This window comes from Butyrivibrio sp. ob235, assembly GCF_900109475.1.
GTDB lineage: Bacteria > Bacillota > Clostridia > Lachnospirales > Lachnospiraceae > Butyrivibrio.
Window position 1 is genome coordinate 1 of sequence record NZ_FOBE01000019.1, and the last position, 57,671, is coordinate 57,671.

The 57,671-nt window shown below is 43.0% G+C and carries 55 protein-coding genes and 1 pseudogene (1 of these 56 running past the window's edge); 8 read left to right on the top strand and 48 right to left on the bottom strand.

From position 1 onward, the window contains the following. A pseudogene (locus BMW61_RS23065) lies at nucleotides 1-179 on the top strand (transposase); the annotation flags it as partial. 441 nt (nucleotides 180-620) lie between these two features. Here BMW61_RS23065 and flgM read toward each other — a convergent pair. From flgM to BMW61_RS13160, 10 genes are all read right to left on the bottom strand, one after another. Beyond that, complete coding sequence (flgM, locus tag BMW61_RS13115) at nucleotides 621-902, bottom strand: flagellar biosynthesis anti-sigma factor FlgM (RefSeq protein WP_022763283.1); 282 nt, start codon at nucleotides 900-902, stop codon at nucleotides 621-623. 276 nt (nucleotides 903-1,178) lie between these two features. Next, nucleotides 1,179-3,458, bottom strand: coding sequence for a YfhO family protein (locus BMW61_RS13120; protein ID WP_175475201.1), 2,280 nt, complete (start codon nucleotides 3,456-3,458; stop codon nucleotides 1,179-1,181). 138 nt (nucleotides 3,459-3,596) lie between these two features. Continuing rightward, a complete protein-coding gene (locus BMW61_RS13125; protein ID WP_091822708.1) occupies nucleotides 3,597-5,798 on the bottom strand; it encodes a transglutaminase TgpA family protein in 2,202 nt (733 codons plus the stop codon). Then, nucleotides 5,795-6,961 carry a DUF58 domain-containing protein gene (locus tag BMW61_RS13130; protein ID WP_022763280.1) on the bottom strand — a complete coding sequence of 389 codons (1,167 nt, stop codon included), beginning with the start codon at nucleotides 6,959-6,961 and terminating at the stop codon, nucleotides 5,795-5,797. The genes BMW61_RS13125 and BMW61_RS13130 overlap by 4 nt, the downstream gene beginning before the upstream one ends. Continuing rightward, a complete protein-coding gene (locus tag BMW61_RS13135) occupies nucleotides 6,951-7,904 on the bottom strand; it encodes an AAA family ATPase (RefSeq protein WP_091822711.1) in 954 nt (317 codons plus the stop codon). Before BMW61_RS13135 ends, BMW61_RS13130 begins: the two co-directional genes overlap by 11 nt. A 373-nt stretch (nucleotides 7,905-8,277) precedes the next feature. Then, nucleotides 8,278-9,030, bottom strand: a complete 753-nt coding sequence (locus BMW61_RS13140; RefSeq protein WP_091822714.1) for a LytR/AlgR family response regulator transcription factor — start codon at nucleotides 9,028-9,030, stop codon at nucleotides 8,278-8,280. A gap of 57 nt (nucleotides 9,031-9,087) precedes the next feature. Continuing rightward, the gene (locus BMW61_RS13145; protein ID WP_022763277.1) at nucleotides 9,088-9,297 is read right to left on the bottom strand and encodes a hypothetical protein; all 210 of its coding nucleotides are present in this window, start codon (nucleotides 9,295-9,297) and stop codon (nucleotides 9,088-9,090) included. A gap of 90 nt (nucleotides 9,298-9,387) precedes the next feature. Next, entirely contained in the window at nucleotides 9,388-11,541 is a 2,154-nt protein-coding gene (locus BMW61_RS13150; RefSeq protein ID WP_091822716.1) for a DEAD/DEAH box helicase, read from the bottom strand. Further along, nucleotides 11,542-11,697 (bottom strand): SHOCT domain-containing protein, encoded by a 156-nt coding sequence (locus tag BMW61_RS13155; RefSeq protein WP_081667878.1) that lies wholly within the window; start codon nucleotides 11,695-11,697, stop codon nucleotides 11,542-11,544. A gap of 111 nt (nucleotides 11,698-11,808) precedes the next feature. Further along, nucleotides 11,809-12,582 (bottom strand): HD domain-containing protein, encoded by a 774-nt coding sequence (locus BMW61_RS13160; protein ID WP_091822720.1) that lies wholly within the window; start codon nucleotides 12,580-12,582, stop codon nucleotides 11,809-11,811. A gap of 259 nt (nucleotides 12,583-12,841) precedes the next feature. Here BMW61_RS13160 and BMW61_RS13165 point away from each other — a divergent pair, with 259 nt between their 5' ends. Next, complete coding sequence (locus BMW61_RS13165) at nucleotides 12,842-13,063, top strand: hypothetical protein (RefSeq protein ID WP_022763274.1); 222 nt, start codon at nucleotides 12,842-12,844, stop codon at nucleotides 13,061-13,063. A 75-nt stretch (nucleotides 13,064-13,138) separates the two neighbouring features. On the opposite strand, the gene BMW61_RS13170 is transcribed toward BMW61_RS13165, so the two are convergent. From BMW61_RS13170 to BMW61_RS13215, 10 genes are all read right to left on the bottom strand, one after another. Continuing rightward, complete coding sequence (locus tag BMW61_RS13170) at nucleotides 13,139-14,005, bottom strand: helix-turn-helix domain-containing protein (protein WP_022763273.1); 867 nt, start codon at nucleotides 14,003-14,005, stop codon at nucleotides 13,139-13,141. A 50-nt stretch (nucleotides 14,006-14,055) separates the two neighbouring features. After that, nucleotides 14,056-14,928, bottom strand: a complete 873-nt coding sequence (locus tag BMW61_RS13175) for a cation diffusion facilitator family transporter (RefSeq protein WP_091822723.1) — start codon at nucleotides 14,926-14,928, stop codon at nucleotides 14,056-14,058. 26 nt (nucleotides 14,929-14,954) lie between these two features. Continuing rightward, the gene (locus BMW61_RS13180) at nucleotides 14,955-17,084 is read right to left on the bottom strand and encodes a sensor domain-containing diguanylate cyclase (RefSeq protein WP_091822726.1); all 2,130 of its coding nucleotides are present in this window, start codon (nucleotides 17,082-17,084) and stop codon (nucleotides 14,955-14,957) included. Continuing rightward, nucleotides 17,084-20,233, bottom strand: a complete 3,150-nt coding sequence (locus BMW61_RS13185) for a DegV family protein (protein WP_091822729.1) — start codon at nucleotides 20,231-20,233, stop codon at nucleotides 17,084-17,086. The genes BMW61_RS13180 and BMW61_RS13185 overlap by 1 nt, the downstream gene beginning before the upstream one ends. Then, a complete protein-coding gene (locus BMW61_RS13190; RefSeq protein ID WP_175475202.1) occupies nucleotides 20,230-22,287 on the bottom strand; it encodes a response regulator in 2,058 nt (685 codons plus the stop codon). The genes BMW61_RS13185 and BMW61_RS13190 overlap by 4 nt, the downstream gene beginning before the upstream one ends. A gap of 203 nt (nucleotides 22,288-22,490) precedes the next feature. Continuing rightward, entirely contained in the window at nucleotides 22,491-22,880 is a 390-nt protein-coding gene (locus tag BMW61_RS13195) for a DUF4342 domain-containing protein (RefSeq protein WP_022763268.1), read from the bottom strand. A 54-nt stretch (nucleotides 22,881-22,934) separates the two neighbouring features. Continuing rightward, nucleotides 22,935-23,240, bottom strand: a complete 306-nt coding sequence (locus BMW61_RS23070) for a PspC domain-containing protein (RefSeq protein WP_081646804.1) — start codon at nucleotides 23,238-23,240, stop codon at nucleotides 22,935-22,937. 170 nt (nucleotides 23,241-23,410) lie between these two features. After that, the gene (locus BMW61_RS13205; RefSeq protein ID WP_026498589.1) at nucleotides 23,411-24,085 is read right to left on the bottom strand and encodes a vWA domain-containing protein; all 675 of its coding nucleotides are present in this window, start codon (nucleotides 24,083-24,085) and stop codon (nucleotides 23,411-23,413) included. Nucleotides 24,086-24,676: 591 nt separating this feature from the next. Continuing rightward, entirely contained in the window at nucleotides 24,677-25,882 is a 1,206-nt protein-coding gene (locus tag BMW61_RS13210; protein ID WP_091822734.1) for a macro domain-containing protein, read from the bottom strand. 17 nt (nucleotides 25,883-25,899) lie between these two features. After that, nucleotides 25,900-26,577 carry a hypothetical protein gene (locus BMW61_RS13215; RefSeq protein ID WP_091822737.1) on the bottom strand — a complete coding sequence of 226 codons (678 nt, stop codon included), beginning with the start codon at nucleotides 26,575-26,577 and terminating at the stop codon, nucleotides 25,900-25,902. 119 nt (nucleotides 26,578-26,696) lie between these two features. On the opposite strand from BMW61_RS13215, the gene BMW61_RS13220 reads away from it, so the two are divergent. Next, on the top strand, nucleotides 26,697-27,449 hold the full coding sequence (locus BMW61_RS13220) for a metallophosphoesterase (protein WP_091822740.1): 753 nt from the start codon (nucleotides 26,697-26,699) through the stop codon (nucleotides 27,447-27,449). Nucleotides 27,450-27,505: 56 nt separating this feature from the next. On the opposite strand, the gene BMW61_RS13225 is transcribed toward BMW61_RS13220, so the two are convergent. After that, a complete protein-coding gene (locus BMW61_RS13225) occupies nucleotides 27,506-28,594 on the bottom strand; it encodes an ankyrin repeat domain-containing protein (protein ID WP_091822742.1) in 1,089 nt (362 codons plus the stop codon). A gap of 294 nt (nucleotides 28,595-28,888) precedes the next feature. On the opposite strand from BMW61_RS13225, the gene BMW61_RS13230 reads away from it, so the two are divergent. Continuing rightward, a complete protein-coding gene (locus tag BMW61_RS13230; protein ID WP_175475203.1) occupies nucleotides 28,889-30,697 on the top strand; it encodes an Ig-like domain-containing protein in 1,809 nt (602 codons plus the stop codon). A gap of 752 nt (nucleotides 30,698-31,449) precedes the next feature. Here the strand turns inward: BMW61_RS13230 and BMW61_RS13235 are convergent. From BMW61_RS13235 to BMW61_RS21945, 11 genes are all read right to left on the bottom strand, one after another. Beyond that, the gene (locus BMW61_RS13235; RefSeq protein ID WP_175475204.1) at nucleotides 31,450-33,795 is read right to left on the bottom strand and encodes a glycoside hydrolase family 95 protein; all 2,346 of its coding nucleotides are present in this window, start codon (nucleotides 33,793-33,795) and stop codon (nucleotides 31,450-31,452) included. 127 nt (nucleotides 33,796-33,922) lie between these two features. Continuing rightward, nucleotides 33,923-34,615, bottom strand: coding sequence for an SGNH/GDSL hydrolase family protein (locus tag BMW61_RS13240; RefSeq protein ID WP_091822750.1), 693 nt, complete (start codon nucleotides 34,613-34,615; stop codon nucleotides 33,923-33,925). Between the two features lie 196 nt (nucleotides 34,616-34,811). Continuing rightward, nucleotides 34,812-35,045: a purine biosynthesis protein PurH gene (locus BMW61_RS13245; protein ID WP_091822752.1), complete on the bottom strand. Its 234-nt coding sequence runs from the start codon at nucleotides 35,043-35,045 to the stop codon at nucleotides 34,812-34,814. 13 nt (nucleotides 35,046-35,058) lie between these two features. Next, nucleotides 35,059-36,054 (bottom strand): DUF4003 family protein, encoded by a 996-nt coding sequence (locus BMW61_RS13250; protein ID WP_091822755.1) that lies wholly within the window; start codon nucleotides 36,052-36,054, stop codon nucleotides 35,059-35,061. A gap of 48 nt (nucleotides 36,055-36,102) precedes the next feature. After that, on the bottom strand, nucleotides 36,103-36,585 hold the full coding sequence (locus tag BMW61_RS13255) for a flavodoxin family protein (protein WP_091822757.1): 483 nt from the start codon (nucleotides 36,583-36,585) through the stop codon (nucleotides 36,103-36,105). 49 nt (nucleotides 36,586-36,634) lie between these two features. After that, nucleotides 36,635-37,522, bottom strand: coding sequence for a J domain-containing protein (locus BMW61_RS13260; RefSeq protein ID WP_091822760.1), 888 nt, complete (start codon nucleotides 37,520-37,522; stop codon nucleotides 36,635-36,637). A 30-nt stretch (nucleotides 37,523-37,552) separates the two neighbouring features. After that, nucleotides 37,553-38,920: a hypothetical protein gene (locus BMW61_RS13265; RefSeq protein WP_091822763.1), complete on the bottom strand. Its 1,368-nt coding sequence runs from the start codon at nucleotides 38,918-38,920 to the stop codon at nucleotides 37,553-37,555. 58 nt (nucleotides 38,921-38,978) lie between these two features. Beyond that, a complete protein-coding gene (locus BMW61_RS13270) occupies nucleotides 38,979-39,536 on the bottom strand; it encodes a chromate transporter (protein ID WP_091822766.1) in 558 nt (185 codons plus the stop codon). Then, nucleotides 39,533-40,102, bottom strand: coding sequence for a chromate transporter (locus BMW61_RS13275; protein WP_022762796.1), 570 nt, complete (start codon nucleotides 40,100-40,102; stop codon nucleotides 39,533-39,535). The genes BMW61_RS13270 and BMW61_RS13275 overlap by 4 nt, the downstream gene beginning before the upstream one ends. Beyond that, nucleotides 40,092-40,985 (bottom strand): DMT family transporter, encoded by an 894-nt coding sequence (locus tag BMW61_RS13280; RefSeq protein ID WP_022762797.1) that lies wholly within the window; start codon nucleotides 40,983-40,985, stop codon nucleotides 40,092-40,094. The genes BMW61_RS13275 and BMW61_RS13280 overlap by 11 nt, the downstream gene beginning before the upstream one ends. Before the next feature lie 95 nt (nucleotides 40,986-41,080). Further along, on the bottom strand, nucleotides 41,081-41,218 hold the full coding sequence (locus BMW61_RS21945; RefSeq protein WP_175475205.1) for a hypothetical protein: 138 nt from the start codon (nucleotides 41,216-41,218) through the stop codon (nucleotides 41,081-41,083). A gap of 155 nt (nucleotides 41,219-41,373) precedes the next feature. Here BMW61_RS21945 and BMW61_RS13285 point away from each other — a divergent pair, with 155 nt between their 5' ends. Beyond that, nucleotides 41,374-41,817 (top strand): GNAT family N-acetyltransferase, encoded by a 444-nt coding sequence (locus tag BMW61_RS13285; protein ID WP_242876745.1) that lies wholly within the window; start codon nucleotides 41,374-41,376, stop codon nucleotides 41,815-41,817. A gap of 1 nt (nucleotide 41,818) precedes the next feature. On the opposite strand, the gene BMW61_RS13290 is transcribed toward BMW61_RS13285, so the two are convergent. The 4 genes from BMW61_RS13290 to BMW61_RS13300 all read right to left on the bottom strand — a co-directional run bounded on the left by BMW61_RS13290 (nucleotide 41,819) and on the right by BMW61_RS13300 (nucleotide 43,918). Further along, complete coding sequence (locus BMW61_RS13290) at nucleotides 41,819-42,211, bottom strand: hypothetical protein (protein WP_091822777.1); 393 nt, start codon at nucleotides 42,209-42,211, stop codon at nucleotides 41,819-41,821. Beyond that, nucleotides 42,201-42,782 (bottom strand): GNAT family N-acetyltransferase, encoded by a 582-nt coding sequence (locus BMW61_RS13295; RefSeq protein ID WP_091822780.1) that lies wholly within the window; start codon nucleotides 42,780-42,782, stop codon nucleotides 42,201-42,203. Before BMW61_RS13295 ends, BMW61_RS13290 begins: the two co-directional genes overlap by 11 nt. After that, nucleotides 42,775-42,942, bottom strand: a complete 168-nt coding sequence (locus BMW61_RS21950) for a hypothetical protein (protein WP_175475206.1) — start codon at nucleotides 42,940-42,942, stop codon at nucleotides 42,775-42,777. Before BMW61_RS21950 ends, BMW61_RS13295 begins: the two co-directional genes overlap by 8 nt. 112 nt (nucleotides 42,943-43,054) lie before the next feature. Further along, the gene (locus BMW61_RS13300) at nucleotides 43,055-43,918 is read right to left on the bottom strand and encodes an RpnC/YadD family protein (protein ID WP_022762803.1); all 864 of its coding nucleotides are present in this window, start codon (nucleotides 43,916-43,918) and stop codon (nucleotides 43,055-43,057) included. A 261-nt stretch (nucleotides 43,919-44,179) separates the two neighbouring features. Here BMW61_RS13300 and BMW61_RS13305 point away from each other — a divergent pair, with 261 nt between their 5' ends. Next, nucleotides 44,180-44,482, top strand: coding sequence for a hypothetical protein (locus tag BMW61_RS13305; RefSeq protein ID WP_091822783.1), 303 nt, complete (start codon nucleotides 44,180-44,182; stop codon nucleotides 44,480-44,482). Between the two features lie 22 nt (nucleotides 44,483-44,504). Continuing rightward, nucleotides 44,505-46,214: an IS66 family transposase gene (locus BMW61_RS13310; protein ID WP_091822786.1), complete on the top strand. Its 1,710-nt coding sequence runs from the start codon at nucleotides 44,505-44,507 to the stop codon at nucleotides 46,212-46,214. A gap of 67 nt (nucleotides 46,215-46,281) precedes the next feature. Here BMW61_RS13310 and BMW61_RS13315 read toward each other — a convergent pair whose 3' ends face one another. From BMW61_RS13315 to BMW61_RS13350, 7 genes are all read right to left on the bottom strand, one after another. Continuing rightward, nucleotides 46,282-46,743 (bottom strand): hypothetical protein, encoded by a 462-nt coding sequence (locus tag BMW61_RS13315; RefSeq protein ID WP_139176315.1) that lies wholly within the window; start codon nucleotides 46,741-46,743, stop codon nucleotides 46,282-46,284. A gap of 565 nt (nucleotides 46,744-47,308) precedes the next feature. Then, nucleotides 47,309-48,064, bottom strand: a complete 756-nt coding sequence (locus tag BMW61_RS13320; protein WP_091822792.1) for a zinc ribbon domain-containing protein — start codon at nucleotides 48,062-48,064, stop codon at nucleotides 47,309-47,311. 16 nt (nucleotides 48,065-48,080) lie between these two features. Next, nucleotides 48,081-48,740: a TFIIB-type zinc ribbon-containing protein gene (locus BMW61_RS13325; protein ID WP_139176317.1), complete on the bottom strand. Its 660-nt coding sequence runs from the start codon at nucleotides 48,738-48,740 to the stop codon at nucleotides 48,081-48,083. Nucleotides 48,741-48,742: 2 nt separating this feature from the next. Next, nucleotides 48,743-49,066: a helix-turn-helix domain-containing protein gene (locus BMW61_RS13330; RefSeq protein ID WP_022762807.1), complete on the bottom strand. Its 324-nt coding sequence runs from the start codon at nucleotides 49,064-49,066 to the stop codon at nucleotides 48,743-48,745. 161 nt (nucleotides 49,067-49,227) lie between these two features. Further along, entirely contained in the window at nucleotides 49,228-49,683 is a 456-nt protein-coding gene (locus BMW61_RS13335; protein ID WP_091822798.1) for a hypothetical protein, read from the bottom strand. Then, nucleotides 49,661-50,776, bottom strand: a complete 1,116-nt coding sequence (locus tag BMW61_RS13340; RefSeq protein ID WP_091822800.1) for a protein kinase domain-containing protein — start codon at nucleotides 50,774-50,776, stop codon at nucleotides 49,661-49,663. Before BMW61_RS13340 ends, BMW61_RS13335 begins: the two co-directional genes overlap by 23 nt. Nucleotides 50,777-51,363: 587 nt before the next feature. After that, nucleotides 51,364-52,644 (bottom strand): hypothetical protein, encoded by a 1,281-nt coding sequence (locus tag BMW61_RS13350; RefSeq protein ID WP_091822805.1) that lies wholly within the window; start codon nucleotides 52,642-52,644, stop codon nucleotides 51,364-51,366. A 212-nt stretch (nucleotides 52,645-52,856) separates the two neighbouring features. Between BMW61_RS13350 and BMW61_RS13355 the strand changes: the two genes are divergently transcribed. After that, nucleotides 52,857-54,263 carry an ATP-binding protein gene (locus BMW61_RS13355; RefSeq protein ID WP_139176319.1) on the top strand — a complete coding sequence of 469 codons (1,407 nt, stop codon included), beginning with the start codon at nucleotides 52,857-52,859 and terminating at the stop codon, nucleotides 54,261-54,263. Between the two features lie 4 nt (nucleotides 54,264-54,267). Here BMW61_RS13355 and BMW61_RS22830 read toward each other — a convergent pair whose 3' ends face one another. The 5 genes from BMW61_RS22830 to BMW61_RS13380 form a co-directional block, all read right to left on the bottom strand. Continuing rightward, on the bottom strand, nucleotides 54,268-54,615 hold the full coding sequence (locus tag BMW61_RS22830) for a PspC domain-containing protein (protein ID WP_022762817.1): 348 nt from the start codon (nucleotides 54,613-54,615) through the stop codon (nucleotides 54,268-54,270). A gap of 17 nt (nucleotides 54,616-54,632) precedes the next feature. After that, nucleotides 54,633-54,887, bottom strand: coding sequence for a hypothetical protein (locus tag BMW61_RS13365; protein WP_022762818.1), 255 nt, complete (start codon nucleotides 54,885-54,887; stop codon nucleotides 54,633-54,635). Nucleotides 54,888-55,012: 125 nt separating this feature from the next. Continuing rightward, on the bottom strand, nucleotides 55,013-55,228 hold the full coding sequence (locus BMW61_RS13370; RefSeq protein WP_022762819.1) for a DUF2614 family zinc ribbon-containing protein: 216 nt from the start codon (nucleotides 55,226-55,228) through the stop codon (nucleotides 55,013-55,015). 282 nt (nucleotides 55,229-55,510) lie between these two features. Beyond that, nucleotides 55,511-56,809: an ABC transporter substrate-binding protein gene (locus tag BMW61_RS13375; RefSeq protein WP_091822810.1), complete on the bottom strand. Its 1,299-nt coding sequence runs from the start codon at nucleotides 56,807-56,809 to the stop codon at nucleotides 55,511-55,513. 78 nt (nucleotides 56,810-56,887) lie between these two features. Next, on the bottom strand, nucleotides 56,888-57,671 hold the 3' end of the coding sequence (locus BMW61_RS13380) for an ATP-binding protein (RefSeq protein ID WP_091822813.1). It continues 1,796 nt past the right edge of the window; 784 of the gene's 2,580 nt are visible here — the last part of the coding sequence; the start codon falls outside the window, past its right edge; its stop codon occupies nucleotides 56,888-56,890.

The following is a 57,671-nucleotide window of genomic DNA, read 5'->3' on the forward strand; positions in this document are numbered from 1 at the left end:
ATCTGACTCTCTGGGTTGCCTACTACAACTTCCTGAGGCCTCACAAGCACAATGGATATAAACCTCCAGTTGTAGACGAGATACTGTCAAATGCCGAAAATATGCCAGCACGATGGCAAACGATGATCTACTTCGGACAGAAGAAAATCCTGGAACTTCAGTCAGCTGATTGCTCTTAGATTCTGAGCCTGAGGTAATAACCCAGCCACCGCGTTAGCGGCATTGCCCTTGAGGGCACAATAAATAACTGCTAAACTGCTGAAATCGACGGAGAAAACCTGATTGCTCTTGAGTTCTTCGCCGTCGGTGATTAACCGTCAGCAGTTATTTATTGTGCTGTCAAGGGTGGCGTCCGGTTACCTCAATGTAAATATCTGCGATTTTCAAGGTTCATCTGAGCCTATTTTTTTGACTCAGTTTTTTCATAGATCATTTGACACTATCTGAAGTTCCGCTCTCGCTTCGCTCGCCGGAACTAGGAAACTCACCAGACTCGAAAGAACCTCGCCAGGTGATTTTCTTAAAAAAGGGCAAAGTTATAGAGCCTGCCTAATAGCCATCGGAGCTTTAACCGTTTGATTAAGCCGGCTCTAATAGTTTCTATATGTATTTGGTTAGGATTAACCTAATGATTCACTAAGTTTAGCGAGGAGCTTGTCTGCAAAATCCTCTCCGCTAACGTCATATGTGCCGTCCTTGATTGCACTCTTTAAGCGTGCCGTAACGTCCTCCCTGACATCCGGAGCCTCTTTCACAGCCTGCTTAGCAACCTGAATATCCTTTCCGATTGAAGAAATCTTCAGAGAATCAGAAATATTATTAGTCTTCTGAGTCTTAGCGGTCTTATTCACTTTGCTGGTGCCATAAACTTGTTGAATCTGGCTGTAAGCTTCTATACGCATATCGTTTCCTCCTTCCTTGGAGAATTTCTTTAGTTCTACTACATTTATCGGCGTATTCTGCAATTACTTTAGAGTTTTTTGAAAATATTTTCAAATATATTTTCCGGCCTCTCACCGATGTCATCCTGATCAATCTATCTAGTGGACATCGGATTTCGGATACCCGATATTGTGGTGTCGCTACTGAAAACCCAAGGTATTGTGCTTTATCATCCCCACCAATAATAATATCGGCGAGGCCAATACAAAACTTAACCCCTATTTAGGAAAAAAATTTTATTTTTTTTTTAGAATTTCCAAATCTTCTGTCACCACCACCGGCTCATCCGGAAGGTAACCCAGATTGTCGTTATCAACAATCACCAGATGAAGCTTCTCACCCGCCTTATGATAGCCAAGATCCACCACCTTCTGACAGGACGCATTACCATAGCCGCAGAGGCTCTCGCCCTCAAGCCTGATCTCAAGCGAGCGCTCATTCGTCCCCTCGCGATTCATATAGAAGTAAAGCTCACCATCGAGGTTCGGTGTAATCAGAAACTCAAACTTACCATCCGCCGGCTCACATGTTGCCTTTATAAAAACTTCATCCTCCGCATCTGTGAAATGATTCCACAAAAGCTCTTGCGCTTCAAACGGATTTGCCGCCGGCTCGATAATCTCCATTAGTCCCGGAATCGTCTTATCCGTAATGAGATCCGCCGACAGCGCATACTCATTCGTAATCACGTTGTGCGTCGAACTGTCATTTATATGATACTTTATCCCCAGAATCGCATCAGCGCAGCTTGTATTCCAGTTGTCATACATCGTATAAAGGCCGTTATCATTGAAACCCAGCCTGTACATGAAAAGTCTGTTCTCAACCTTCAGAAGGCTGTTGTAAGTCGTAGTTCCTCTGTACCCAAAATGAAGACTTTCATTCGGTGTCCTGGGACTAAGAGCCTCAATTCTGTAATTGCCGTTATCTGCCTCAGCATTACTGCTGCCAGTCTTCTCGCTGTCAGTCAGCACATCTCCGGTCTCCGCCTCTCGGTCTCTGATAATTCTAAGCGCTGCCTCCGTCTGGATGCACTTCATCCTGTTTCGTGACGCAGTCTCGCCGTTCATCGAGGAATTCCTGTACACGCATATAAAGTTAAGGGAGAGATCAGCCGCCAAAACGAGCCCCATAACCAGTAAAGCAGCGAGTCCAGCCTTCTGTACCGGCTCATTTTCCCTATAAAAACAGCCCCATATAACCACTGCCGCCCCGCCTGCAAGAATAAGCAATAAATTCAGGAAAAGAACTTTCCCTCCAAGAAATCTCACATGCGATAACGAAGCTACTCCATACAAGGCAAGCGTAATCACCCCGGCTATCGCAATCTTTCCCGGATGAATCTTCCCCTGATGATTTTTACGCTGACACATAGCAAGATAAGCCATGGTTAGACACACGAATGAAAAGACAAATGAATACCTGTAGAGATATCCATAGGCCTCGGTTCCGCCGTGAGCCAGCGTATTAAGCGGTTTTATGCAGAAAAATGCAAGCACAATTACAAGGTATGAACCAAAGAGAGCTCTTACCTTAACACTTATTTTCGAAGTCAGGAAAAACAGAACGCATGGCATTATCAAAACCGCGCCAAAATAGATATTGGGCATGCCATCCATAATCTCCATCGTGTCATAGCTCATCGTGAAGAGCTTAGGAAGCACATCCAGGGGTGACAAATATCTCCCCACCGCTTCGGAAGACGGAAGATATTTCTGAAAAGCTTCCATCATCGGACCGGAATGATCCTTATTACTTCCCATAAGAGACATGACTGTGGGCACCAGAAACCAGACATCCAGAGCAATCGCAATCGCAGAGCCAATTAAAAACCTCCCAAAGCCCTTCAGGGTATCAGCCTTACCAAACAGCACCCACAATACCGCGAACACTCCAAGGAAAATCAGCACCATCGCCGCGATATAATAATTCACAAAAATCATCACCATTACAGAGAGCACATACAAAAGCATTCCCCGCTTCTCATGGTGAATCAGTTTATCGAAACCCATTGCCACAATAGGAAGCATGATCACAGCATCAAGCCACATGATATTTGTCATGTTGGCGACAGTCCAACCACAAAACGCAAAGGCAACCGAGATTTGCAGATTGAGCAGAACCAAGCCAAAACCACAACGCTCATCAGCTCTCCTCCCCACATGCGACAAAAACAGCGACATGCAAAAAGCTATCGATGCCATTTTCAGCATGATAAGAAATGTCACCGCGGTGGCATAGTACTGCTCGGGAATAAAGATGAACATCAAAAGAAACGGGCTCGTAAGATAGTAGGCCCAGATACCGAACATTTCCGCGCCTAGCCCGCAGTTTTCAGAGTACAGAAAACCGTCCTTCCCATGCCACACATTGTGATAGTAGGAAAAGAAATCCACGTACTGCTGCTTCATGTCCTCGTATAAAAATGTGCGATCTCCAAACGGAGTTATATGAAGCACAAGGCACAGCGCCAAGAATAAAACAAGTGAAAAGCAGAAGGCATAGAGGGCTGTCAAGAAAGCCCCTCCGGTCCCGCCACTCCTATTTACATCACTCCCAAAAGTCTCGGACCTTTCATTACTTCCAAAAGTCCCAGACCTTTCATTACTTCCAAAAATCCCCAACTTAATCCTAAGTTTCCCCCTGTCAAAACATCAGCTCTCGCTTGCCCTCAGCGCTCTGCGCTGTGTGAAGCAGAATTTCTTCAACCGGGAAAACCTCTCCTCCATTTCAATTCTCTCAGGCTCTGTGATCTCCCTGTCGGAGTACAAAATCTCCTCATAGGTCCCAAGGAAGGAAAGCAGCTCAGCGCTGAATTTCCCGCTAAGTCTCTCCTCATACTCGCTCAAGGTCTCATCCTGTCTTCGTCCAAGATGCCGCCTCCTTAGAAGTTCCAAACTGTTTTTGCAAAGAGTTGTGGCCTTTCCGCGCTCGCTCATTCTCAAATAGCGCCTTCTCTTTAGAAGCCTGTCCAGCGCAAACATCAAAAGTGTAAGCGACACTCCTGCAAAGACCGGAATCAGAATCTTGTACCAGTCTATCTTTATAGAGGGCTTCTCCTCCACCGGCTCCTCGTAAGTCTCTTCCTCTTCTTCGGAATAAGCATGCGCCGCCAGGTAGGCCTCGCGCTCCTTCTCAAGCAGAAGCTCCCTCTCGGACTGAACCGCCCAAGCGACATCACTTCGCATCCCTGGCGTGGGTTCAAAACCGATCCACCCCAGGCCTTCAATATACGCCTCCGGCCAGGCATGCGCAAGCACCGAACTCACTTCCACCATACTGTGCCTTCCCATCGGCACATTGAAGCCCTGCACATATCTCGCCGGAATCCCATAGGCCCTGGCAAGCAGCACGAACGCCGTCGCATAGTAGCTGCAGTACCCTTCCTTCTTATTCAAAATAAAATAATCAAGAAAATCGGCTTCGCTTTTAATTTCATCCGGAATTTCACCGGGGCTTTCCGTATATTTAAACTCAGCAAACATCCCCTCGAGGCGCTTTAGCTTCTCATAATCAGAGTCCGCACCCTCCAGAATTCCGTCGACATACTCCCTCATCTTATCAGACAACACTGTCTTTGGAAGATAATTGGCATAAACCGCTTCGCGATATTCCAGAAAATCCTCATAAGAAAAATCGCTGTCTATACCGCACTCCGCCTTCGCCGCTTCAAAGCTCTCCTTACTTACCTCATGGGAATCCCTCGCAATCGTATCAAAGAGCTCCGAATCCTTATTAAGGCGATAGAACACCACATCGTAGGGCTTTCTTGCAGCCCTCTTATTGGGAAATTCGATGTCTCCACCCTCATTCTGCCGCTTTTGCCACTTATCTCCAAGAGGCAGATATTTACCCGGTGTGAAAAGACATTTCGTATGCATATCCTTGTACTCAATCGTTAATGTAACCCTTTTCAGGACATCGGTAACCGGATCTTCGCCCATCTCATCCAGCGCGAAGCTCACGGTCTCAATAGTATCCGCAAGGCGCTCATCCATCTCGGAGGTATCCTTCTTATCCCAGCTGTGACCGTCGAAGGTATCAAAAGTCTTCCCCGAAAGATAGAGCCTTGGATCATTCTCATTTCCCGACTTCAGTCTCATGACGATTCTCTTATTCGCCGAGAGGTCCCCCGCAAACTCGCCGCGATTTGAAAAGCCGATCACCGCAGAGCCTGTATCCCAGCCGTTTTCACCAAACACGCTCTCACTCAGCATGACATATTCACTTACAACAAAACCTGAAATCCTCTTTACAATCCCCCAGTCGTAGGGCTTATCCGAAACTCCAAGCGCCGATATCAGCGCAAATACCACGATTAAAAAAGGTGAAACCGCAACCAGATGCTTCCTCGGTTCGGTATCTCCTTCCTTTACGGAGAATCTCTGAATCTCATCAACTGCCACAAGCAGCGTATATACCAGAATTACGCAGACGCTGATCTTCTTCACCGGCATCCCGGTAAAGAGCGACGATGCAAGGTATATGCATCCCCCCGCTGCGATGAGAATTCGCAGGTTCCGATATTTTCCCGAGAAAAATCCCACCACAAAAACTGCTGCCGCAACAGCCATCTCCCGGAAAATCCACGAGTATTCCCGCAGCACTTCTATCCTGTCCTCAGAGGGCACAATAAGCCAGAAGGCGAGCACCGCAGCAAGCAAAATCCCCGCAAGCACAGCTCTGCCCCGGAGCTTTAAATGCTTCATCAAAAGCAGATAAAGCGTCGTACCTACCGCAATCACTATCCACGCCTTCTTCACCTCTTCGGGCTCGAAGTACCCGTGAGTAAAGGATGACACCGCTACAGACAGCGGCATTATGAATAACAGATCATAAAGAATCTCAACTATCATGCCTTCGCCTCCGCCGGTGTATCAACTCCAATCCTTACGATGTCAAATCTGCCGCTTACAGTATCTGCCACATCTCCGAGGCTCTCATCCTGCGCAAGATATACCCTTATCGGTGACAGATCCGCATTTATTCTGTCCGCCCCCTCAATCTCCTCGTGAGTCCAGCTCTGCGCCACAAAGATGATCATCCGATAGCCCGCAAGTCCGCCGTCTATGTACAGCTCCTCCAGAAGCTTATCCATATCGTTGTCCTCGCGGAATGAAAATCTGCTCATCTCCGAGTAGAGCGTATCGAAATCGCCCGCATCCCTTACATGGAGCTTTTGCACTTCCCCGGCCTTATAAATAATCTCCGTGGGAATGTTGTTCTCCATATAATAAAAAGAAAGTGCGAGTACCCACTCGATCACCTTATTTTCAGGGGGCAGATACTCCTCCATCCTCTTCTGATATCTTCCGGGATCCATTACTATTGCGATTCCGCTCTTTTCCTCGCCGCGGCGCTCCCTCACCATGAGTTTTTGTGAGATCGCGCTGGCTTTCCAGTTTACAAAGCGAAGGTCGTCGCCGTCTGCATATTCGCGCACGGGAATATCGGGCTCGGTTTTCCTCTGATAATTGTCGCGGTCGGAATCCGACAGAAGTTCACTCCCCTTAAGCTCTGATAAATGCACCATCGCAGGCACCACGATCACGCTGAGGGGCTCCTTTATAGTATAGGTAAACGAGAATATTCCGAAAAAATCTCCCACCACAATTTTCTTAATTCCAACATAATACTCACCCCTGTAACGGCAGAGGAGCTTGGTCTTTTTCTGAATGGATGAATGCGGCGGAAGCTCATATACAGCGCCGTCGTCGATATCCGAGATCCCTGAAAAAGATGAATAGAAAATTATTCTAAGAGATGAAAATGAAAACCAGCCTTCGTTTTGCAAAGTAATATAAAAATCCGAGGGCGCTTTGCAAACCATGTCGCGCCCCTCGGTCTTCTGATAGATTTTAAGTGAAATTATAACGCACAGAATATACAGATAAGAAATCACGGGAATGAGCAGCACTGTCCAGAAAAAGACATAGGTAACAGCCCCTCCGAACATCGAGATACCGACGAGCGAAAGAGCAAAAAGTGCAGCTAAAATCAACATCCCCTTATTTTTCATAATCCGCCTCCATGGGGATGTTCACCTTCAAAACAAGAGACTCCAAAACATCTTTACTTGTCTTCTTCTGAAGTCTCATCTGAGTAGAAAGAATGAGTCTGTGTGAAAGAACCGGCACCGCCATCTTCTTTACATCATCGGGTTTAACGAAGCTTCGTCCCTCAAGGAAGGCCTTCGCCCTCGATGCCTGTAAGAGATGCAGAAGAGCTCTGGGACTTGCTCCGAGCGAGAATCCGCTGTCCGTTCTTGTGGCGGCAACTATCTGCTGTACATATCCGAGTACGCCATCGCTAACGTGGATCTTTGATACCTCTTCCCTAAAACCGGTCACATCCTCCGCATTAAGAACCGCCTTCACGTCCTCGATTTTTCTTCCGCTCATGTTATCCCTGGCAAGCCTCAGTTCCTCCTCGGCAGAGGGATAGCCCACTGACAGCCTCATCATGAAGCGGTCGAGCTGCGCCTCCGGCAGCGGATATGTTCCTGAAAAATTGATAGGATTTTGTGTGGCGATAACCATGAAAGGCTGTGGAAGCTGATAAGCCTGACCGTCAACAGTGACCTGCGATTCCGCCATCGCCTCAAGAAGCGCCGACTGTGTCTTAGGTGATGTTCGGTTAAGCTCGTCCGCAAGAACAATATTTTTCATCACGCCGCCGGGACGATAATTGAATTCGCCTTTTTTCATATCATAGACAGACATACCGGTAACATCTCCCGGCATCGTGTCCGGCGTGAACTGAATTCGTCCGAAAGATAGTCCGAGAGAACCCGCAAAGGTCCTGGCCAGCGTGGTCTTACCTACTCCCGGAACATCCTCCAAAAGAACATGCCCTCCCGCAAGAAAGCAGCAGAGCACGTTATCAACTGTGTCACCCTTCCCAACAAAGTAATCATTCATCTGCTCCCGAAAAGCATAGAGAGCCCCCGTTTTTGTCCCCATTAACTCCTCCGTCATGTAATAAAATTTAAGCCTAAAACCTCGAAATTGTGATTATATTTTAACTCAATATTGGGAGATTATCCATTATTTTCAGACAGTGAAATTTAATACATATTTATCTTCTCCACCTTCGGACTATTCCTGAACGGTCTTGAGAAATTTGATAAGGCCTACGCTGCCGGAGAATTTACCAGAATTTTCACAACTAATCTGATCTATCAGAAGCCTGAGCTTCTTGAAAAAGCATATTATTACAGCGTGAATATGGGCAGATACATCGCCGCCATCATAGACACGCTGAATAAGGGGAATTCTCTTACCGGCATTTCAAAACCGGCATTAAAGATAAAAAGCACTATTGAAAAGTATAATTCTAGAACCTGAAGTCCATATATCTGTCCATAACCTCGGCATATCTGCTCTTTGCGACCGGGATCATCTCTCCGCCACGAAGAGTGATATCCGTTTTTGTGAGCTTATCGATTGCCGCAACGCTTACAGCCAGCGATTCGTGACATCTTACGAAATCACTTCCGGAATGATTTTCCTCCATATACTCCGCAAATCCGATTCTGAGCGTCGGAGTCGAAACCACATCCCCCGTACTCATATGATACGAAACCACATGGTTTCGATACTCGATATAGAGAATCTCATCCATTCTTAGAGTCTGAAGTCCGCCCTTAACCTTAATGGTTATGCACTTTTCTCCCGCTAAATCCACACGCGATATTGCAAGATCAAGCGTTGAAAAAAGCTTCTCCTTTTCAATGGGTTTCAAAATATAGTTGATCGGATTTACATCGAAAGATTCGAGCGCAAAGGAGCTCTCGGACGTCGCAAATATTATCTGCGCCTCAGGCTGATTCCAGCGAAGTTCTCTCGCCGCCTGAATTCCCGTGACCATCGGCATTACAATGTCCAGAATATAAATATGAGGCCTGAACTGCTCGCACTCCTCTATAAGCGCATCGGGATGATCAAACACTTTGACATCCGCGCTCTGATTCTTTTTCTGTAGATATTCCTTCACCAGTCCATGGACTCTCTCGCGATCTGCCTTATCATCATCGCAAATAGCAATCCTTAGTGACTTTCCTTCCTTTAATATCTCCGTGTTTCCCATAGCTTCTAACTCCCGATATAATTTGAGTAATATTCCAAATCAACTGATCATCAGGTTTTAATCAATTACCTTCTTTGGCCAGTTGCAAATGCCAACCTCCAGGGCCCGCTCTTCCTTTAGATGAAAATCCGCATATTTACAGTACCAACACCCCTTTATGCTGGGTATAGCATCTTCTCTGGGGGTATAAGCCGGGCACATATCCTCCGGCCACACACTTCCTTCTCTCTTTGGTACATCATAAACATTAGACTTTTCATCCTTCATATATATTCACCTGCCTCAAAAACAAAATCGTTAATAAACTTCTAAGGCTAATCTATCATAAATAATTCCATTCATTATTCTTACACCGATTTAGTTCTGATTTACACGGATTGTTTCTTTTTCGATTATTTTTTCAATCCATTCCTTATCGATGATATTGTCATAAGCGCCCGCCACAGCAGACTCGTTGGCGAAGTTGTCGAACTCGGTCTGTTTTTGCTGCAAAATAACCATCATATCCTCATCGATGGTATCGGGACAAAGCAGCCGGTAAACCAGTACATTCCTGACCTGCCCCATTCGATAAACTCTCGACAGCGCCTGACTTTCAAGGGATGGCTTGATCTGTGGCTCGCAGAAAATTACGATGCTGGCAGCCTGGATATTCAGTCCGACACCTCCTGCAATTATCTGACATACAAGAACGCTTCCTCCGGGCGCCTGAGTGAACTCATCTATTATCTGCTGCCTCCTCTCAATCCCGGTATCGCCGCTTATTACGCCCACGCATTTACTTCCCATGAGCGCACTCACTTTTGCTATGGTCTCTCTGAAAAATGAATAGATTACAACTTTTCGTCCTTCATCGCAGGCTTCTTCCATAAGTTCCAGAAGTCTTCCGCATTTTGCAGACTTAGTCATATCCTCCTGAAGAAACGAAACTCTTCTCATATCAGAAAAGCTGCCGCTGATTACCGCACCGGCATAGGCTGCGCGGTCCTCCGGAGTAGGAACGCACCACTCCTCTTCCTCGTCGATAGGAGGGAGCTCTTTTAACACCTGATCCCTGGTTCTTCTGATATAAGCCGGCGCAAGGCTCTCCCTGAATTCCGGCAGATGCGTAATATGCGCAAGCGATCGTACTTCCTGTGTCATGTCCGGACGAACGAAATCTATCAGATTGCACATCTCCTCAACCCTGTTTTCAAGCGGCGTTCCCGTCATGAGAAGGATTCGCTCCGACTCATTATCAAGTCTTCTAATATACATCGTCCTCTTGGCGTCAGGATTTTTCATGTAGTGCGCTTCATCAATGACCAGCATGGAAAGCCCCATGTGGTTATCGATTTTGTCCACGATTTTTCCCATGGTCTCATAGTTGGTGATCGCCGCGCCGCCCTTTTCCTGCCACATGGAAAAGGCATCGTCAGCCATCTGGCCATGGATCACATAGGTACTGAGACTGCTGAATTTCTTAATCTCCCTCGCCCAGTTGATAAGAACACTCGCAGGGCAGACTATGAGAAAATAGCAGGTCTTCTGCTCTGTCTGCTGTATATGTGACATTGCCGCAATTGCCTGAATAGTCTTTCCAAGTCCCATCTCATCACCAAGAAGCACCTTCTTTTGATGAATAATGTATTTCACGCCAAACACTTGATAAGGCCTGAGCGTCCCCCAAAAGCCGCTAAGATCAAGAACCGTACTGTCTATCTCCTCCGCGAGCTGCGCAGGAATACTGTCGTAGATGAAAGGTTTGTTGCCTGAAATGTTCCCGAGATTTTCAAGAACAGCATAGAAATCCGCACTGTTTCCGCGGAAGGCTTCGGTCGCCTCATAAGCTGAAGTATTCAATGCTCTCTGATAATCATCGATCACCGAAAGCATGCGCCTAAAGAAATCACTGTCACAAAACTCGTAGATATTATCCGCCATATCAGCAGTATTTTGTTTTGAAGCTTTTGATGAAAAAAACCAGCGAACGCCGTTTCTAATAATGCCGCTGTTTTCAATCCTCTGTGCATAAGCATTCAGATTTTCCGCAGCCGGCCTGTTATCTCTTCTTATCTTTTCGCACTTAATATATCCCGAAAGCGCCGTGATAAGTTCAAAATTGTACCCACCCTCAGCAGGATTTCCATCTGCTTCTAATCTGATGGAAACCCTTGAAGAGAGATTATTTGCAGCCTCAGTTATTATGTTCCTGATGGCTTCTATCTGTTTTTCTCCGATACCGTCAATCGCAGCAAGCTCATAATCCGTAGCATCCGCGATCTTACCAAAACTGGTAAAACCCGCATCCGCCAGCGGCTGAACACGAATCCCGGCCTTAGCATTTTTTAACTCCTCCGCAGAGATGTCATAGAGCGACTTCCTGGCAGAGTCCGCCGCAATCTTATTGCACAGATACCGAATGTTGTCTTCCTGCGCAGCTTTGTCATTATAGATACGCATGAAAACAGCATTTGTATCATGTATGGCCTTTATAAGATTATTTAAATCCTTGAAATTGGGTTTATTCATTTACTCTCCCAATATCTTTTTCTTCTGGGCCTCAAACTCCTCGGCAGTGATGACTCCGGATTCCATGAGTCCCTTGAGTTTCATGAGTTCATCCGCTACTACCGACAGCATCACTGCGCACAGTAGAACCAGCACCAAGTTTCCAATTTTCCTCATGACTTTACCCTCTCTGACTTTTTTTCATAAAAACTATTTTTATTTTATCATAAACAAAGAAAACATCGCACAGCCAATTGACCGTGCGATGCCTATTTTCAACTCATATTCTCATTCTTCGCTGCTAAAGAATTCATCGACCTCCCGCCTTGTTTCGGCGAGAGCCTTCTTCATACTTTCCGTCTCAGTTGGAAAATCGAACATCTGATAAAGGTACCCCTGCTCTTTCGCAAGCTCCCTGCTCTTTGGATAAACAAGCTCAAAGACCAGCGCTATGTGTCCAATCTGGTGCTCCGCATAGGTGTGGGTTATGGCTCTGCTTACCGCTATTTTTTCACGTACCTGCTCCATAACCTCCTCTGAGACCTCTGACTCCATAAGCTTCTCTGTAGTAGCGCTGTAGAGATCCTCCAGAGGCGTCTCGACATTCACCCTCAGGATATCGATCTTGTCCGCATCTCTTAAGATATTGCAGAAGGTCAGTGTTTTTCCGGTTACAGACTCATCAATCCTGTACTTGTTGTGCTGTCTGATCACGACATCCATCATATCGTAGAGAGAACTGTCCTCAAGATATCCTCTGATGAGTCCCTCCTCTCCAAAGAGAAGATCCGCTCCAAGCTCGGCGTGATCCACCGATCTGGCGTCATTAAAAGTATTGTACCTTCTGACCTGTTCAAACCTTCCGACATCATGAATCATACCTGAAAGCCACGCAAATTCCACATCGTCTTCTGAAAGCCCCAGGGATTTTGCTATCTTTTCACAGTTATCTGCAACCCGGTAGGTGTGCGCAATCTTCAGCGCTATCTTCACATCCTCCGGATCGTAATTTCTTGTATAGGAAGCGAACTGCTCCCTTACCTTTTTTCTATCTAAAACCATTTATGAGATCCGTCTCCTTCGTCTTAATCATTTTTCCAAGTACCTATTATAACAAGAAAAACCGATATGTCATCCGATTGTATAAAACCCGAGATTAAATTTGTAATGTGTTTTTCATGTTTTCCTCCAAAAACCGCACCACTTAATGGATTAAAAAATTCCAAGTTCGATTAATTTTCATCAATTACAATCAGCACTTCTTATGCTATGATGTTTGCAAAGTTACAGCAACCCTCACAAGCAATAAAGGAGTCATCGGATGCCAGATTTAGCAACGTTTCCATCCAGAATTACTATTGACGGATTTGTTTATGACAAGCAGGGGTACAACGATATTGGCGGTGTTTTCTACAATTCCAAGGACAACCCATCCGATATCACAAGTAAGTTCATCAGCTTATATCCTGATGGCAAGCTCACCTACCTGTTCGACGGACTTGAGCTTATCTGGAACAAGGATTATCAGGTTATCGCACAATAAAAAACATCAAAAAATATACCGGTCATCTTCGCGCTGAAGATAGCCGGTATTTTTCTGCTTTTCATTAATATAGTACTACTCAGACCTTCTAACAAACAGGGCTCTGTAATCCCTGGGTGTCATCCCCTTCTCCTCGCGGAACACCCTATTGAAACTGGGAATACTCTGGAATCCCGAGAGCATCGCTATCTCCGTCAGAGTTCTGCCCTCCTCCGTAAGGAGCTCCGATGCCTTCTCAAGCCTTATCATATTAAGCCACTTACTGTAATTCATCCCCGTAGCATTTTTGAATATCCTTGAAAAATAATCCTTACTGATGCCCGCCATCTCAGCCATACTTCCCTGGGACAAATCATCTGCGGTCAGATTATTCCTGATGTAATCGGTCACCATCATCATTCGCTGCATAACATCATCAGCATAACCATAGGGCTCCTCGGAAAGCTCCGGCGCAAGCTCGTTTCTGTGCTCGAGAAGAGTCAGCATGAACTCCATGAGCAGCATGCAGCACCTGATCTCCTTCTCCTGATTATCCGAAAAAAAGATGTCCTTCATCTTCTCCGTAATAGCCTTCAGTTTTGCCGCAAGCTCAGGATGCGCTTCCACGCAGATAATATGGAGATTGCGATACATATGCATAATTCTCTGAAGATCGAAGAGCGAATTCATAAAGGAATTTGAAAACTGTATAACCAGCGCCTTCTCCCTGTCGGCATCGACGATAGCATGCATCTCCATCGGCCATACCAGCACAATGTCGTCCGGGACAAGCTCATAAGTACTCTTACCCACCTTATAAATATTCGTCTTCCCGGGACCTACTAGAAGAATCTCTCCGTACGAATGCCAGTGCATCTTGTAGCTTCTCTCCTTGAATCCCGTAGACATATTGAACGCACTCACATGATCAAAATCATAGGTTTCGTATTGGCTGTAGTCCATTTCTTTGATGCCTTTCCTTCCGGTTATATGTAAAATCCGGACTGAAGATATTACGTATCAGTGTCCGGATTAACATGTATCATAATATGTTTAACATTGGTGAATTCCTGCTCCACACTGTTGTGGACCTTCTCGGCGATCTCGTGCGCCTCCACCAGAGGGATCTCTCCCTTAACTGCAATTTCCAGATCAATATAGATTCTGTTTCCAAACTGTCTCGTCTGAAGCAAATCCACATGCTCCACTCCAGGCTGCTGCTCTATGAAAAATCTTAGTTTCTGCTCCATCTCTTTTCCGCAGGAGGTATCCAGCATCTTATCAAGAGCATCCTTTGAAATATCATAAGCGACCTTCAGGATAAACAGACAGATAATCAGACTCGCAATAGGGTCCATGATCGGGAATCCCAGCTTTGCAAGACCGATACCTATGAAGGAACCGATGGACGAAAGCGCATCCGAGCGGTGATGCCATGCATCCGCCTTGAAGGCATCCGAGTTCATCTTCTTCGCATAGTACATAGTATACCAGAACATCGCCTCCTTAACGACAATAGAAACTACCGCCGCGATAAGTGGCAAAAAAGTGGGAACCTCAAGTTCCTGCCTTAAAATAATTTTCTGAAGACCTGTGTATCCTATTCCCAGACCCGTTCCGGCAAGAATAACTCCAAGAATCATCGCAGCAACGCACTCCAGCCTCTCATGGCCGTAGGGATGCTCATCATCCTCCGGCTGCTTGGCCAGGAGTACTCCGATATATGCGACAATAGTAGCGAAAACATCTGACAGTGAATGTACCGCATCCGAAACCATCGCTCCGGAGTTACCCAGAATTCCGGCGACCAGTTTAAACCCGGCAAGCACTACATTACCTAAAATCCCAACTCGGGACAATTTTTTTATAATACTGGCTTCTTCCATGACACGCTTCTCCCCTCAGCTAGTCCTCATACCAGATTACCATTATTGTTCTCCTGTAACAACTCATCTACACGATTAAATATTATTTCCATATCCGTTGTACCGTTAACACAGTACGCAGAACCCATGGTTATCTTTATATCCTTCTTCTCAATCATGCGTCTTGCACATTCAACATCATTTTCAAAATAGGACTCCTCTGTCTCAAAACCGAAGCAGACAAAAACATTGCCGTTAAGTCTGTAGACATTTGCTTCTCCGAAGATTTCCATAAGAGTTTTGGCAACGTCTATAACCATTCTGTCGCCGGCATCGTACCCCTTTTCTCTGTTTATATCTTCAAGTCCAAGAATTTCAGCACGCATATAACCAAAGGCCGCCGACATATCCAGTCCGCTCTCCATGAACTTTCTGTACGCCATATGGTTTCTCGCACCCGACAGAGCATCATTATAATTATAATAGAACAGTCTCTTCTGCTCTTCTCTCTGCAGAATCAGCTGCGCAAGGAAATAGGATATGAGATTGATAATCTCGGCGATATCCACAAGCTTTTCTCTGGGCGCTCCGCTCACTCCGCAAAGTCCCGTGAGTTTACCGTTTATCTGCAGCGCACCTATAACCAGATTTTCAACCTTATAGTTTTTCAGGAGATCGTAAAAGTACGGATCAGACGCTTTTACCTGCTGTATATCACTTACAATGAGCCTTCGCCCGCTCTCCACATAGGTGTCATAGAATTTATCCAGAAATCCGTCATAAGGCAAATAGATAAGCTCTATTGATTCAGGCTTAAGTCCCTCTCTGCACCATTCATAGCTGCCGCGGAATTTTCCGGTCTTCTGATCTTCAAAAATGAAAATTCTGTTTGCTTCAAGCTCTTTTCCCATGAAATCGAGCATTGCCTTTATGTTATTCTCGGGAGAATCCGAAGACAGAGCGTACTGAAGAGCATGGTTAATGAAGCGCTCCCTCTGAATCTGTGCATGATCCTTCGTCCACCATTTGAGGAACCTGAACATCATATAGGCGATCAGAATGACCATTCCTGCCCTGGTATAAAGCCCCTGCACATCCGTCTGAATCTGAGCGGTATAATCTCTTACAAGATCCACAAGACCGCAGACAAGCAGCAGAATAAGCACAAAATATATATCCCTGATTTTGACGACAATTCCTTTAATTCTGCAATAATTCGCATTATCAATGGCTATGATAACCATGATTCCCATTATCAGAATAAAGTATGGAATCAGGAAAAGTGAAAAAGAATAGGCCATATCCAGATTAAAAAGATACCTGGCACTTATAATACTCAGCTCAAATACCATTGAAAGCCAGAAGCTTAGATGATGATAAATCGAACTCTGTTTTACCGTGGTTGAATTAAAGAAAGTAACCAGGGGATACCCCACCCAAAAAGGCAGTGTCTTACTCATATCGCGCCACGCATAAATCGACCCCGTCAGAAGCTGCATGATATTCGTATCGATGAAAAGCCAGGTTCCCGCTATAAGCGAAGTCGTTCCAAGAGCAAGTATGTTGAAGGGCAGTGTGCTCTTATCAATGACCGAAAAGTACACTAGTATCTGTATCAATCCGAACAGGATCATAAGTACACACAAAAGGCATGGCACCAGCATACGATGAAACATCAGGCGCATATAATCCGACGGCGGACATATGTATACATTCATAATTCTGCCGGTCTTTTGTCCTTCGTAGCAGCAGGAACTCGCAATCTTTATGGTTTTCCTCACGTTCAGCGAACCCAGTCCCACTTCATGAAAAACAATACCGGTACTTGTACCTGTCAGGTTGGAAGTACTGGTGAATTTATATATCTCCACGTTATCCAGGAAAACCGACAGATTGGTATTCTGGGATTCAAAGCAAAGAGAATCCTTCTCGGTAAGCCTTGTAGGAAGCCCTTTTTCAAGAATTACTTGCCCGCCGTGCTCACCTGCCATAACCGACTGAATGTGAGAAATCTTTTGTCCACCCATTCTCCAGTCTTTAGAAAAATTAACCGGATGCTCCGTATAGCCCGAAGTAAAAATATCGGACCTTATGGGTACCATAACAAAGATCAGCATCATTATGAAACCGAATAGGAGCCAATATACACTTTTTATGATATCTTTATCCTTTTTCATCAAATATCCTTCATTTCATCGATGCTCTTAAGTAACTTAATATAATCTCTGTAATCCGCAAGAAGCCTTCCGTTATTCTGTTTTATAAAATCAGCATCTCCCGCTTTCGCAGCATTTTCTAGCTCAAGTGCAAGCTCTCCAAGCTTCTTAGCGCCTACGGTTCTGGCAGAATTTTTCAGGTTATTGACGTTAATAATATAATTGTCATAATCCTTAGCCAGATAGCATTTCTCAAGCTCAGAGGCTTTCTTGTCGATCCCTTCATAGAACATCTTAAGCACTGCAAGGAAGGTTGCCTTGGACCCGGCAGCTTCCAGCGCCTTCTCATATTCCAGTCCGGGTACATGCTCATACCACCTGTCGTCAACACTTTTTTCTTTTTCATCACCGATTGATTCATCATTCACATACGAAACTTCACTGTCATCGACAACATCCCCCGAGAGCATCATGCTAAGATCATAAGGCGCCTCACCTCTTTCAAGGTAAGACAAACCGATTGCTCCCATACCACAGTTCAGTGTCATAACTGAGCATACCTTCTGGAAGATGATATGCTCAAAATGAAATCTCTTATGGATTCTCTGCCTTATTAACTCCTTCTCATCTTCCGTGAGATTTATATACTCTACAAAAATCAGATCGGTATCAGGATTCTCAAATCTGTTCAGAACATGGTCTATGTATTTGATATAACAGCTCTCTTTTTCGCCCATAAAAAGGCGCCAAATGGTTACCCTGTTATCCCTGATGCGGATTACGGGCTTCAAATTGAACGTGCTCATGACACCGTAAAGATTTCTGCCGATTATGCCTCTCTTCATCATGAATCCGGCATCTGTGGTAATAAAGGTACAACTGATGTTATCCCTTGTTTTTTTTAGTTCCTCCAGGATTTTATCGGTTGGCCTTCCCTGCATAGCTCTTCTCTGAGCCAGAAGCACCAGCAATCCGAGAGCACAGGAGTTATTTCCGGAGTTAAAAATGATAACATTTTCATACGCTCTTGCCGCAGTTTTGGCATTTCTGTATTCATCACTAAAGCCCGGAGCAAGCGTCAGGTATATGATCTGATGCGCTTTTTTCATAACGCGTCCGAAGAAGCTCTCAAATTCCTCCACCGACGGCGGCGAAGAGTTGAATTCCACATCCTCCTGCATATAGTGAACAAGATCGTCGGTACTTGCTTCTACCCGGTCACGGTAACTCTTTCCGTCCGCAATAATAGAGAACGGAATTATATCCAGATTCTTTTCATTTATAAACTTCGCCGGAAGGTCGCACATAGAGCTTGTGCAAATTGCAACCGGCAGTTTTTTACTATAACCGCTTGCGGTATTCATCCGTGCTCCGGTACTGCTGCTGCCCTCGGTTCTGTTTATCTTAATCTCGGGAAGATGCCTAAGGAGCATATCCTCAAGCTGCTGTCCGGTCACCGGTTTTACCAGATAATCATCGAAACCGCTTCGATCATACAGTTCTCTGTTCTCACTGTCCGCATTTGCCGTAAGAACAATAACAGGAACGTTGCGATTCAGTCCACTATCCTGATTTCTTATAAGCTGGAGACATTCAATACCGTCCATCTCAGGCATCAGATGATCCATGAGTATCAGATCATACTTGTAATTCAGAGTCATTGACAGAGCTTCCTGTCCGCTTATTGCAGTATGTATAGTGATCTGCGTATCGGTAAGAAGCTTCTTTTCCACCTCCAGGTTCATCTCATTGTCATCAACAATAAGGATTGCCGCTTCGGATGCTGTAAAGTCGGGAACATATTTCTCTGCCTTCTGCCTGTTCACAAACTTCACGATATTTATATCGCCGATGGCATCTTTTCTTGCCACCTGCTGCCACAGAGCAACCATGAAAGTCGACCCTTGCGTATAGACGCTGTTGACGGTTATCCTACCGCCCATCAACTCTACCAGCTGCTTAACGATTGAAAGGCCAAGTCCGGTACCCTCTATCTTGCTGTTTTTCTCCTCATCAATTCTGTGGAAGGCATCAAAAAGATAGGGTATTTCATCCTGCTTAATACCCATTCCGGTATCAGTCACAGAGAACACAAGAAGTATCTGGTTATCCCTTACTTCCTCCTTCTCCACCGTAAGTGTCACGGATCCCTGCTTTGTATATTTAACTGCATTGTTCAGGATATTTATGAGTATCTGTTTGATACGCATCTCATCGCCGAAGTATTCCGCAGGAATCGAAGGATCAACCTGGACCTTGAGTTCAAGCCCCTTTTCCTCCGCACGCATCCATATCATTCCCACGATTTCCGACAGCATCGTTTCCATACTGTAGTTGACGGGAACTATGTCCATCTTTCCGGCTTCTATCTTTGAAAAATCCAGAATATCATTCACAAGAGCCAGCAGCATTCTGCCCGCCCCCTGGATATTCTCGGCATCCTTTATTATCTCGGAGGAAGCATCCTCCTGACGAAGGATTATCTCGTTAAGACCAAGGATTGAGTTGATGGGTGTTCTGATCTCATGACTCATGCTTGAGAAAAAGCGGTTCTGCGCGCGGTTTAATTCCTCAACCTTCTTGGTCTCATCACGCGCCTTATTGTTTTCCTCCATAAGAAGCCATTCTTCGAACCACACCATGGCACAGCAGATAAGCCCCACCAATATCAGCGATATCAGAGAATCAATGTAAAACATACGCTCATTATGTTTGCCGACAAGTTCAGGGCGAAAATATCCGTTCAGGTAGAAAAGACAGGTCTCAATAGTCAAAATTGCGACCATCAGCGGCCTCCATTTTCCGCTGATTACAAGACCGGTGTACAGGTAAGCAAAGACTATCCACTGCACGCCGCCTCCCGTAACTCCGCCTCCAAAGAAAAACAGGATAGGAAGGAGTATCAGAACAAGTCCCACGACAATAATTCTTGTTGCTGTTTTTATCTTTTTCAGTTTTACTGACGAAAATGTGATGACAGGAATCAATACCGCTACTATGGCTACGGTAATAGTCTCAATAATATTCTCATTAAAAACTATATCCCCTATAAGTCCCAGGATAATGAAGAACTCCGTAACAATGGTAAGGAGCACAAAAACCCTCTCTCTGAAGCCGAGCTCAGGGCTCTTTAAAAGACGTATCAATCGGTTAAGGAAGCGTAATCTCATCTTGCACCTCCTTTACCCTGAAGAGTCCCGCTTTTCAAAAGGTTGTTCATAACACGCTCAAACGTATTAAGATTTATCGGTTTGCTTATGAAGCCGTCAAAGCCTTCCTGCAGGAACATCTCTCTCGCACCACTGATAGCGTTTGCCGTAAGCGCGATAACACATACATTCTTGCCATTTTGTACAGCAATCCTTCTAAGCTGCTTCATCGCTTCGATTCCATCCATCTCAGGCATCATGTGATCCATGAATATGATGTCATAGAAAGACTGCGAATACATGGTAAGAGCTTCTGCTCCGCTGTGCGCAACTTCAATATCAAGCTTGTATTCCTTGAAAAGTCCGCTGGCAACAACCAGGTTCATAGGTTCGTCATCAACTATAAGCGCGCGAAGCCCGTCAAGCTTAGGTCTTCCCTCTTCAGGAAGAAGCTTGGAAGAATAGGCCTCCCCGTTTAGTACACGAAGCATCTGATATCCGCTGGCGGGTTTTTCTGCCCAGATTATCTCACTGTCATCAGGGCGCTCAAAATCGTAGCGTTTTGAAACCGCAACAGTGATGTTTTCATGCGCAATTTTCTCAAAGTATTCAGGATCAAGGACATATTCCTCATACCCTATGAAAACATGAGTGATTTTTCCTTTGTCGATGAGTTTCTTTGCTTCGGCGAGGTTCGGAACCGCATAAAGATTAAGCCGCAGACCCGTGGCAAAATTGGTTCCGAGCGACTTGTAGAACTCATTGACAGCCTGATATTTATATTTATTGGGAATCAGATAGAAAACAATATTGATAAATCTCTTATCCGCAACACTCATGCAGGGCGAAGGATCGAGGACCTCCTGCGCTATACTGACACGCACCGTGGTTCCCTTTTTCCTCTGACTTTCAATGGTGACGAACCCCTTCATAAGGCGCATAAAACCAAACACTATGGAAAGCCCCAGTCCAATACCGCCAACTTTCCTGTTGCGGCTCTGGTTCACCTGATAGCGGCCTCTGGTTATCCTCTCAATATCCTTCTCATCCATGCCTATGCCGGTGTCGGATACTTCGATTATGAGATTAACTCCGTATTCTTTTTTTATTCCTGTGATTTTGAGATATACTCCGCCCGCAGCCGTGAACTTAAAGGCATTATCAAGAAGATGATCGATTATTTTTCGAATTTTTACAGAATCGCCCCGAAGGAGCGTTGGCATATTGGGATCAAGATCAATAATAAATTCGATATTATCGTTCTTTGCAAGAATATTATAATTGGCAACTATATCATTCAAGAGAGACGCCAGGGCATACCTGTCCTCTTCGAGCCTGGAATCCCCTCTTTGTATCTCACTGTAATCCTGGATGTCCTCGATCTGCAGCGAAAGGCGCACACCTGCATCCCTGATGATAAGGACATCTTCACTCCTTTTGTTTTTCAGCATCAGACTTGTTATACCGTTTATAACATTTACAGGGGTTCTCAGTTCGTGTGATATGTTTACAAGGAAATCCTCGAGGCCTATACTCTCGGTCTCATCATTGTTGTTCTTACGAATAAGCTCATCCTCAACAAAGCGCTCATACTTAAGGATAGCTCTTAGAGCTCTGTAACAGCATACCTCTAACAGCGACTGGAGAAGGATTTTGTGAAATTCGAGAGAACTGAACGCAGCGGCTCCGGAGGCCACTGTCCATATTATCTGCATGAAAATGATAGCAAAGAACTCAACCAGTAAGAAAACCAGGTATTCTTCACGCTTTAACAAAGTCGCTGTAATCATCACCAGTACCGAGAAGGCAATCACATCATAGAGGCTGCTCCTGTGCGCGCCATGATAAAAAATCACCAGCATGCAATATATCAGGAAAATATTTTCCCGAATCCTGGGCTCCAAATGGCTTCTGACATGTATGGCCCAGCAGGCAATAATCCCGACAATAATAAGGGGTGGCATCCAAAACTCCCATCCCTGCAGAATGCTCTCCATTAGTGCACCGATACTTACGACGGTGATAATGATGATCACGACATTATGCTTTTTTGAAACCCGCTCATTATCTCCCACTCTGCTATCTCCGCATAAGAAACTGTGCAAAATCCCACAATTAATTATATAAGTCGAATAAATAGCAAACAATCGCATTTGATTACCACAATATTAAGTTTTTGGAAAAAAACATTAAATTCTTTAAGACAAAAAAATCCCCGAAGTATTATGATCAGAAACGACCGGAGACTTCGGGGAAAAAGTGGGTATTATTCAGTTTTTTACTTGATCTCATTGGTTGTGCCGTCTTTCTTCACAACCATAAGCTTGCAGCCAAGACCGAATGCTGCAACACTGCCGGCGATAAGAGCCCAGGGAGCTGCTGCCAGTCCGAGGATACCGCCGATGATTCCTACGTTTACGGGAACGCTAAGGACAATCTCGTCATCCTTCTTAACCTGGATTCTGTCAACATTGCCTTCCTCAACGGTCTTCTTAAGCTTATCCATGAGGTTCTTAACATCCTCACCGATGTCCTTTGTCTGAGGCTGGATGAGCTTTACAGCTTCGTCCACATTGCCTTCTGTCTTCTCAAGAGCTTCCTTAGCTGTCTTGTATTCAACTCCTGTAAGATCCATTACCTTTTCAATTGCTTCGAGTGTTATGTTCATGTGTTACTCCTTTCTGCACTACTCTAACAAAACTTAATATATTTGCATCTATGATTATCGGTAGATTTCTTCCTTAACTCCGTCGTTAATTCTGAAACCGACCGGTTCTGCATTGACATAGGTCTTCTCTTCAATGTTCTTGTTTTCAAAATTTATATGACCGTCTTCAATGTAATCAGGAGCATCGCTCATTATGAAAGCAAGTATGATATAAACTGCAATGCTGGTTCCCCAGGCAAATGCGAGAACGCCCCAGATAAGCCTTACTATAAAAGGATCAATTCCAAAGTACTCTGCAAGGCCGCCGCATACGCCACAGATCTTACGATTGTTACTCTTATATAATCTCTTTCCACCCATGATTTTCAACCTTTCTCCTGATTACGAATCAGAAACCAAACTGTTCATTTGTTTATATAACGAATATAATCCACAAATGTCTTCAGATAAATTCAAAATAATGCAAAAAATTATTTCATATTTTTCCTTTTTGGAGTTTTTTGTGTGCGAAAAGGGATTTTTCTTCCTGATTATTTTCTTCCGCGCTTCTTATAATCCCTGTCTATCTCTTCATTCCAACCGCTCTGAGCAAGGCAGCATTCCATATCGCAGTCATCCTCTGCCATCATAACCGCGCTTACAGCCTTGGATACTCCGGCAAATACTGTCGCTGTACCCATCTCGTCGCATACATAATTGGCGGTCCTGTCTCTCCTGATTCCAAAGCGATCAGCCTCCGCATAAGCATCGATATTTGCTCCGATGAAAATGAACTCCCAGCCATATTTCTCCTGCTCCTGCTTAATCATCTTCTTAACCTTGCTGTAGGAGTACTTTCTGCTGGCATTCTCCATTCCGTCTGTTGTGATTATGAAAATAGTCTTTTCGGGTCTGTCCTCTTTTCTCGCATACTTATGAATGGTTGCTATGTGATGAATCGCTCCGCCCACTGCATCGAGAAGAGCTGTGCATCCGCGAACGTAGTACTGCTTCTCGGTCATCTTCTTTATGTGGTCGATCGGAATTCTGTCATGAAGGACCTCGCACTCATCATCAAAAAGTACTGTAGAAACCAGCGCCTTCTCTCCGGTCTTCTTCTGCTTATCCATCATGGAATTGAACCCGCCTATTGTATCTGCCTCAAGCCCTGACATCGATCCGCTTCTATCCAAGATATAAACTATTTCTGTTAATCCTTTACTCATAATCTTTACCTCCGTTTGTATTATTGGTTTTCTGTTCTTGTAACCACATAATACCTTCCGGCAAAAAGAAAATGGTCAACCCGAAGGCGACCATGAAAAAATTTCGCGCACCCAAGGGGCCTGCCCACCGGGCTCAGACTGTATGCTCATTTTCACCGTCAATTGGCGAAGAACATTCATCAGGTCCTTTGTTTTCTTTATTTCATACGTGGGGCAAAACTCAAGAATGTTTGTAAAAGCCACTAACGTCCTTAAGACTCTTTTGCAATTTATCCTGAGCTTTGAATTTTCTTATGCTCACAAAGCAGATTTTAAAGTGCATGCGAGATAACGAGCTTTGAAAAAGCGATTATATCGAGCATGCACTATAAAAGAAATCTGCGTGAGCATTAGAAAATTCAAGCGAGTGGATATAGAAGCAAAAAGTCTTAAGGACGTAAGTGGCTCTAAACAAACATCTTTCAAACAGGTTGCCCCACGCATGATGACAAACAAAGGACCTGATGAATTTCGCCAAGATGACGGTTCATCTGAGCATACAGTCTGAGCCCGGTGGGCAGGCCCCTTGGGTGCGCGGAATTTTGTCTTCGATCAGGAGAGCGGATCGAGGCCGTACTCGTAGAGGACTATGTCGATTCGCATTACGTTGTATTCTTGTTTGCGGATGAAGTACTCCACCACTGCGTCTGTCTGTGATATCGGAGACATCGCGTAGCCGGCGAGTCGAAGGAAATCCACGGTTTCGTCCATGTTGAGATGAAGACCGACCGCAAGTGCTAGCATCTTCTCCTTGGAGGGATTTACCTTGTCCTTAAGAAGCTTTGAAAAATACTGCTTGGACATGTTGGCTGCAGCATAGACTTCCGAATTCTTGAGGCCCTTCTTATTTATCAGCTGCTGGAGGTGCTCCCCGAAGGAATCCTTGTACATACTCTTTAAAGTATCCTCCAGGCTCATCATCGGCATAGCAGCTTCGCTAGTAGACATCTGCATCGCCTGCGCCGCAGGTGCAGACAGCTTGGATGCTCCTGCCATATCGGATTTCTTGAAGATGCTGCCGAGTTTCTTAATAGGATTAATATTATCGTCTTTTTTCGGTAATTCCTCTTTGATTATAATTTCATCGATTGACTCTTCATCGGAATCATCTATATAGAGGTCTTCATCAGATTCCTCCTCGGAAAAATCTTCATCCGCGAAAGAACTACCCTGTGTATAGATTGCCTCAATTTTCCAATCGCGGGCATACTCATCGCTCTCGGCTTCCTCCACATATCTGTCGCTTATAAAGCTGTCGACATCCTCAAACAGCTCTCCCGAGATTCGAAACGCCTCTTCCCCGAAAACCACGAGAGTTATTTCCATCTCATGTTCTTCCAGGAAATCCTTGAACGCATCGGTAGCAATTTTAATCCCAAGTTCCTTAGGGAATCTGTAGGTGCCTGTAGCCAGGAGCGGGTACGCTATGGAGTTGCAGCCTCTCTCAGCCGCCTCAAGAAGTGACTTATCATAGCACTTTCTTAAAAGCTCCGGTTCTCCCTCATCTCCGCCTTCCCACCAGGGACTGCTGACATGAATGATGTACTTCGCATTAAGATTGAATGCAGGCGTCACTCCCACTTCACCGGGCTCCAGGACTCCGATTTTCTCCCTCTCCGCAAGAAGCGCATCCCTGCCTGCTGCCTCATAAATCGCATAGTCAACGCCATCTCCGATTGCAACGTCAGGATTGGCGGTGTTCACTATCGCATCTGCTTTTATCTTAGTTATATCATCACGAACTATCTTAAAAGGCATATCCCCTCCTATGCTCCTTAAGCTAAATTATTCAGGATTTTCCCAACCTCTTCATCGCCGGTCAGGTCATAGACCATCCTGTAACAGTCAATCGCCTGCTCTTCTCTTCCTGCGCCTATCGCCTCTTCGGCCGCTTTATATAAAAGCGCAAGCGTAATGGGATTCGCCTCCGTCGGGATATTGTTGTCCTTCAAAAGCTGCTGAATCTCCTCAAGACTCTTATCCCCTACCGGCTTCCCTACAGCTTTCTCAAGAAATGCTATCTCCGCATCGGCTTGTTCCGTCTTATCAAAATAGTTGCTGTAAAGGTAGCAGGCAGCCGAGACGTCCGGCAAGTATTTTTCAAGATAATACCAGCCAAGGTTCCTGTAATAAGCCGCCAGCTCTGCCCTCGTGCAGCAGAAATTGTAGGAATCCGTCGTGTACGAATACTCGCCCTCGGTATCTCCAAGCTGCTTGCAGCACTGAATTATCCACAAAATTGCTTCCATATCCACCGGGTTTTCAAAGTGCGCCAGAACCCACTCCTGCTGCGCCTTCTTATAATCACCTTCCTGCGCAAGCTCTCTGGCCCGCTCCTTGTGCGGCGCTGCCGTATCCTCCGCGGCGAGCTCATATTCGTTATCCCCGAGGACATAATATTCATATAGAAAAACTTCTGAAATATGCGTTAGACTAACAATATTTTTGCCCATACCTTTTTCCGTTCCTTTTTTTCATAAATTAAGAATATCACAAAAAATGCAAAGCATACCTGCCAAGTTAATGGTATTATGTTATATGAATTGTATGTTATTAAATCACAGGAGAATTTATGGCAACCTATACTGTCTCAGACCTTCACGGACAATATCACATTTTTCAAAAGCTTCTGGAAAAGATCCGGTTTTCAGAGGATGACTTCATGTACGTGCTTGGCGATGCCATAGACAGAGGTCCGGACGGAATTAAGCTTTTGCAGACCATCAAGGATGCGCCGAATATGGAACTTATTATCGGCAACCATGAATTCATGATGCTGAACGCAGTCGCCCCCGATGGCTCTACTGACAATTTTCCGGGAAAAGATGCCGCCTTATGGTTATTCTCAAATGGCGGAGAAATTACTTTTGAGCAATATAAAGGATTGCCGACAGAAGAACGGCAATCCCTTCTCGAATGGCTAAACAGCCGTGTTCTCACAACTTTAGTTGAGGTCAGCGACAAGACCTTTTGCCTGACTCACTCCTATTACAATGTGGGATATATTGATGTTCCTTTTAGGGAAATCGATTACCCCGTAGTGTGGAACATTGTCTGGATGACACCTTACCGCCCGGACATTTTCGTTCCCGTCTCCAACTATACAGAAAACGACTGGCAGTTCATCATCGGTCACGTTCCGGTTCAGCGAATTGCAGGTATAGGCTCCGGCTTTAGCGCTCACCACGAAAAAAATATCACCCTGATTGATGGCGGCTGCGCCTACAGAGGCCACAGTCTCCTCGCCGACAACGAATGCGGAGTCATCTGCCTAAAGCTCGACGACATGGGCGAGACCGCACTCACCTTTGCGGAGTGTGAGTAATAATCTTTATATAAGATATTGCGGCGGCTTTTATTCATAGAATTCAAGCCGTCTCCTTATCCAAAAAGGAATTTTTCATATTCCTCAACTGCCTGCTCATCATTAAGCTTTTTGAATATTTCCAGCTCCTCTTCATCGGACATACCCTCTCTCACATAGACATTGAGATTTAACTTGGGATATAAAGAAAACTCCTCCGTCTTCCTAATCTTTTGCATGACATTTACGCAGGTATCAATGATTTTGCTTTTGTGCTCTTCATGCATATCCTCATACAGATCGTCATCATCGCCGCACCACTCTTCGACGAGATCATAATGTGTTACCAGATCGTTCGACAACTCTTCGAGTTCTTCCCATATCTCCCAATCTTCTTCGTTATATTTGTAATCATTGAACCCGAATCTCCCCGAACCATTTTCAAAGCATTCATTAACCTTGGAATATGTATTTGCAAGTATATCAATAAACGTTGTAAGCTCAGGCTCGTATTTTATGGAAAAAGCATAAATGTCTTCTCTGTCGCTGTACTTTTTAAGTACCTTGCGCATCTCTTCAAAAAGTTTTTCTCCAAAAGCTTCATAGTCAAATTCCGGTTTTTCTGACAACTCTTTGGTAGCCTCTTCCGGTTCCTCGTCTTCCGATGGCTTCCTCCCAAGGTGCTCGTCTAAATAACCTAGTATTTCATTTTTTTCACAGTGGCCGGCATATTCGCAGGCATCCATTTTGGTACCGTCAATGTCATATCTAGGCGAAAGATCTATTCCCTTCTCCACCAAAAACTTTACAACGTCCAGGTGTCCCTCAGCTATTGCTGCAAATAGTGGATTTTCCTTAAAAGTATCCACATATAGTTTGCATCCGTTTTCATACAATAATTTGACTATATCCAGGTATCCGTAATATGCTGCAGGGGCCAAAGCTGTGCTGTTACGATATCCACACTTTTTATTCACATCAATTCCCTGCTCTATAAGAAATTTGGCAATTTCATAATTCCCAAAGTTTGCAGCATAATGCAAAAAGTTCCCCCAAAAAGTGACATCCTCTAAAAAATCACCATTTTCACTTGCCAGTCGTTTGAAGTCATCAACTCTGTTTTGCTGAATTGCAATTCTCATCTTTTTATTTGTTTGTTCGTCCATTTAACGTTCCCTCTTTCTCCGATTTTTTAACTCCCTCTTCCGGATATAATCTCATCCATAACTCAAACGGATACACGATTAGCTACTAATTAATAGATTATATAGCACTACTTCAGGTAAAGTTAACCCTTTGAAATTAAAAACATTTTTTAATCATAAAAATGTTTTTCGCACTGGCGCTGACTAAAATGTGGATGTATAATTTTACATTGAAAAATGAGAAAAGTTTAGTGTTATAAGTAGTCTGCATCATAGCAATTCTCTTATAGCCAAATGTTCGGGGGTAAAGTCTTCATGAAAAAATCAAAATTTTTGACCGCTGTTCTATCCTTGATAGTTACAGTATCAGCAAGCACATTTCCTGCTTCGGCAAGTACCTATGTTATTGCCAACATACCGGAAAACGCCATAACTTTTGGTAATCATCAATACGCTCTTTACAATGTGGGAAAAAAGTGGGATGAAGCCAAAGAAGCCTGTGAAAAAGAGGGCGGCCATCTTCTTACCATCAATTCAAAGGAAGAACAGGATTTTGTTCAATCTCTTATTGAACAGAAGGGCACGCGAAACAGCTACTGGCTAGGTGGCAAAAGATCCGAAAATAATTCCGACAGATGGGAGTGGATTACCGGTGAAAGCTTCAGTTATACAAACTGGGGTGCCCGTCAGCCTGACAACCATTACGGTGAAGATTACCTGATGATATACAAAAACAGGAATCCCAATAGTAGCGTTGATGCTCCTTTCACATGGAATGATTTGTGTGCGGAAGGAACATTCGGATCAGAGAGTTTTTTTGGTCTTGATAATTTCGGATATATTTGCGAATGGGAAAGCGATTTACCGGAGGAAGGTAATTCATCATCATTTCCGCAGGAGTGTTTTGTATTTCAGGGCAATGGTAACACGCATTGTGTAATGACCTCTGCGACTATGATGTATAAGCACTATCTGTACCTTGCCAAGAATAATTCATACAAAAATATCACTAAGGAATCCGTCAATGCTCAGGGCGTAGAACAGCAAGGCGTACATGCAGGTGATTTAAAGAACACTTTCACCTACAGGGTTGATAATATTTCTTTTTCCACTGCCAGTAAAAAAAGCCCAAGCAAAGATGAGCTGATTGACTATTTGAAGAGCCATCCCGAAGGAATAGTACTTTATGGATGGCGCACAAATAATGGTAATGTCCAGCATGCAGTATTACTTACAAAGTATTCAAATGGTGAATTTTACTGTGTTGACCCCGGAAAATCAACGTTCCAGGAAGTAAAGCTCCGAGACAGTTCTTTAGCAACCTCAAGATATTTTGGAAGTTATGATAATATCTTTACGGATAAAACCACAATCAAGATCTGGTTTATTAAGAGTACAAATACAATAACCAGCGTAACCGGAGTAGATCTCTCTCATACACGCGTTTCACTTGCAGAAGGCGATACATTCCAGTTAACAGCTTCAGTAAAACCGGCTAACGCAAGTAACAAAAATGTAAACTGGCATTCTTCCAGTGACTATGTAGTATCAGTAGATACTAACGGTTTACTTACAGCCCATAACGCCGGTACAGCTACTATTTCTGTAACAACTGAGGAGCGAGAAATATGCTCTACCTGTAACATTACGGTGTTTAAGAAAGTTCATGCAGAAGAATATCCGAAGGAACATATAGCAGACGGGGTTAAATATCATATCATAAATGATTCTGAAGCTCATGTTGTTGGATATGTAACTAAAAAGAAAAGCTATACTATACCCGATACCATAACAAAAGCAGGTCTCGAATACAGAGTAACAGCTGTTGAAGAAAATGCATTTAAATCGAATAATAAGATAAAGAGTATCTCTCTTGGTAAAAACATCACATCTATAGGTAAGAATGCCTTTTATAAATGTTCAGCCTTGAGTTCAATAAAAATATCATCTTCCGAATTAAATGCAGTTGGAAAAAATGCATTCAAGAAGATTTCTCTTATTCCAACATTCAAAGTTCCTGCAAAGACAAAAAGCAAGTACAAAAAGCTGTTTAAAAAAGCAGGCGCTCCAGGTGCTTCAATCTACAAAGAAACTAAATCAAAAAAATCAAAATCAAAGAAATAATGAACAAAAACAAGCCCTTTACCCGCCATTGTGGTAAAGAGCTTGCTTTATATTTGATATCTCTTGATATCTCCCCCTCAAATAGAACCGCAGGACATGAGCCTTCGCGCCGGTAAAGCCTCGCTGCCTTTGCTGCTCCTGTCTTATGTTCTGATCACATTCTACTCCGGGAAATATCACACAATTATCACACAATATATGTCCGCATTTTCGCCCTGATTTTATCCAGGGATCTGTGTTTTCTAATCTTCTTTAAAAAACACAGATTCATTTTGGCTGAGCATCTGTGTTTTGGGAAATTATTCAATTTACACAGATGGATATTATACCTTCCGTCTGTGTTTTTCCTATCTTCTTCAAAAACACAGACACAATCCGGTTGGGCATCTGTGTTTTGGACAATTATTCAATTTCCACAGATAAATACAAAACTCTCCATCTGTGTTTTTCTATTTCTTTTCATAAACACAGATTCGGTCTGGCTAGGCATCTGTGTTTTCAACAACTTTACGATTTTCACAGATGAATACCTCGTACTTCATCTGTGTTCTTACTACTATTCTCAAAAGCACAGATTCAACCTTAAATGCCATCTGTGTTTTCTTCCATTATTCATTTTTCACAGAAAAATCGAAAGCGCACGTAGATGAATTCGTAGGCCAAGCTAATCATCACCGTAATCATCACTAATCATCACTCCCAGCATCTATGCCTGTTCCCAATTCCATCACCTATGCCCACTACCGAATACTTCAAACCCTCACTCGTTCCTCAGTTCCATTAACCAGGACCACGATCTCACCTTCCGGGAAAGGTGCGCCGTCGCGTCTTGTTATATCCCACGAGGTAACCTTCATGTTCTTCCAGGTCATTGACAGCATTAGGCCGCCCCTTAAGCAGACTCCGCTGACACTTCCCTCAGAGAATGCCTTGGGCAGCGCAGGGAGAAGTTTCACATAGCCATCACCTGACTGCACAAGCATCTCCAGCATCGCAGCTGACGCGCCAAGATTACCGTCTATCTGGAACACAGCTCCCGCTCCCAACGGATGATTGTCCATCATATTATCAAAAGTGCTCCTACTAAGAAGGGCCTCCAGATTCTGGTATACCTTCTCTCCCTCCAAGAAGTGCGTCCACAAACCTATAATCCATGCTCTCGACCAGCCGGTGTGACCACCGCCATTCGCAAGCCTTCTCTCAAGAGTAACTCTCGCAGCCTTCATAAGTTCGGGTGTCTTCTCATAGGAAATCGTGGTTCCGGGATATACCCCATAGAGATGGGAGATATGCCTGTGTCCGGGCTCCTGCTCATCGTAATCCTCCATCCACTCCTGGATCTGTCCGTGCTTTCCGATCTTGATCGGAGGCAGCTTCTTAAGGATAACCCTCGCCCTATCAGCAACCCCACTAAAATCTATAGCTTCACAGCTATCGAGTGCTCCAGAATCAGCCGCTTCACCATTACCAGCCGTCTTAGAATCAGCCTCTTCACCTGAGCCATCAATCTCAGAATCTACTCCCAGCACCTCACAGGACTTCAGGAAATTCCCAAGAAGCTCCATCAGAATCTCAATATCCATTGTCGCGCCTTCGCAGAGGCACCCTCTCGTTCCATCCTTCATAATATAGACATTTTCAGGTGAAACCGAAGGCGACGTCACAAGCTCGCCCTTCTCATTTTCAATCAAAAAGTCATCGAAGAACCTCACGCACTCCGCCATGATGTCCAGGTTTTCACCAAGGAACTCCTTATCCCCCGTGAAAACATAATGCTCCCAGATATGAGTTGAAAGCCACGCGAGTCCCATAACCCAGAAACTTGCCGGGATATAGTGATCCTGCGGCGCCGTATCTGCGAAAATATCGGTATTGTGGTGTGCAACCGAGCCGCTGCAGTCGTACATCTGCCTTGCAGTTTTCCTGCCGTTCTCGCAAACTCTCCTAAGGAGCCCAAAATACGGCAGATGGCACTCCGACAGATTTCCGCTCTCAGCGAGCCAGTAATTCATTTCTGTATTGATATTGATCGTGAATTTGCTGTCCCAGGGCGGAGTAAGGCTCGCATTCCATATCCCCTGCAGATTCGCAGGAAGACAGTCTCCCCTGCTTGATGAAAAAAGCAAATACCTACCGTACTGGAAATACAGCGCAAACAAATCGGGATCCTTCTTGCCGGTTCGAAGTCCGGCAATTCTTTTATCAGTTGGCTTTGAGCGCTTATCCTTCGCCTTTTCCGAGCCAAGCTCCAGGGAAAGCCCAAGGAAATTCTCCCTGTAATCCGCAACATGAGCAGCCCTAAGTTCATCCCAGCTCTTCCCACTAACAAGTTCTAAGTTCTTCTCCCCGGCAGTGAGCCAGTCCTCGTTATAGAATCCGGTTTGAATATCTATAAGCAGATCCGCCTCGGCAGCGTCTTTTACAACAAGATGCTCACCTATGGTATCCACGGATCCGCCGGTCACTCTGGCCTTAAGCCGCACAGCAAAAGGGATTCCGGTGCCTGTAACCACCTCGAATCCTATCTCATCCCCGTTTCCCCAGACTCTGTCCAGCCTGTGGTTACACCTGTCGAGCCTGCAGGTAAAACTGAGCTTTCCCTCATCGGCTTCAAGATGATAGCACATGATCTTATCAGGGAAAGACGCTATGAACTGCCTGGTAAACTTAGCGCCGTTCTCACCAAAAACTGATGCCCCACTCTCGTAGGAAACCGATGCGATGCCGGTTTCAAGATCAAGCTCTCGCCTGAAATTTTTATAATCAGAACTCTTCTCGAAATTAATTATGACCTCGCCCGCGGGCTCATAGGAACGCTCCGAATTGGGCGTACCTGAAAGCGCCATAAGAGATAACTTCTCCGCTTCTGGAATCCTGCCCTCTCTGATAAGCTTCCTGATTTCTCCCAGATACTTCAAAGCATCCTTGTTGATTCTGTTTGCAGGGCCGCCGCTCCAGATACTGTCCTCGTTCAGGTGAATTATCTCCTGCTCTGCGCCGCCTCTAATCATCGCCCCCATTCTTCCATTTCCCACAGGGAGGGCTTCTTCCCACTTAGTTGCGGGCTGTTCATACCATAAACTCATCTTTTCATTCATAAGCTCTTCTCTTCCGCAGTCATATTTTAAGGAAAAATTTTCCATTCAATAAAAAGAAATCCCACTAACATACACTTAGATTATATCAATGGGAATGCTAATGGGATAGCTGTTTTTCAATATAAAATTATCTGTTTTCAACCTTCTTGCTGATCTGCTTAACTGTGTAATTCCACAGGTCAACCGTCGGATTGGGAACGTAATGAACACCGTTATTGTCCCTTGCTCTTATGTGATTCTTGGTATAAGAATACAAATCGATAGTTTGCACATGATTCTTTTTTGCCCATCTTGTCAGCTCTTTATTGTAGCTTTGCATAATGCCGTTGTTGTAATAAAGGATATCGCCGATATCTCCGAGCTTTCGATCATCCGAGTAACCAATCGTACACAGAACAAGATTCACACCCTTTTTCTTGTTCAGCTTTTTGTAATATGAAGAGTACTTCTTGAAATTACCGCGATCATTCGCGCCCATCCAGGATACGACCAAATCGTAATCGCTCAGATTCACCTTCTTTAAAGTGTTCTTCATATAGCCGAAGCCCGCACCGTCTTTGGCATATACAGTGATGTTGTTGTGCACCTCACCCTTGATCTCATGCCTCTTGGCACTGAACATATCTACGGTTCTCGAATCACCTATGAAAAGTACCTTTACATTACTATCTATACTCGCGCTGATATGCTTCTTTTTTGAAGCAGCCTTAGCCGTAATCGAGAAATCTGCTCCCGCCGATGCAGCAAACCCAAACGCCATAACCAAAAACAGCATAGCTGCAATATATCTTTTGAATTTGAAAAATCTGTATTCCTTCATAACTTTTTTCCTCCCGCTGTAAATCCAGCAATTTCATTTTTGATCTTCTGCTTTATATACAGACGGGGATGGGAAAATGTTGCAGGGAAAATAATATTCCCGGATACCTTGATTGATATAATCTCTTGTATCCGGGAATCACTTATTTTGTGACTTATTTGATTTTAATATTCTTAGCCTTACTGATAAAGCATAATCACATTTTATATCCACAATCCGCTTTTTCCGGCCCATCAACGCCTGACTCATAATGTGCCCTGAATTCCATGTTTATCTCACGGATCTCTTTTATTCCATCGATATATGGCTGGTACATCTCTATGAGCCCGGCGCTGCAGCCATCGCAGGAGCCATTCACGTTGCCGATAGACTCGGCAACGATCCGCTCCCTTTCTTCCCTTGTTGTATCCTTAATTAAAATTGAACTCATTTCTCTGCTCCGTTTAGTTTGAAGAAGATGACGCTGCTGCTGATGACGATGCGATCATTATCGCAACAAGCATTGCTGTCTGTTCTGCGATTATCATTGAAATCGCGCCGCTCGTTACCGAAGCATCTGTAACAGTGCTCTTCTCAGAATATGCACCGGACACCACCATGGCACCAAGCATAAGCTTTGTCTGCTTGTTCATATCGAGCATGCCAAAACCCTTTTTGCCGTCAAAGAATTTCGCAGCTTCCGCCACCTCAGATACCAGTTCACCGGTACTTAAGTTTATGTTGATCAGAGTTCCCAGAGACGCAAGCTCATATTCTTTTCCATACTTTAAGCCTGCTGCCTTAAAGGCATTATAAATTTCAAGGACCTTGTCCCTCTTATCCTCGTAGCTGCCATCAAAAATCGTGAGCACCTGAGTAAGTGAATAAGCGGCATTATCATGAAAAGAGAAGCTCTTCTTTATATAGCCGAAAGCCTCCTCAAGCTCTGTAAGAATTTCTTCCACGCTCTTTTCTGTCATGGCGAGAAGCACTGCAAAACTTGTATCTTCATCAGTAGCAATGAAAGGATGCTTTTTCCTCATGCCCTCCAAAAGGTTATTTGTTTTTTCAATAATGGCATCTGCCTCTGAGAACTTGCCTGCATCACAGATCGACATAGCGGCAAGTACCCTGAATGTTGATCCAAAACATTTCCCCTTCTGGAACTTTTTATATACTTCGATCACCTCATCAATGTATTTCTCGGGATCGCTGCCAAGAGCCATTTTTGTTGATACGATAAGCTCATTATTCCCACGGAAACTTGATAGCGCACCCTGTTTATCCCTCAAAATGCTTCTGCACTCCTTCAGATAATCCACGTCCACCGTCTTTTCCTTTTCAGCAAAAGCCGCTGCGGCAACAGCCTTCAACAGACTGTTCTCAAGCATAAATCCCTCTTGAATAAGATTCCTGTTTTCAACCAGTAACTCACATCTTTTCTGAACTGAATTTTTCATCCTGTCTCCTCCGTTTCTGTCTCGTTCAATGTGTTTGGTTTATTATACTTAATTTAGCTTCTTTGTGAATACATCAAGCGTAAGCCTATTCGCTTCGCTGGGCTTATCCTTGGGGTCTATGAAAATAGCAGTTGCAAAAAACTCTTCTATCCCCAATATACCCTTCAGCTTTGAAAAAGCCTTTTCAGCGCCGGCGCCGCTCTGACATGCGAAGGCAGAGATCCTTTTACCCTTAAGGAGTTGCCCGTTTTCACTGACAAACGTCCTAATAGGAGGTGTGATGTTGCCTGCCCATACAGGAAATCCGATGATAATCTCTTCATAATCATCTGCGACTTCATAAGGTTCAAGTTCCGGCTTCTCAGCCATAACAGCAGATTTTCCTCCCCAGAAAAACTTGGCGAATCCACTTGTGTGATAGCTCTTTTTAGGAATGAGTTTCAAAGTCTCTGCTCCAATGTTCTCTGCGAGCTTCTCTGCAATATATTCCGTGTTTCCTTCAAGTGAATAATAAACAATAAGTCTTTTCATACATCCTCCCTCCTACTTTTTCCGTGTTATTAAAATCTTCTTCCATCTATTACTTCAGTAACCCTTTGATCAGTTCCCCGTTGACTACCGGCTTATCAGTAAGCCCCCGTGGAATAGCCAGCGAGATTGCAACATGAATCCACGTCTTGCCGCGCCTAATCTTATCAATCCCGGTTATAGCCGCGCTCACTTCTATTTCCGGATCCTCAAGCAACGGCAGTATAACATAGTATAACGCATCCTCATCAAAAGAGACATTCCCAAGAATCCTTCCCGAAACCATCTCCTCCGCCACAGCCCTGTCTTCCCTTAGATAGATGTTAAGCGGTGTGTCTGTATTGACTGCGGCTGCTCGGCTATTAGAAGCTTCGTCACTAATAAAACCTGTGAACTGAAAGACTTCATTTTTGCCATCATCACGAAGCTTATTGCCGATTTTCCTCGCAGCATCTGCAGGAAGCACGTATTCCTGCATCATCAGATGAAATATGTTTTTCACCCTTTCCGGGTCAGGCACAACCTGATATTCTGTCATGACTTCCTTGCAGGATTCCAGAACACTTTTTGAAAACAGCGAAAACTCCTCCATATCCGGATCCCATATAAACCTGCCCCTTGCCATCTTGGACAGCGGCAGCGCCTCATCGTATATCCTGAACTGTACATAAATATTCCGCTCAGAGAACGCCTTGCTGTTCTCAAAAGCGTCCCAGGAAAACTCATATTTTTCAATAAAGGTTTCGCCCTCGGATTCCCTGATCTTCCTATAAGCCTCTATGACCTGCCGTATCTTCTCATCATCCTCCGGATTCCTCTCTTTACCGGGAGCAGAATCCGGGTGATATAAAAACAGCAGCCTTTTGTATTTTGCCTTTATCTCACTGTCATCATCAGTTTTTGATGCTCCAAGAATCTTGTACGCTTCTTTCAGAGTCATATACGGATATCTCCTTTGCCGGGATAAAAGTTATTCCTGTTCCTGGTATGCAACTCCTGTTGGATTAAACTCCTGCACTTCACCGCTGCCAAAGAGCGCCTGTTCGTCAAGTTCGAACTTCTTTACAGCATCGTCAGCCTTCTTCGTTGCTTCTTCCACTGATGCGTTTTCTGCCTGCTCTTCCCGAATCTGCTTTATATATTTACAATCATAGTCCAATTGTTTTGACAGATACAGCACACCGGCAAGCTTTAGAACATCACCTGTTTCGAAAGCAAGTTTTGCATTCTCCTCAATCTTCTCTTCGCGGTCAGCTCTTGGATATGTCTTTAGGAGATCCACAGCCATTAGGAAAAATGCCTCATCCACGTCGCAAAGGCAATCAAACAAAAAGTCTATACCTTCCAGATTTTTGGGATGGCCCAAAGCCCTGAGAAGTTCTATTCCATTACAAACGCTAAACTCATTTTTATAACTCTTAAAATCAAGATACTCTGATATAGCAACCTGCCCACGTTTTAAAAGTTCATAGGTCCTGTTAATCTCCTTCTTGGAAAGAACTCTTTCAAAAATCTCCTTGTTGATGCTTCCATCATCAAGAACCGGTACATAGTTTGGTGTCGCAATCTTATCTGCGTAGTTGCTGCTATTGTTTAATATGTTCTTTTCCCACAAATATCTAAGGTGTGCCCAATTAAGCTCGGATAAGCTGTGTGTAAAATTCCCTCCTAAATAAAGAGAATTTCTATACTCTTTTTCTGCTCCGTCAGGCATATCTTCATGGTACGCTCCTCTTTCTTTAAAGAACTTCTCCAATTCCCTATAAACAAATGGAAGCCTTGCAGCCATCGGAAGTTTAATGGTTACACCATCGATAGTATAAAGTTTATTATTGTTTTTGCTATATCCGCAAATCAGATCTATAGGAAGATATCCGCCAAGAATACGCACCCACTTGTCGGTGCTGCTAACAAAAATATGAGATGCCTTTTTTCCATCCTTGAAAACATATTGGTGAAAAGAATCATTTTTTACAATATCTTTCACCTTTGGAGTTCCAAGAACCTTTCCGAAATGCGGGAACTCTCCATATTTTTCCACACTATATGCATTATATGAACGCGGATAAAGACGATCATTATTTGAAGTTCTTTTTTTACGAGGGAGCCTGCCTTTGTAATAAATTAAATAAGTTGGTGCAATTGAACATATGGGTAAAAGAATCCAAAGTGCAATATCTGTCAGGAGCTTTGAGCCGGTTAATTCTTCAATTCCCATACACAAAAATATAGCCAGGAAAAAACCCATTGCTGTGCCACCAAGAAGCACTATTAGCGTAGCAAGTGATTGCAGCGTACGAAAAAGGATATTTCCGAACTTATCAAAAAACTTAAACATAATGCAACCTTCTTAACATAATTATTCTCATACAGTATAGACAAAGAAGTTGAAATACTTAATACACAATCACACCCATCACTGCGGCAATGCAAATCAGTACTATCGGAGATATCCCGGACTTTCTAATTTTTCTTGAGCCAAAGTAGACAGCAGCCAGAGCAGAGCATATCACGGCCGCTCTTAAATCCGGAGAAAAAGACGTTCCCTTAACAATAACGTTCTGAGCGATCATGCTGATCCCCATTGCCAGAATTATTCCCATAATACAAGGCTTCAATCCTCTTAGCACAGCCTGAGCATAGGGATTTTTTAACAACCTCTTGAACATGATCATTATAAGTATGATGATTACAAACGCAGGAAGAACTACTGAGAAAGTCGCGATCAAAGCCCCGGGAATTCCGGCTGTCATGCTGCCTACATATGTAGCCATGTTAACCATAATAGGTCCGGGAGTGCTTTCACTTACAGCAATCATATAGGCAAGCTGCTCATCATCAATCCATCCATAATGCAGAACCACATCCCTTATAAGCGGTATCGCTGCATACGCTCCGCCAAAAGAAAACAGCCCCACTTTCAGAAATCCAAGGAGAAGATCAATATATATCATAAGCTTCGTCCCTCCCTGTTCATATATTTACTTACACAGAAAGCCATAAGACTGCAAATACCTGCAGCAAGCATTAACGTTATTGATGATATCTTTACTGAAAAAAGGTTTACGGACATCATAATTAAAAACGCCGCAATTAACACAAAAATCTGAAATGGTTTCTTTGGCATTTTCCTTATCATCTTAAGGGCCGCATCCAATATCAGTATTCCTACAGCTATCTTTATTCCTTTAAATGCGCTGGCAATCCATGCTATTTCAAGAAAGCTGTCAAGATAGAGCGAAATCAAATAAATAATAATAAAGGACGGAAGGATTACTCCGATTGTAGCGGCTATAGCTCCTATCATCCCCTGCTTCTTATATCCTACATAAGTAGCACAGTTTATCGCTATCGGACCGGGCGTTGATTCAGCGATGACTGTAATATCCATCATCTCATCATGGCTGATCCACTTTTTCTTCTCCACACAGATATCCTGTATAAGTGAGATCATGGCATAGCCACCACCAAAAGTAAAAAGCCCTATTCTTAAAAAAGTGAAAAAAAGTTCAATGGCCATCATACCCTCCATCTTCACTTCTGAGATTATATTTCCATCTAAATATCGCCACGCCGATAATAACTGCATATCCCAAGAATGATAACAGTGTCGGCAATTCTCCGAGAAACAGTACTCCAAGAATTGCTGCAAATATTACCTGTGTATAATCAAATACTGAAATTTCCTTTGCCGGGGCAAACTTATATGCAGATGTTATGCCAAACTGCCCCACCGTCGCTGATAGCCCGGCCATAATCAGACATAATAGCTGCCACGGTTTTAGCATGACAAAATCCATCGCAATAAAGGGAATCGTCACAAGAGTTGAGAACAGAGAAAAGCAGAATACAATTATTGGTGTTCGCTCCCCCTTTTTTCCTAATCTCCGAACAAAAACATATGCCGTTCCCGCACCGAAGCCTCCATACAAACCTACCAGCGCAGGCACAAGCTGCATATTGCTACCGGATGGCCTAACTATTAACATCGCACCAAGAAATGCAATTATGACTGCCAAAATATCTACCTTTTTCGGTTTCTCCCTAAGTATTGGAATCGAAATCAAAATTGCGAAAAACGGAGATAACTTATTAAGCATATTTGCATCTGCAATGTTCAGCTTATCAATTGCATAAAAATTTGCTATCAGACCACTTGTACCAAACAGACATCTGAAGAAAATATCTCCTGCACAGTTTTTCTTTATCCTGATTTTTTCCCCTGACCTAATAAGCAAAAACAGCGATACAACAATGGCAACAGCATTTCTGAAAAATGCCTTTTCCATAGTCGGAACATCTCCTGATATTCTCACAAAGAAAGTCATCAGTGAAAATCCCAACGCCGCAAACAAAATGCAAATTATACCTTTTGATTTATTACTAATTGCTTCGAACCTCATTTTTTCACTGCTCCTCAAAACAAATTGCTTGCAATCAGCCACTACATTATAAACAAAAATAAGCTCTACCGCTATATTAACGGTAGAGCTCCAATTTATCTATTTTTGTATTCCTCAAGCATCTTCAGATAAAAAGCCTCGTCCTTAGTTGCCTTCTCAACATCTGCGCCTCTTCCTGAGCTAAAAAGCCAACTGTACAGATCCTGAATTTCTGAATGTTCTTTTTCGGCCATTCCATATTTCTCCTTGCATTACTTTTTATTCACCTTAGGAATATACTCAGTTTAATCCAAGACGTGTCCTAAAACTCGCACAGTAATACAGAGATTATTGTGATAAGATAAACCTTGTAGATTCAAAAGATAAATACATATCAGGCAGGTAAATCATGAATTACAGACGAATGACAGAACAGGATTTGGCGTATGTAGTAGAAAAGAACATTGAATACTATAACACTGTAGAAGATTGCTGTTGGACATATGAAAAGGCATACAAAAGAATCCACCAGGTACTTACGATGGAAGACTCAATGTGCATGGTTCAGATTGATGACAATAACTGCATTACCGGATATTTAATGGGCTACTTCAAGGAATTCGATGATATAAGAGGCTACTTTCTTGACGAGATTGTTATATTTAAGGGCTTTCAGAGAAAAGGATATGGTACAGACTTCCTGAAAATTCTGGAACAGGAAGTTCGTAAAAATGGTGCTTCTATCATAGAACTAAACAGTGTGAACGATGAAAAGCACAAACATTTTTATTCAAAACTGTCTTATTATGAGACCAAAAATTTCGTAATGATGGGAAAATTTTTGGAAGAGTAAATTAAATCCTTGGCTTTATCATATTCCTGAGCATTTCGATAGCCTTCTTATAAGACTCTGCCATGCTGCCGGGATCCTTTATCTCAATTCCGCGAACTGTCAGTTTAGCACCATCGTGGATTTCGGCAATAAGAAGAGTGTCTTTTTCCGGTAACCGGTGCTCTTCGCAGTATCGGAGAACTGCACCTGAAATAGCATCCTCTTTGGCCAATCGGAGTTCATATTCAAAAATTTCTCTGCGGGCAGCTGCCCACTCTGCATCAGCTTCTGACGAGATGATCAGGATAACCCTAGAATGGAATCTTTGCTTGTACATTTGAAGCTGTTTTGTGAGTATATCTTTGTCAGCATTACCGTAGCATACAAAGATATACGAATACTTGTTATTGCTCATAATAATCCTTTATTTCTTCTATATCCATAGTCAAATTAAAAATATATACATCAGATTCAAACGTAGCGCTTCCATCATTCTTGGAATATGAAGAGCTATGGTCATATGCGAATCCAAGTCTTTTTAAAACTTTTGCACTGCCCACGTTTTCTTTTGCGCATTCTCCTTCAAAGGAATGTGCTCCGTAAGCATCAACCGCGTGATCCATGAGTGCCTTCATTCCTTCTGTAGTATATCCCTTTCCCCAATCATCAAATCGATTAACGTATGATAATGTCCAAACATCTCTATCGACATCGTGATTTAATGCATATATACCAACTGCATGCCCATCCTCTTTATCGATAACCAGCATAAGGATATTGATTTTGGATGTAGGATCCTTCTTCGGAAGCCAAACAAGCGGATCCTCAGGAGCCTTACATACAGAACCCATCAAATATTTAAATACTCTTTCATCCATATCCCATGCAGCCATTGCAAGATAATCCTCAGGCCTTAATCGTCTCATTATAAGCCTGTCGGTTTCCACAATTTCTTCGCCGGGGTTGTATAGATTATTTCTATCCATTTAATATCTCCGAATTAGTAAGATAGTTATATAAACCCGAAGCTGATGGATTATCCGAAGCCGCATTCTTCGCAGTCTCCTCTGTATAATGTATACTGTTATCCGCTTCAGAGGGCCTTTCCCAAATAGTCTGTTCTTCATTTAAACTTTTTCCCTCCATGTCTTCCTATCCCCCTGAGGAATGATTATAGCAAAGCAGTTATAACAAGGACAATAAATACTGTTACACTAACTATAAAAGGCTGGCGATAAAACGCCAGCCCTGTTTCTTATTATCTATTTTTATACTCCTCAAGCATCTTCTGATAATAATCCTCGTCCTTAGTTGCCTTCTCAACATCTGCCCCTCTTCCCATACTAAAAAGCCAACTATAAACATCTTGTATTTCTTCTCTTGCCTCTGCTATTCCTTCTGCTTTTCCCTTTGCAACAATTTCATCTAATACTGTACACATATTCTGTTTCTCCTTTTTCTTAACATCCTCTGCCACTTCTACAAATCTCCTGTCATCGGTCAATGCTGACATAAGTCCCAGCAACTCTGATACATGCGTTATTTTGTCCGTCGGAGGAATATATTTATCCGTCTTCCTCATCTGGACAAAATAGTCCGCAACAAACCAAAAATCACTCTTAAACTTTGAAACCTGCTCATCAGTCAGATATGCTATTTCAAACAGATTTATAGGATAATCAGGTACGAAAGGCCTTAGCCTATCCGGTACCTCTACCCTCTCATATATACTTTTTGCTGCCGTCCATCTCTTCTTATACCCAAAGTATAACACAATAGTGGTAACCGCGAATCTGGAATCATTATTTTGCGGTGAGAACTGGCTCCTATATGCTGCACCATCATAGCTTAGTACTCTAAGCGGCATATCCGCATCCTCTGTGGTTTCGTTTTCAAATCCCACCTTTGCTATATGCAGCATATTATTATTCCAATACTTTACTACATCCCGCTCCTGCTCCCGTATTTTACCATTAGCAGTATAATTACTGTACGGATTTGATTCTGAAAGAGCATCTTCTGTGATTACACCATCCCCATCAAACAACAACGTATTCACTATATCCGCAAATACATCATTCAGCTCCTCCAGCGTTTTTTCACTCATGTCTTTTTCGGCCATTCCATATATCTCCTTACATTACTTTCTATCCCCCTCAGCAATACACTCAGAATACTCCCTGACATGTACTATAACTCGTACAACAATAGAGAAATTGTTACTATTCACACTTTCCCAAATATGGTATCTTTCACATAAAGAGATTCCGGTTATTTCAAAATGCCAAGAAAGCTAGAAGAAATCTGACTTTTTTGGCATTTTTTATTGCAATAAATATCTTTATGTGTTATACTATACACATAAAGATAAAGGAGGCAAACTATGGGAATTGTATATCAGACCGACAAAAGATCCGGAATCACATATGCCTATGAAAATCAATCATTCTGGGATCCGGAACTCAAGCGATCCAAATCCAAAAGAAAGCTGATAGGCCGTGTTGACCCTGAAACACAAGAGATTATCCCTACCGATGGCAGATGCAAAAAGCGCAGTCCTTCCTATGAAGCAGGAAGTGATGATTACGAAATGCCAAAGACCATGAAAGGTCTCAAGGACGAAGTCAGAAGGTTATTAAAAGAAAATCAGGAACTGCGGGAGCAATTAGAAAAATATAAATCATAATGATGGTTGGGGATTACCGGGGATGGACTTAAAAGAAGCTTATGAAGTTATAAAAAAAGAATGGCATGCTGCTGAACGCAAGTCAAAAAAACTCGAAAAAGAGCTTGAAAAACTCAGAAAAGAAGGTGCCTCAGACTCCCGTGTACAAAAGCTTCTCAGCCAGATTCAGAGCCTTAACAAAAAGATTTCACAATACAAAGCCCTCGCTGATCGCTATCAGGAACTCTATGAGAAAGAACGAGCCAAAGTCAAAGAACTTGAGAACGATAAATACAGTCTTGAACTTGAAAACCTGCATTTAAAGGATAAGCTGGAACTTCTGGAAGAAGGTTCTTCCGAAAAAATCACAGCTTCAAAAGAAGCAGAAGCTCAGATTGCAGCGCTTAAGGATGAAGTAGCAAGACTTACTGCAAGACTCAATAATAACGGAACCAATACCGGCACTCCTACATCCAGGACAGCAATTGATCAGAAAAAAGTCATACCAAACTCCAGGGAAAAATCAGACCTTTCCAAAGGCGGACAGCCAGGTCATGAGAAACATGAAATGGCACAGTTTTCTGAGGAAGAGATTACTGATACCATTCCACATGAGCTTTCTGAATGTCCCAACTGTGGTGGTCACAACCTTGAAGAAATCGAAGTATCTGTCAAGGATGAATTCGATTATGAAGTAAAGGTCATCAAGCACAGGCATAAGTTTGTCATATACAAATGCCTTGATTGTGGAGCAACGGTCAAAGCTCCTCTTGGCACCCTTAAAGCAGCAAACCAGTATGGCAAGGTGATTCAGGCAATGGCTTTATCCCTGATGGACCTTGGATTCGTAAGTATCAATCGTACAAAGAAAATACTGACAGGCTTTTCTCCCGAACCACTAACCCTCAGTGAAGGATATCTGGCAAAACTGCAAAAGCGCTATTCCAAAAAGCTTCATGCTTTTGTAACAGACCTTAAAAGTTTGATCATTGGACTGCCGCTTATCTACTGGGATGACACTGTAGTTTTTGTCAATACAGCAAGAGCATGTATGAGGTTTTATGGCAATGAGCGCATTGCACTATATACTGCACATATGCACAAGGACCTTGATGGAATCCTCGAAGATAACATCCTTCCTGTACTAAGCTCCGGAACAAAAGTCATGCATGATCATAACACCATCAATTATCATGAGGGCTTTGTCTTCAGAAATGTAGAATGCAATCAGCATCTGGAAAGAGACCTGCAGAAGCTGTTCGACTCGTCAAGCCACTCCTGGGTCAAAGTGCTCAAAGAGCTGATACAGTCTATGATGCACGACCGGAAACATCTGATAGCCGAAGGTGCTACTGCTTTCTCAAAAGAAGCTGTTGAAGCTTTCCTCATGAAAGTGGATTCTATTTTGGATAGTGGATATAAAGAATACATTGCCGATCTGGGGCATTATTATGAAAGTGATGAAAATGCTCTTCTCAACAGAATCAGAGAATATATGAGCAACTACTTTGACTGGGTTAAGGATTTCTCCATTCCGACAACAAACAACCTAAGCGAAAGATCACTCAGATTCGTAAAAACCAAGGACAAAGTCTCTGGGCAGTTCCAGAGTATTGAATACGCATCATATTTCGCAGATATCAGGACTTATCTTGAGACCTGCGCAAGAAATGGTGTTAATGAATTCACTGCTCTTTTGAGACTGACTTCCGGTGAACCATATACCGTAGCAGAGCTTTTAGGCGGAGCATAACTCCGCCTAGAAATAGTGCTTTCATTTCAACAAACATGAAGTTGTGCGATTAACCTGAAATTTTATCCTACTGTTTCTCCAACAAAGAGATGACCAGATCGTAAAATTGTTTTGGAAGCCAAACGTCATCTCCATACTCAACCATTTCTGGACCAATATTGCCGTAGTTAAGGTCATCATACATACTCACGACAATTCCATTACCAAAGTCCACAAAAATACTATTCATCCCCTCATATAGTTCGTCAGGCTTTACTTTCTCAATCTTGCTATCATCAGAAATATACTGTACCAACTTCTGAATCGTTTTTTCGTCTGTGACAATCAAAGGCTCATAGCCTTCTTCGTTTAAATCCCCATCGAGATATCCAAAATATATCTTTACAGATTCGATGTTTTCCCACTGATTCTCTCCGTTGATTGAGTCCTTTCCATTTGAGACTGAGCAACCTTGAACACATAATATAAACATCATCGCCAATATTACAAAAAGCATCCGCTTTGACTGGATTTTATTATTTTCTATCATTTCCTTTCTCCAATGTATTATTCTTTCCCAAAAGTAATTTATCATCGTATGTAAAACTGAAATATAATTTGCCTCTAAAAATTCCGATTTGCTTAATACGAAAATTCTAACCTTTTCATACACAAAAATAAAGCCCACCAATGTGAGCTTTATTATGTGCTTTATTATGTATCCTCATTTAATCTGTGAATGGTAACGAGAAATTATTATCTCCCTTATGTATAGAGAATGGCCTAACCGTAATGATGACACGGATAGGCCATTCTTTTGTTATGTGTATTTTATTTATGAAAACCACGTGAGAATGAGGAGCAGTTGGTTGTATTGCTCCCTGTACTTGGTCGTAAAAGGTTCCTCCAGGCTTGAGTTGCGGAGATGAGAGTCATTAAGCCTTAACCCATGTCCTGCTCCAGGCATCATCACTTAATCCATTCTTAACCATACAAGTTAAGGGAAAATCAACTACGCTTTTAAATAATGCATAAGCCTGGTTCGCATCTATCATGTCATAACCTCGCAATCCCCATCATCAAATGAACATGCAAATAATGATGTTAGGCCATTTTTAATACAGTGACGACATTTTACTCAGCACCCTTGTAGTCACTTCCATATAGTACTTGTAATCTGCATCTGACATTTTGTTAGTGTCATAAGCATTTATCTTATCAGAGAAATCCTGGTACTTGGTCAACATGTCGGTATACTCAGTCAGCATACTTAATGCATCCCCGGTTCCTGACTGATACTTTTTCATAAAGGCCACATAATCATCCATAAAGCTCTCATAAGAATCCAAAAAAGCCTTTAGGTTAGGATCCACGGCATCCGACTTCGCTTCCTCTTTTACGGGTTCTTCTTGTGGTTCTTCTACACTCGCTTCTACCTTTGCTTCCTCTTCCGCCACTTCCTCTTCCTTCAGCTCCTCCTGCTTCTGTTCTTTCTCCTCTGAAGCTTTACTATCGGATGCTTTCTGCTGCTCGACTTTCTTCTCCTCCTTGGCTACCGACTTATTGTCATTGCTGTCTACGCTTGTTGATGCTTTTTCTATGGCTTTGTTTTCCTGAGATGTTTTACGCTTCGATCCTCCTGCAACTGCTACGATTAGAATAATCAGTACAACTGCTACTAACCATACCTTCTTACCTTTTTTCTTTTGTACGGGATTATTGTTCACATAAGAAATCTGAGGTGATGAGTTGTAAGTAGGAACAGGTTGTTGGTTAAAACCTGAACTATTATTTCCCAATGCCGCACCGCAATTGGTGCAGAACTTCTCGCCATCCTTGACCTCTTTACCACAGTTTGAACAAAATGCCATATCATGCTCCTTTCTCCTATCTGCAGTGATAGGTGATCAACACACTCGCATTTTTAGAAAAAACATCCCCTTCCTCAAACTCACTATTACCATCGATCGTAACCGACTCCACCTGACCATTTTTCATTTGATTAAACACATTAAGATCATGTAATGGCACCACTTTTACATTTGAAAAACCTGCTCCTCTGAACAACATAGCTATGCTGTTATAATTTTTATTTGAATTGTCCGCCATAGCACTTGAAATGACAGCTTCATTAGTACCGGCTATAATTCTTCTCTTATTCTTGTTCTTTGTTAATAGCACTAGTACTCCAATGCATCCAACGTTCATGGCAAGCAAAATACATAGTCCCATTCCTGAATTATGAATAGCCATTCCTACAATTCCAATTAGGAGCAATATCGCTGTTGCTGCAAGCCATAAAATTATAAACACCTTTTGGGATACACTTTCCTTCTCCTCCATTTCAAGCTGCTTAAGTTTTATCAACCTATCCGTTTCAGCTTCTTTGATTCTGGCTTCGTCTATATTGCGATAAATATGCTCATTCTCGTTATTGACAATAACTTTGGCCCCGCAATACGAACAGAAAGCTGATTCCCTGCCATTCTCTATTGAAAGATTTGCCCCACATTCCGGGCACTTTACAGATAAAAATTGTATTCCCATTATCATTCACCTCTTTCCTCATCAGGCCGTATGACTTTATAGCCATATGACTCAAGAATAGCTATTACTTCCGGTGTGATATTTATATTCAAATCCGCCTCTCTGGTCCCTGCATGTTCAATTATCCTGTGCAAATCGTCTACTGAAACATTCATGATTTCGGCCAAACGATGAAGATTATCTCTATCTGGAAGTCCTCCGTTTGTCTCCCATTTAGCTACAGCAGACTTGGAAACTCCTATCTTGTCTGCTAATTCTTCCTGTGTAAGCCTCATATATTTTCTTCGTGATGAAATAAACTGTCCTAAATTCACCTTATCCCCCATGCCGTCATATCTCCTATTTTTATGGTAAGTACTGGGATTGTCCTTATCAAATTACTTTTTGTTTACGCTGCGTAAGCATTTTCTGTACTTCTACTTTTAATTTATCAATTCCGGGCACAAAAAATCCCCACCGAAATGGTGGGGAAATCAATCAAATTGTACTATTGTTCATCTGCTGTAATTTTCTTCAACCCTTGTTTTGTCAGCAGATCATCTATTTCATACTGATCAAATATTCTATTGTTTATGGCTACAATAATGCACGCGTCCCTTGGATCCTTGGCATATAATTCTGTCATTCCATACAGTTTTAAAGCCCTATTGGTCTCATCCCAGTTAAAATGTCCCGCCAGGCAAAGCCTTATTATCAGGTCTCTGTCCTTTGTATGCTTTTCCATCGTGACTATCTTACTGCCATATGATTCAGACACTCCGGCAAAAGAATAGACATCCTTCAACTTGATATTCTTCTCATCCAGAACATCCTTCATATAATAGTAAAATGCTTTCTTATTATCAGCCATGTACTTGCTGTTATCCTTCAGATAGGAATCAAGCTGATCCGGCCTCATATTTTCAAGAATATCATTTAGTTCATCTGTAGGCTTCTTCTGCACTTTTTCTATCCTTCAATTTTTTAAGTTCAGCAATAAGCTCCTTGGCTGTATATCTGTTTTCCGCATCCAGACTTATGCACCGCTCAATAACATTCCATACAGCACCTGCTGCCTTCTCTTCCTTAGGAAACTTCCCAGTTATCATTACATTAAGTAACATCCCGACCGCATAGATATCTGACTTTGCAGAGGATGCAGATAGTCCATAACCAACCTGCTCGGGAGCAGCATAATACTGCGTTCCCATGTATCTCGTATCATCCGCTTTATCCGGGTCAAACCACTTAGCAACATTCATATCCAGAAGATACACATTCTCATTGTCATCAATAATTATGTTGGACGGCTTTACATCCCTGTGGATAATCGGCGTCGATAAATTATGGAGATCATCCAGAATCCGACATACTTCTCCAGTGATATGCACTGCCTTTTTCTCAGATATGAGACCACTTTCCAAAATTGCCTCAACCGTCTTTCCCTTGATATATTCTTCAATCACCACGAGACAGTTGCTGCTCTCATACATTTTGATAACCCGAGGCATGTTTGATATCGGGTGATCCATAAGGTAAGCATATATGCTCTTATTGTAAATTGTGAGGAGTTTTTTTATAAAAAGCTCCCCGGTTTCCCGATGTTTTACAAGAATGACATTCTCCTTACCACCTATATATTCCTGCTCCTGGTATAGCGACAATTCAAGAATATCCTCATCAGACAATCCTCGATACGGACTCCTTGCCTCTGCTTGAAATTCATCTTCGGTAAGATATATCTCGCTGGGATCTATTTTGTTAACGAATCCACACTCCGTGCATTTCCATTCGGGAGTCTCTTCGCTAAATCCCTCCTGCTCATTCATAACTGCACCGCACTCATCACAGATCCATACTATATCCGATTCTATATCAGGATTTATCAACATCTCCCCGCAGCCTTTGCAAACCCAGTATTTCAGAGAAGGATCGTAGCCTTTCTGGAGAGAGAGCGTTGCATAACAGTGGGGGCAATATTCATAATAATCATCAGAAGACTCTGCCGGAGTACCTTTAGGCCTTATTTTATTTAGTAATCCATCAATGATTCCCATATCTTACCGTCTCACTCAATGCCCAAACACTTTCTATATATTCCTATTTAACCGGTACGCAATGCTTGAAGTATCATCTAGTTTCATATGAGAAAACTCTACTTCTGTTATTGCTTTTATAATCTCATTCTTTCTATCTTCAGGAATAATATTCTAACTACCTTTCTGTCAATTATAGGCATAAATAATTATAAACTCCATGCTTTATATATTTATAAAATTCATCTTAAATTTCCGATAATTACAATCCCCACCACTGAAAAAAGCCGACATTCCGCCGGCTTTTCTCAGTGTCGCATCCCGTGGCTTAGGTGAAAAAATTCGCCGCTGCTGTAGATGATTTTTTTGTTGTGATACCATCGGGTGAAGCGTGCGCCGCCCTGGATATCTCTCCCCTCAAACTGAACCGCAGGACCTTGGCCTTCGCTCCGGTAAAGCATCGCTACCTTCGCTGGCTGCTTCGTCCTTTTGACATCGGGCCTGCCTCGATAAAGCGTCGCCACCTCGGCTGCCCTTGTCCTTTGTTCTGATATCATCATACTCCTTGAAATATCACACAATTATCACACACTATACATGATGCATTTTTACTGGCGAGGCAGCCGGTGTTTCGGTCTGATATTGGGAAAAGGTCCTTCCATTTTGTAAGAAATACCCAGGTCGTCCATGACTTCACAGAAAGCGTTCACATATTTTGTATCTCTGATCAGTTGCATAAATGATAGGAAAATCTTATCTGACATGGACAATGCCTCCAGTAGAAGATGTCCGTCCACCATCGCGAAATATGACTCTATATAATCCGCAACTTCTCCAAAGTCAGCCCAGCCTGTATAGTTCGATATAAAGGTTCCGTGCTGAGCCTCCTTGCCCTTGGAGGGGTCTTTTTGTGCATAAGCAGCTATCTTGTTCTTCTGACCGGATATCTTATCTATTTCCTCTAAAAAGTCAAAATGCTTACGAAGTTGGTAGTTACTTACGGTTGGATCAGTCTGAAGAATTATCTGGCTGCGGGTGTAGGTTCCAAGCTTATCAATGTCATAGTCAAAATATTTCCTGTCATAATCTATATGTACATGGCTTAGCAGATCATGATAACTGCTTGGAAGCCCAATGTCAGCACCCGGAAAGTGAGCTGTCTCGCCCCCAATAATCTTATATTTGTCCGGAAGAACTTTGTTAAGCGCCATGGCTAAGGTCATGAGGAAAAAAGCCGCGACACTTGAATCATTGTGCTTGGCAAAAGCCATAATATCACTCTGTTCAAACGTAAACTGATAGTAAATTGGATCCCGCATAAAAGGATTGAACATACCATTTAAGTAGTCCAGCAGCATTACAACAGGATTTTTACTCTTGTATGTATATATGGGCTTTTCATCAAGAAGCATATCTATGGTCGGTTCATCTGTTTCTCCGGGAAGAAGCTCACTGTCAGGTTTTCTAATGCCCGGCGCATCGGGAATAATGCTGTATTTATCGGCAACATATTGATACAGGGTAGTCTGGATCCAAGGCATCATGCCTTTTCCGCCGCACATAGAATGGCTTATGTTAAAAAAGATATCCCTTCCCTTGCAGTCCAAATAAAGGAGATGCCTGTTCACTTCTTCGCTGCAAAGATCCGGAAGCTTTTCCGGTGCCTCAATCACCACAACAGCTCTTTTATTAGGGATAAGATCGTATCCGCCATCCTCTCCGAGGGCCACTTCTTTTGCAAAGTATTGGTAGCGCTGCATAGCTGTATTGACGGACTTTCTAAGTACATCAATATCTACTTCATCTTTCATTGTCACTCTTACTCTTATACAAAATGAAAAAATCTTTTCACTTGAGTAAAGCCTGTATGTGTCAATACTATACTTCATGAGCCTATTCCCCCTCGCACCTTAAAGTTATTTCCTAAATTTTACTATATTCCGTTAGGCATCAATCTTAAATTTGTATAAACAATGTACATATAAATTTCCGGACATAGTCCTGCCATTTTAGAACTATTCTTGCTTTTTTACGTCAGTATATATACAATAACAATTAACCGAAATCCATTTCGCCGAAATCCATTTCGGTGAAATCCGCTTTGGTAAAAGAAAGGACTGTCATGAAGGACATTTTCAGAGGAAGAACTACAGAACTTACGATACTTGATAAAAAATATAAGCAGGACGGATTTGTTATGACTGTCCTCTATGGAAGACGAAGGATTGGAAAGACCAAACTCATAAACAAGTTCGTAAGCGAACATGATTGTAAGAGCATATCCTTTACATCCGTAGAACGCAGTGAAACTGAATTGTTGTCATTGATGACGGAATCAGTACTTACTGCGCTTGCTCCTGATATGCTTGGAGATATCAGCTTCAACAGTTTTGAAAAGCTCTTTGATTTTGTCGGAAAGAGAGCTGAAAATGAGCGAATCATCTTTTTTATTGATGAATATCCATATCTGGCAAAACAGTGTCCCTATATCCAATCTGTGCTTCAAAAAGAGATTGATACAAAATGGAGAAACGGCAAGATGTTCTTCATACTCTGCGGTTCTCTCGTAAGTTTTATGAAGGATGAAGTTCTTGCTGAGTCTGCACCTCTTCATGGAAGAAGTGATCTTGAACTTAAACTTAAGCCATTCAACTATCTTGAGACTGCTGAGTTCCTTGATGGATATTCAAATGAGGAAAAAGCCATCTGCTATGGCCTCTCTAACGGTGTGGCAAAATACATTGAGCAGTTCAATACCTCTGAGAGCCTTGAGGACAATATCATTGAACAGTTCTATTCTATTGGTGGCTATTTTTCAGAAGAGCAGATAAAGACTGTTGTGACAAGCGACAGACAGAGTCCGGCGATATACAATTCCATTATTTCCGCTGTTGCCACCGGCCATACAAAGAATAGTGAAATTGCTTCCTGTGTCGGGTCTGATGATGTGACCTATCCGCTGAAAGTTCTGACGAATGCAGAAATACTTGAGAAGAGAATATCAAAGAAACCCTATTATGTTCTGAATGACAGTATGCTTGAATTTTGGTTCCGTTATGTTAACAGAGCTACCAGTCTTATCAACGCTGATAACGGCGAAGCATATTATAGGGCAAACGTTAAAGATCATTTGCATGATTTCATGGGAAAAATCTTTGAGAAAATGGCAAAGGAATACCTACTGATGCATGCCGGACAGGATGCTCTACCACTTCTCACTGAGATTACAGACTATCAGGATTCTGTTCTTGATGAGGACAGAAAGCAAAAGCAGATCGAGATAGATCTGCTTGGAAAAGATGGAAAGAACATAAAACTTATAGGCGAATGTAAATTCAAAAAAACCCCATTTGAAAAAAGTGATTATGAAAATCTTATGGATAAAGTAAAATATCTTCCTGCTACAAATCCTATATTATGTATTTTTTCACTTGGAGGCTTCTCAAAGTATGTGAAAGAACATGCCACAGATTGTAAGCTAATTGGAATTGACGATATGTACCTATAATAAATCATCTATCTCCATCATAAGGATTAAATCCAATCGGTTCATCACTCTCATACTGCTGGGCCTGCTGATAACCGGCAGGCTCATCATCCACAAATGTGGCAGTACTATCGACTACCCTGCTATCGTCATAGGACCTATCGTTATAGGACTTATCCTCGATATACTTGGGGTCATCATCCATAACCAGTGCTGCTATGATATACGCAGGGATTCCGATTCCCGTAAAGAATACCGCGAGCCCCATACCGATTCGAACCCATGTGGGATCAATACCAAAATAATCAGCTATGCCGCCGCATACACCGAACAACTTTTTATCATGACTCTTGTAAAGCTTCTTTTCATTCATAATCTATACCCTCTTTCTTATTCTGATATTTCCTTCAGTATCGCTGCAGCCTTCTCACTCCCATGCTTTGCGGCATAAGAAGCCCACTTCTTAGCTTTTGCGAGGTTCGGCTTTCCCTCATAGGTTCCCTTAAAATATGCTTCAGCTACCTGCTCTGCTGCCTCTATGCTTCCTTTTCCTGCCTTGTCGATCAGATCAAGCAGCGCCAGCTTCTTTTCATCAAGTATGATTTCGTCCTTCATTTCTGTTCCTTCACTTCCTTCTGAAAACATTACTGAACTCCATTATACACGAATCTTTCCCCAAAAGAATACCCTGACCATCTCTGATCAGGGCATCTTTGGTTATATAGAATTAGGAGTTTTAAAGAAGAATTGCTCTTCTTGTTTGTATTTTATCAGCCATCAATATGGATATTTTCGTGGCAGTGGCTGCATGTAACATCATCCAGCATAACATCTACTGTTGTGTTTTCATGGCAGTGAGGACATGTAATTTCCATCATCTGTGACTTAGCCTCAGCTACCTTCATGTTTGTAGCAAAACCAAAACCTAAAACGATTGTCATTACTGCAACTACCATTGCGATTCTTTTTACAAATACCTTCTTCATAGCTACCACCCCTGCTTTCTGTTTCTTATGGTGATATATTACCAATCCTTATATCACACTTTTATCACAACAAACTGTAAAGCCGATACGATTCACTTATTCTGTATCGTTTTACACTTATCTGATAAGAATATGATATTAAAACCGGTCGATATTATGTATATTCAGAAACGCAATATGGCACGCTATAATTTTCCAATTTGATAAATAAACACGGAGTTACGAAACTTTATCGTAAAAAAGCTATACCAAAACGAAAATTCTGATGATCTATTTCCTCCTTCATTCCTCCGGAATATTTCCGTACGCAGCAACAGCCTCATCCACTGTCATGGTTCCGTTGCCGACTGCATATATCGCAGCTCTGAACTGTCTGACCGCCGGGTCCATAAGGCCGGTCTCCTTGTCACTGAAGCTCCTGTCTGACGGTATATCCGCAAGTGACGAATAAAGTTCATCAGTCGAAAAATCATCTATAGGTGTGATCAGGCGCTTGGACGCTGCCATGTTACTGAGCTCTTTCTTGCTGATCAGGAATCTCATGAATTCGTTGGCCATGTCGAGATTCCTGCTGTTTTTGTTAACTGAAAAGCAAATGCTGATGGAATTGATGAAATAACCGTCATCGTCACCTGCAGGCGCGGTATAGAATCTGTACTTAAAAGGATTTGCGGTAAAGGCATCGGATTTGCTCTCTCTCTTGCCCGTTCCCGAAACCACATCACCTGTGGCAAGCATCATAGGTACATCGCCCTCGAAAAATCGCATGATAACCGCTTCATATTCGTCGGTTATCTCCTCCTGACATTTTGCAATATCTATGCAGTCAGAGTTAACAAATTCAGAAAGCCTCTCAAGAGCAGGCCTCATCATCTCTCCCGATGCCGACTCCAAATTATTAAGAGCGTCGACTTTATCACTGTTCTTCATTACATCATATGCAAACATCGGATAGGCAAAACAGTTAAACAGTCCCGATCCGCTGAACACGTCAGGTCCCATCACGGGAGATTCATAGCCTGCAGCTTTAAGCTTGGCACAGACATCCATAAGCTCCTTAAAATTATTCGGAACCTTCAGCCCTTCTTTTTCAAAGATATCCATGTTGACAAGCATTCCGTAGGATGTGGTGAAAATCGGGAGCATAACAACATCTCCCGAATCCGTAGTCCTTATCAGGGAATCTCTGATACATGAATAATCGATACCCACGGAAGAGTCGGAGAAAACCTCGCAAGCTTCAAACATGGCATCATACTTTTCGTCACCGATCATCGAGCCGTTTGTAGTGAAAATATCCGGCGGCTCACTGCTTACGAGAGCGCTGGGGATGACATTTTTATAATCATCCATCGTTACATACTGAAGATTGGCGTTCGGATAGTATTCGTAGAAGCGCTCAAATTCTGCTTCAAGCGACTCAAAGTTACCGTAACTGCCCGCAACGGTTAATGAGAACTCAGTATCCTTGTCGTACTTCGGAGCAAAAGGCGCGTCCCCTTTCTTTGGGCTGCCACAGCCCTGTAAAAGAAGCATAATGACCATGCTCAAAGAAACTACCATTCTCAAAGTTTTTTTCATAAGAATTACCTCTCTTCCGGACCTAAGAGCACTCCACTTGCGGAAGATTCCTTAGGTCAGTCAATAGTTATTCACATCCTACAGATCATTTAAAGGTTCCAGCTCTTTCACCAGCTCCCTGTATCCGGAAATCAGTTCGCCAAGATCTTTATCCAGTCTGTCTGTATCGCCGTCGTTTCCGGCCCTCTCAAGCTCCGCGGCAAATTCGGAGAGCTTCAGCGCACCTATCGCCCGGAAGGAACTCTTAAGCCCGTGAACCTTTACAGTTGTGTTTTTGATATCTCGCTCAGCCCAGAATTTCTCAATTTCTTCGGCCTTCTTATCCGCACTGCCAAGGAACGTTTCAAGAGCCATAAGATAATCCTCGGCATCGCCGCAGTAATCCATACCAGCATCTGCGTCGAGCCCCTTTATTCCATACAGAAAATCCGGAAGCTCATTCTCGTCAGCATCGCCATCATCAGATGTAACCGTCACTTTATCCTCCGGAAGATACTGCAGCAGCATCATCTCCAGCCGCTCGGCATCAATAGGTTTCGTGAGATAGTCATCGAATCCGGCATTTGTGTACATCTCGCGCATACCGGATATCGCGTTGGCAGTAAGGCAGATTACAGGAACCCCCATATTAGGTGTATCGGTTATTTCCTTCATCTCCATGAGTGTCTCTATACCGTCTTTATCCGGCATCATGTGATCCAGGAAAATGACGTCATAACTCTTACTTCTAAAAAGCGATATGCATTCATCACCGCTTTCCGCAGTATCTATCTGTATCCCGGTCCTCTTAAGCAGGTTTACAAACACCGTGAGATTAACAGCAGTATCATCTACCACAAGTACTCTCGCATCCGGTGCCGTG

Bases quoted from the DNA above. Each gene is read 5' to 3' on its own strand.
- flgM (WP_022763283.1), bottom strand. From the start codon at position 902: ATGCGTATAGAAGCTTACAGCCAGATTCAACAAGTTTATGGCACCAGC.
- BMW61_RS13125 (WP_091822708.1), bottom strand. From the start codon at position 5,798: ATGATAGTTGAGATTCTTTATGATCTGTTATTCATAATGCCGCTGTCT.
- BMW61_RS13130 (WP_022763280.1), bottom strand. From the start codon at position 6,961: ATGAAAAATAAGGGGATGTTGATTTTAGCTGCACTTTTTGCTCTTTCG.
- BMW61_RS13135 (WP_091822711.1), bottom strand. From the start codon at position 7,904: ATGGGGACAAAAACGGGGGCTCTCTATGCTTTTCGGGAGCAGATGAAT.
- BMW61_RS13140 (WP_091822714.1), bottom strand. From the start codon at position 9,030: ATGGGAAACACGGAGATATTAAAGGAAGGAAAGTCACTAAGGATTGCT.
- BMW61_RS13145 (WP_022763277.1), bottom strand. From the start codon at position 9,297: ATGAAGGATGAAAAGTCTAATGTTTATGATGTACCAAAGAGAGAAGGA.
- BMW61_RS13150 (WP_091822716.1), bottom strand. From the start codon at position 11,541: ATGAATAAACCCAATTTCAAGGATTTAAATAATCTTATAAAGGCCATA.
- BMW61_RS13155 (WP_081667878.1), bottom strand. From the start codon at position 11,697: ATGAGGAAAATTGGAAACTTGGTGCTGGTTCTACTGTGCGCAGTGATG.
- BMW61_RS13160 (WP_091822720.1), bottom strand. From the start codon at position 12,582: ATGGTTTTAGATAGAAAAAAGGTAAGGGAGCAGTTCGCTTCCTATACA.
- BMW61_RS13165 (WP_022763274.1), top strand. From the start codon at position 12,842: ATGCCAGATTTAGCAACGTTTCCATCCAGAATTACTATTGACGGATTT.
- BMW61_RS13170 (WP_022763273.1), bottom strand. From the start codon at position 14,005: ATGGACTACAGCCAATACGAAACCTATGATTTTGATCATGTGAGTGCG.
- BMW61_RS13175 (WP_091822723.1), bottom strand. From the start codon at position 14,928: ATGGAAGAAGCCAGTATTATAAAAAAATTGTCCCGAGTTGGGATTTTA.
- BMW61_RS13180 (WP_091822726.1), bottom strand. From the start codon at position 17,084: ATGAAAAAGGATAAAGATATCATAAAAAGTGTATATTGGCTCCTATTC.
- BMW61_RS13185 (WP_091822729.1), bottom strand. From the start codon at position 20,233: ATGAGATTACGCTTCCTTAACCGATTGATACGTCTTTTAAAGAGCCCT.
- BMW61_RS13195 (WP_022763268.1), bottom strand. From the start codon at position 22,880: ATGAACATAACACTCGAAGCAATTGAAAAGGTAATGGATCTTACAGGA.
- BMW61_RS23070 (WP_081646804.1), bottom strand. From the start codon at position 23,240: ATGGGTGGAAAGAGATTATATAAGAGTAACAATCGTAAGATCTGTGGC.
- BMW61_RS13205 (WP_026498589.1), bottom strand. From the start codon at position 24,085: ATGAGTAAAGGATTAACAGAAATAGTTTATATCTTGGATAGAAGCGGA.
- BMW61_RS13210 (WP_091822734.1), bottom strand. From the start codon at position 25,882: ATGCCTTTTAAGATAGTTCGTGATGATATAACTAAGATAAAAGCAGAT.
- BMW61_RS13215 (WP_091822737.1), bottom strand. From the start codon at position 26,577: ATGGGCAAAAATATTGTTAGTCTAACGCATATTTCAGAAGTTTTTCTA.
- BMW61_RS13220 (WP_091822740.1), top strand. From the start codon at position 26,697: ATGGCAACCTATACTGTCTCAGACCTTCACGGACAATATCACATTTTT.
- BMW61_RS13225 (WP_091822742.1), bottom strand. From the start codon at position 28,594: ATGGACGAACAAACAAATAAAAAGATGAGAATTGCAATTCAGCAAAAC.
- BMW61_RS13230 (WP_175475203.1), top strand. From the start codon at position 28,889: ATGAAAAAATCAAAATTTTTGACCGCTGTTCTATCCTTGATAGTTACA.
- BMW61_RS13235 (WP_175475204.1), bottom strand. From the start codon at position 33,795: ATGAATGAAAAGATGAGTTTATGGTATGAACAGCCCGCAACTAAGTGG.
- BMW61_RS13240 (WP_091822750.1), bottom strand. From the start codon at position 34,615: ATGAAGGAATACAGATTTTTCAAATTCAAAAGATATATTGCAGCTATG.
- BMW61_RS13245 (WP_091822752.1), bottom strand. From the start codon at position 35,045: ATGAGTTCAATTTTAATTAAGGATACAACAAGGGAAGAAAGGGAGCGG.
- BMW61_RS13250 (WP_091822755.1), bottom strand. From the start codon at position 36,054: ATGAAAAATTCAGTTCAGAAAAGATGTGAGTTACTGGTTGAAAACAGG.
- BMW61_RS13255 (WP_091822757.1), bottom strand. From the start codon at position 36,585: ATGAAAAGACTTATTGTTTATTATTCACTTGAAGGAAACACGGAATAT.
- BMW61_RS13260 (WP_091822760.1), bottom strand. From the start codon at position 37,522: ATGACTCTGAAAGAAGCGTACAAGATTCTTGGAGCATCAAAAACTGAT.
- BMW61_RS13265 (WP_091822763.1), bottom strand. From the start codon at position 38,920: ATGTTTAAGTTTTTTGATAAGTTCGGAAATATCCTTTTTCGTACGCTG.
- BMW61_RS13270 (WP_091822766.1), bottom strand. From the start codon at position 39,536: ATGATATATATTGATCTTCTCCTTGGATTTCTGAAAGTGGGGCTGTTT.
- BMW61_RS13275 (WP_022762796.1), bottom strand. From the start codon at position 40,102: ATGGCCATTGAACTTTTTTTCACTTTTTTAAGAATAGGGCTTTTTACT.
- BMW61_RS13280 (WP_022762797.1), bottom strand. From the start codon at position 40,985: ATGAGGTTCGAAGCAATTAGTAATAAATCAAAAGGTATAATTTGCATT.
- BMW61_RS21945 (WP_175475205.1), bottom strand. From the start codon at position 41,218: ATGGCCGAAAAAGAACATTCAGAAATTCAGGATCTGTACAGTTGGCTT.
- BMW61_RS13285 (WP_242876745.1), top strand. From the start codon at position 41,374: ATGAATTACAGACGAATGACAGAACAGGATTTGGCGTATGTAGTAGAA.
- BMW61_RS13290 (WP_091822777.1), bottom strand. From the start codon at position 42,211: ATGAGCAATAACAAGTATTCGTATATCTTTGTATGCTACGGTAATGCT.
- BMW61_RS13295 (WP_091822780.1), bottom strand. From the start codon at position 42,782: ATGGATAGAAATAATCTATACAACCCCGGCGAAGAAATTGTGGAAACC.
- BMW61_RS21950 (WP_175475206.1), bottom strand. From the start codon at position 42,942: ATGGAGGGAAAAAGTTTAAATGAAGAACAGACTATTTGGGAAAGGCCC.
- BMW61_RS13300 (WP_022762803.1), bottom strand. From the start codon at position 43,918: ATGGCCGAAAAAGACATGAGTGAAAAAACGCTGGAGGAGCTGAATGAT.
- BMW61_RS13305 (WP_091822783.1), top strand. From the start codon at position 44,180: ATGGGAATTGTATATCAGACCGACAAAAGATCCGGAATCACATATGCC.
- BMW61_RS13310 (WP_091822786.1), top strand. From the start codon at position 44,505: ATGGACTTAAAAGAAGCTTATGAAGTTATAAAAAAAGAATGGCATGCT.
- BMW61_RS13315 (WP_139176315.1), bottom strand. From the start codon at position 46,743: ATGATAGAAAATAATAAAATCCAGTCAAAGCGGATGCTTTTTGTAATA.
- BMW61_RS13320 (WP_091822792.1), bottom strand. From the start codon at position 48,064: ATGGCATTTTGTTCAAACTGTGGTAAAGAGGTCAAGGATGGCGAGAAG.
- BMW61_RS13325 (WP_139176317.1), bottom strand. From the start codon at position 48,740: ATGGGAATACAATTTTTATCTGTAAAGTGCCCGGAATGTGGGGCAAAT.
- BMW61_RS13330 (WP_022762807.1), bottom strand. From the start codon at position 49,066: ATGGGGGATAAGGTGAATTTAGGACAGTTTATTTCATCACGAAGAAAA.
- BMW61_RS13340 (WP_091822800.1), bottom strand. From the start codon at position 50,776: ATGGGAATCATTGATGGATTACTAAATAAAATAAGGCCTAAAGGTACT.
- BMW61_RS13350 (WP_091822805.1), bottom strand. From the start codon at position 52,644: ATGAAGTATAGTATTGACACATACAGGCTTTACTCAAGTGAAAAGATT.
- BMW61_RS22830 (WP_022762817.1), bottom strand. From the start codon at position 54,615: ATGAATGAAAAGAAGCTTTACAAGAGTCATGATAAAAAGTTGTTCGGT.
- BMW61_RS13365 (WP_022762818.1), bottom strand. From the start codon at position 54,887: ATGTTTTCAGAAGGAAGTGAAGGAACAGAAATGAAGGACGAAATCATA.
- BMW61_RS13370 (WP_022762819.1), bottom strand. From the start codon at position 55,228: ATGAAGAAGGTATTTGTAAAAAGAATCGCAATGGTAGTTGCAGTAATG.
- BMW61_RS13375 (WP_091822810.1), bottom strand. From the start codon at position 56,809: ATGAAAAAAACTTTGAGAATGGTAGTTTCTTTGAGCATGGTCATTATG.